This is a genomic window from Duganella vulcania (assembly GCF_009857655.1).
GTDB classification, from domain to species: Bacteria; Pseudomonadota; Gammaproteobacteria; order Burkholderiales; family Burkholderiaceae_D; genus Rugamonas; species Rugamonas vulcania.
In genome coordinates, this window is sequence record NZ_WWCX01000024.1 from 1 (window position 1) to 56881 (window position 56881).

Annotated in this window: 49 protein-coding genes and 1 tRNA gene; 13 read left to right on the forward strand and 37 right to left on the reverse strand. The window is 65.7% G+C overall.

Annotated elements, in window-relative coordinates; all coding sequences use genetic code 11:
* Nucleotides 1-22 precede the first annotated feature (22 nt).
* The 4 genes from GTP90_RS15400 to GTP90_RS15415 are packed head-to-tail and all read right to left on the reverse strand — an operon-like array spanning nt 23 to nt 3892.
* The gene (locus GTP90_RS15400; protein ID WP_254451879.1) at nt 23-1405 is read right to left on the reverse strand and encodes a PepSY-associated TM helix domain-containing protein; all 1383 of its coding nucleotides are present in this window, start codon (nt 1403-1405) and stop codon (nt 23-25) included.
* Nucleotides 1402-1683 carry a hypothetical protein gene (locus tag GTP90_RS15405; protein ID WP_161084379.1) on the reverse strand — a complete coding sequence of 94 codons (282 nt, stop codon included), beginning with the start codon at nt 1681-1683 and terminating at the stop codon, nt 1402-1404. Before GTP90_RS15405 ends, GTP90_RS15400 begins: the two co-directional genes overlap by 4 nt.
* Complete coding sequence (locus GTP90_RS15410) at nt 1676-1939, reverse strand: hypothetical protein (RefSeq protein WP_161084380.1); 264 nt, start codon at nt 1937-1939, stop codon at nt 1676-1678. The genes GTP90_RS15405 and GTP90_RS15410 overlap by 8 nt, the downstream gene beginning before the upstream one ends.
* Before the next feature lie 3 nt (nt 1940-1942).
* Entirely contained in the window at nt 1943-3892 is a 1950-nt protein-coding gene (locus tag GTP90_RS15415; RefSeq protein ID WP_161084381.1) for a TonB-dependent receptor domain-containing protein, read from the reverse strand.
* A gap of 152 nt (nt 3893-4044) precedes the next feature.
* Here GTP90_RS15415 and rapZ point away from each other — a divergent pair, with 152 nt between their 5' ends.
* Nucleotides 4045-4905 (forward strand): RNase adapter RapZ, encoded by an 861-nt coding sequence (gene rapZ / locus GTP90_RS15420; protein ID WP_161084382.1) that lies wholly within the window; start codon nt 4045-4047, stop codon nt 4903-4905.
* A gap of 72 nt (nt 4906-4977) precedes the next feature.
* Here rapZ and GTP90_RS15425 read toward each other — a convergent pair whose 3' ends face one another.
* The 10 genes from GTP90_RS15425 to GTP90_RS15470 form a co-directional block, all read right to left on the reverse strand.
* Nucleotides 4978-5382 (reverse strand): type II toxin-antitoxin system VapC family toxin, encoded by a 405-nt coding sequence (locus GTP90_RS15425; protein ID WP_161084383.1) that lies wholly within the window; start codon nt 5380-5382, stop codon nt 4978-4980.
* A complete protein-coding gene (locus GTP90_RS15430) occupies nt 5379-5651 on the reverse strand; it encodes an antitoxin (RefSeq protein WP_161084384.1) in 273 nt (90 codons plus the stop codon). Before GTP90_RS15430 ends, GTP90_RS15425 begins: the two co-directional genes overlap by 4 nt.
* Nucleotides 5652-5879: 228 nt before the next feature.
* Complete coding sequence (locus tag GTP90_RS15435; protein WP_161084385.1) at nt 5880-6965, reverse strand: enoyl-CoA hydratase/isomerase family protein; 1086 nt, start codon at nt 6963-6965, stop codon at nt 5880-5882.
* 92 nt (nt 6966-7057) lie between these two features.
* Nucleotides 7058-7417 carry a ribosome hibernation-promoting factor, HPF/YfiA family gene (gene hpf / locus GTP90_RS15440; protein ID WP_117014394.1) on the reverse strand — a complete coding sequence of 120 codons (360 nt, stop codon included), beginning with the start codon at nt 7415-7417 and terminating at the stop codon, nt 7058-7060.
* Between the two features lie 77 nt (nt 7418-7494).
* Nucleotides 7495-8973 carry an RNA polymerase factor sigma-54 gene (locus GTP90_RS15445; protein ID WP_161084386.1) on the reverse strand — a complete coding sequence of 493 codons (1479 nt, stop codon included), beginning with the start codon at nt 8971-8973 and terminating at the stop codon, nt 7495-7497.
* Nucleotides 8974-8976: 3 nt separating this feature from the next.
* Complete coding sequence (gene lptB, locus GTP90_RS15450; protein ID WP_020704452.1) at nt 8977-9729, reverse strand: LPS export ABC transporter ATP-binding protein; 753 nt, start codon at nt 9727-9729, stop codon at nt 8977-8979.
* A 2-nt stretch (nt 9730-9731) separates the two neighbouring features.
* Nucleotides 9732-10319: a lipopolysaccharide transport periplasmic protein LptA gene (gene lptA / locus GTP90_RS15455; RefSeq protein WP_161084387.1), complete on the reverse strand. Its 588-nt coding sequence runs from the start codon at nt 10317-10319 to the stop codon at nt 9732-9734.
* A gap of 28 nt (nt 10320-10347) precedes the next feature.
* A complete protein-coding gene (gene lptC, locus GTP90_RS15460) occupies nt 10348-10941 on the reverse strand; it encodes an LPS export ABC transporter periplasmic protein LptC (protein ID WP_161084388.1) in 594 nt (197 codons plus the stop codon).
* A gap of 12 nt (nt 10942-10953) precedes the next feature.
* Nucleotides 10954-11484 (reverse strand): KdsC family phosphatase, encoded by a 531-nt coding sequence (locus GTP90_RS15465; RefSeq protein ID WP_161084389.1) that lies wholly within the window; start codon nt 11482-11484, stop codon nt 10954-10956.
* On the reverse strand, nt 11484-12482 hold the full coding sequence (locus tag GTP90_RS15470; RefSeq protein ID WP_161084390.1) for a KpsF/GutQ family sugar-phosphate isomerase: 999 nt from the start codon (nt 12480-12482) through the stop codon (nt 11484-11486). Before GTP90_RS15470 ends, GTP90_RS15465 begins: the two co-directional genes overlap by 1 nt.
* Before the next feature lie 127 nt (nt 12483-12609).
* On the opposite strand from GTP90_RS15470, the gene GTP90_RS15475 reads away from it, so the two are divergent.
* Nucleotides 12610-14592 (forward strand): monovalent cation:proton antiporter family protein, encoded by a 1983-nt coding sequence (locus GTP90_RS15475; protein ID WP_161084391.1) that lies wholly within the window; start codon nt 12610-12612, stop codon nt 14590-14592.
* Nucleotides 14593-14781: 189 nt separating this feature from the next.
* Here the strand turns inward: GTP90_RS15475 and GTP90_RS15480 are convergent, their stop codons facing one another.
* The 5 genes from GTP90_RS15480 to ychF form a co-directional block, all read right to left on the reverse strand.
* A complete protein-coding gene (locus GTP90_RS15480; RefSeq protein ID WP_161084392.1) occupies nt 14782-15963 on the reverse strand; it encodes a GGDEF domain-containing protein in 1182 nt (393 codons plus the stop codon).
* An 80-nt stretch (nt 15964-16043) separates the two neighbouring features.
* A complete protein-coding gene (locus GTP90_RS15485) occupies nt 16044-16895 on the reverse strand; it encodes an MOSC domain-containing protein (RefSeq protein ID WP_161084393.1) in 852 nt (283 codons plus the stop codon).
* Between the two features lie 89 nt (nt 16896-16984).
* Nucleotides 16985-18598 (reverse strand): NYN domain-containing protein, encoded by a 1614-nt coding sequence (locus GTP90_RS15490; protein WP_161084394.1) that lies wholly within the window; start codon nt 18596-18598, stop codon nt 16985-16987.
* A gap of 133 nt (nt 18599-18731) precedes the next feature.
* Entirely contained in the window at nt 18732-19754 is a 1023-nt protein-coding gene (locus tag GTP90_RS15495) for a DUF6602 domain-containing protein (protein ID WP_161084395.1), read from the reverse strand.
* Between the two features lie 161 nt (nt 19755-19915).
* A complete protein-coding gene (gene ychF / locus GTP90_RS15500) occupies nt 19916-21007 on the reverse strand; it encodes a redox-regulated ATPase YchF (RefSeq protein WP_161084396.1) in 1092 nt (363 codons plus the stop codon).
* Between the two features lie 143 nt (nt 21008-21150).
* Here ychF and GTP90_RS15505 point away from each other — a divergent pair, with 143 nt between their 5' ends.
* The 5 genes from GTP90_RS15505 to GTP90_RS15525 all read left to right on the forward strand — a co-directional run bounded on the left by GTP90_RS15505 (nt 21151) and on the right by GTP90_RS15525 (nt 26447).
* Nucleotides 21151-22365 carry a sensor histidine kinase gene (locus GTP90_RS15505; protein ID WP_254451880.1) on the forward strand — a complete coding sequence of 405 codons (1215 nt, stop codon included), beginning with the start codon at nt 21151-21153 and terminating at the stop codon, nt 22363-22365.
* Nucleotides 22362-23108 (forward strand): LytR/AlgR family response regulator transcription factor, encoded by a 747-nt coding sequence (locus GTP90_RS15510; RefSeq protein WP_161084397.1) that lies wholly within the window; start codon nt 22362-22364, stop codon nt 23106-23108. The genes GTP90_RS15505 and GTP90_RS15510 overlap by 4 nt, the downstream gene beginning before the upstream one ends.
* 102 nt (nt 23109-23210) lie before the next feature.
* Nucleotides 23211-24212: a formylglycine-generating enzyme family protein gene (locus tag GTP90_RS15515; protein ID WP_161084398.1), complete on the forward strand. Its 1002-nt coding sequence runs from the start codon at nt 23211-23213 to the stop codon at nt 24210-24212.
* Nucleotides 24213-24299: 87 nt separating this feature from the next.
* On the forward strand, nt 24300-25337 hold the full coding sequence (locus GTP90_RS15520; protein ID WP_175048105.1) for a hypothetical protein: 1038 nt from the start codon (nt 24300-24302) through the stop codon (nt 25335-25337).
* Nucleotides 25338-25340: 3 nt separating this feature from the next.
* Nucleotides 25341-26447, forward strand: a complete 1107-nt coding sequence (locus tag GTP90_RS15525) for an acyltransferase family protein (protein WP_161084399.1) — start codon at nt 25341-25343, stop codon at nt 26445-26447.
* Between the two features lies 1 nt (nt 26448).
* Here the strand turns inward: GTP90_RS15525 and GTP90_RS15530 are convergent, their stop codons facing one another.
* Nucleotides 26449-27732 carry an MFS transporter gene (locus GTP90_RS15530; RefSeq protein WP_161084436.1) on the reverse strand — a complete coding sequence of 428 codons (1284 nt, stop codon included), beginning with the start codon at nt 27730-27732 and terminating at the stop codon, nt 26449-26451.
* Between the two features lie 188 nt (nt 27733-27920).
* Between GTP90_RS15530 and GTP90_RS15535 the strand changes: the two genes are divergently transcribed.
* The 3 genes from GTP90_RS15535 to GTP90_RS15545 all read left to right on the forward strand — a co-directional run bounded on the left by GTP90_RS15535 (nt 27921) and on the right by GTP90_RS15545 (nt 34562).
* Nucleotides 27921-29741 (forward strand): DUF885 domain-containing protein, encoded by a 1821-nt coding sequence (locus tag GTP90_RS15535; RefSeq protein ID WP_161084400.1) that lies wholly within the window; start codon nt 27921-27923, stop codon nt 29739-29741.
* A gap of 163 nt (nt 29742-29904) precedes the next feature.
* Complete coding sequence (locus GTP90_RS15540; protein ID WP_161084401.1) at nt 29905-33165, forward strand: DUF2339 domain-containing protein; 3261 nt, start codon at nt 29905-29907, stop codon at nt 33163-33165.
* Nucleotides 33162-34562 (forward strand): DUF3999 family protein, encoded by a 1401-nt coding sequence (locus tag GTP90_RS15545; RefSeq protein WP_161084402.1) that lies wholly within the window; start codon nt 33162-33164, stop codon nt 34560-34562. Before GTP90_RS15540 ends, GTP90_RS15545 begins: the two co-directional genes overlap by 4 nt.
* Here the strand turns inward: GTP90_RS15545 and GTP90_RS15550 are convergent.
* From GTP90_RS15550 to GTP90_RS15585, 8 genes are all read right to left on the reverse strand, one after another.
* Nucleotides 34525-35829: an amidohydrolase gene (locus GTP90_RS15550; RefSeq protein ID WP_161084403.1), complete on the reverse strand. Its 1305-nt coding sequence runs from the start codon at nt 35827-35829 to the stop codon at nt 34525-34527. The two genes, GTP90_RS15545 and GTP90_RS15550, sit on opposite strands and share 38 nt — an antisense overlap.
* 210 nt (nt 35830-36039) lie before the next feature.
* Nucleotides 36040-36621: an aminoacyl-tRNA hydrolase gene (gene pth, locus GTP90_RS15555; RefSeq protein WP_161084404.1), complete on the reverse strand. Its 582-nt coding sequence runs from the start codon at nt 36619-36621 to the stop codon at nt 36040-36042.
* 126 nt (nt 36622-36747) lie between these two features.
* Nucleotides 36748-37380: a 50S ribosomal protein L25/general stress protein Ctc gene (locus GTP90_RS15560; protein WP_161084405.1), complete on the reverse strand. Its 633-nt coding sequence runs from the start codon at nt 37378-37380 to the stop codon at nt 36748-36750.
* A 164-nt stretch (nt 37381-37544) separates the two neighbouring features.
* The gene (locus GTP90_RS15565; protein ID WP_161084406.1) at nt 37545-38495 is read right to left on the reverse strand and encodes a ribose-phosphate pyrophosphokinase; all 951 of its coding nucleotides are present in this window, start codon (nt 38493-38495) and stop codon (nt 37545-37547) included.
* 165 nt (nt 38496-38660) lie between these two features.
* Nucleotides 38661-38737 (reverse strand) — tRNA-Gln (locus GTP90_RS15570).
* Nucleotides 38738-38813: 76 nt separating this feature from the next.
* A complete protein-coding gene (gene ispE, locus GTP90_RS15575) occupies nt 38814-39692 on the reverse strand; it encodes a 4-(cytidine 5'-diphospho)-2-C-methyl-D-erythritol kinase (protein WP_161084407.1) in 879 nt (292 codons plus the stop codon).
* A gap of 8 nt (nt 39693-39700) precedes the next feature.
* Nucleotides 39701-40324 (reverse strand): outer membrane lipoprotein LolB, encoded by a 624-nt coding sequence (locus tag GTP90_RS15580; RefSeq protein ID WP_161084408.1) that lies wholly within the window; start codon nt 40322-40324, stop codon nt 39701-39703.
* A 10-nt stretch (nt 40325-40334) separates the two neighbouring features.
* Complete coding sequence (locus tag GTP90_RS15585) at nt 40335-42122, reverse strand: tetratricopeptide repeat protein (protein WP_161084409.1); 1788 nt, start codon at nt 42120-42122, stop codon at nt 40335-40337.
* A 145-nt stretch (nt 42123-42267) separates the two neighbouring features.
* On the opposite strand from GTP90_RS15585, the gene mutM reads away from it, so the two are divergent.
* The 3 genes from mutM to mutY are packed head-to-tail and all read left to right on the forward strand — an operon-like array spanning nt 42268 to nt 46187.
* Entirely contained in the window at nt 42268-43101 is an 834-nt protein-coding gene (gene mutM, locus GTP90_RS15590) for a bifunctional DNA-formamidopyrimidine glycosylase/DNA-(apurinic or apyrimidinic site) lyase (protein WP_161084410.1), read from the forward strand.
* Between the two features lie 12 nt (nt 43102-43113).
* Nucleotides 43114-45042: a dynamin family protein gene (locus GTP90_RS15595; RefSeq protein WP_161084437.1), complete on the forward strand. Its 1929-nt coding sequence runs from the start codon at nt 43114-43116 to the stop codon at nt 45040-45042.
* 14 nt (nt 45043-45056) lie between these two features.
* Nucleotides 45057-46187, forward strand: a complete 1131-nt coding sequence (mutY, locus tag GTP90_RS15600) for an A/G-specific adenine glycosylase (RefSeq protein WP_161084411.1) — start codon at nt 45057-45059, stop codon at nt 46185-46187.
* On the opposite strand, the gene GTP90_RS15605 is transcribed toward mutY, so the two are convergent.
* The 9 genes from GTP90_RS15605 to GTP90_RS15645 all read right to left on the reverse strand — a co-directional run bounded on the left by GTP90_RS15605 (nt 46184) and on the right by GTP90_RS15645 (nt 56830).
* Nucleotides 46184-46606 (reverse strand): hypothetical protein, encoded by a 423-nt coding sequence (locus GTP90_RS15605; protein WP_161084412.1) that lies wholly within the window; start codon nt 46604-46606, stop codon nt 46184-46186. The genes mutY and GTP90_RS15605 overlap by 4 nt on opposite strands.
* A 55-nt stretch (nt 46607-46661) precedes the next feature.
* A complete protein-coding gene (locus GTP90_RS15610) occupies nt 46662-47798 on the reverse strand; it encodes a deoxyguanosinetriphosphate triphosphohydrolase (RefSeq protein WP_161084413.1) in 1137 nt (378 codons plus the stop codon).
* A 12-nt stretch (nt 47799-47810) separates the two neighbouring features.
* Nucleotides 47811-49454: a bifunctional shikimate kinase/3-dehydroquinate synthase AroKB gene (gene aroKB / locus GTP90_RS15615; RefSeq protein WP_161084414.1), complete on the reverse strand. Its 1644-nt coding sequence runs from the start codon at nt 49452-49454 to the stop codon at nt 47811-47813.
* Nucleotides 49455-49466: 12 nt separating this feature from the next.
* Nucleotides 49467-51653: a beta strand repeat-containing protein gene (locus GTP90_RS15620; protein ID WP_175048106.1), complete on the reverse strand. Its 2187-nt coding sequence runs from the start codon at nt 51651-51653 to the stop codon at nt 49467-49469.
* A 61-nt stretch (nt 51654-51714) separates the two neighbouring features.
* On the reverse strand, nt 51715-53916 hold the full coding sequence (locus tag GTP90_RS15625) for a type IV pilus secretin PilQ (RefSeq protein ID WP_161084415.1): 2202 nt from the start codon (nt 53914-53916) through the stop codon (nt 51715-51717).
* Nucleotides 53913-54458, reverse strand: a complete 546-nt coding sequence (locus GTP90_RS15630) for a pilus assembly protein PilP (RefSeq protein ID WP_161084416.1) — start codon at nt 54456-54458, stop codon at nt 53913-53915. Before GTP90_RS15630 ends, GTP90_RS15625 begins: the two co-directional genes overlap by 4 nt.
* A complete protein-coding gene (locus GTP90_RS15635; protein ID WP_161084417.1) occupies nt 54455-55123 on the reverse strand; it encodes a type IV pilus inner membrane component PilO in 669 nt (222 codons plus the stop codon). The genes GTP90_RS15630 and GTP90_RS15635 overlap by 4 nt, the downstream gene beginning before the upstream one ends.
* Nucleotide 55124: 1 nt before the next feature.
* Nucleotides 55125-55754 carry a PilN domain-containing protein gene (locus GTP90_RS15640; RefSeq protein ID WP_161084418.1) on the reverse strand — a complete coding sequence of 210 codons (630 nt, stop codon included), beginning with the start codon at nt 55752-55754 and terminating at the stop codon, nt 55125-55127.
* A complete protein-coding gene (locus GTP90_RS15645) occupies nt 55754-56830 on the reverse strand; it encodes a pilus assembly protein PilM (protein WP_161084419.1) in 1077 nt (358 codons plus the stop codon). Before GTP90_RS15645 ends, GTP90_RS15640 begins: the two co-directional genes overlap by 1 nt.
* Between the last annotated feature and the right edge of the window lie 51 nt (nt 56831-56881).

The window sequence follows — 56881 nt, forward strand, 5'->3', positions numbered from 1 at the left end:
ACTCGGCCCATCTGGCGGTGTACTACGGCGTGTTCGGGGCGGCGCCGCGCCAGAACGCCCAGCCCAGCGCCGCCCCGAACACGCCGTAGTACACCGCCAGATGGGCCGAGTTGATGTTCCCGGCCGCCGCGAACAGCCATTTGCCGGCCGCGACGCTGAAGCCGACGCCGGCGATCGACCCCAGGCACACGCCCACGGTCGCCGCCGCCATCAGCCGCGTGGCGCGCGACTGCCGCGGCACCGGGCCGTCGCGCAACTGGTTCTTGCGCCGCTTCTCCACCCACAGCAGATTGCCCGAATAGAACAGGAAGGCGCCGCTGACCCCAAACAGGAAATACACCCAACGCATCGGATCGCCGCCGTAGCTGCCGAAATGCAGCGCGAACATCGGCGCCACCACGTCGCTCCAGGTATCGCCCCGGCCCGGCAACATGCTGGTGTCGAGCACCTTGCCGGTGTAGGGATGCAGCATCACGAAGCCGGTCTCGGCGCCGCGCACCAGGTGGCGCGGGCTGGCCACCGCCGCCCGCACCACCGGCCGCGGCGTCTCCAGGCCCAGGTACAACAGCTCGGTCACCTCGAGCGCGGGCGCCTCGCGCCGCACCGCCTCGACCAGCGCGCTGGCCGGCCGCAGCTCGTCGAGACGGTGCGGCGCGGGGTCGGCGGCGCGGCGCGCGAACATCGGCTGCGTGCCGTACACGACCTGGGCGATGCCGCCGTAAAACTGGTCGTGGAAAGCAAACACGATCACCGTCACGCTGATGACGATGTGGTACGGCAGGCTGGCGATGCCGACGAGATTGTGCGCGTCAAGCCAGAAACGCTTGCGGTTCTTACCGGGCCGCAGCGCGAAAAAGTCCTTCACCAGCGTCGGCAGCAACAGGATCACGCCCGACACCAGCGCCAGGAAATACAGGATGCCGGCGATGCCCATCAGGTAGGCGCCCAAGTACTCGCCGCCCACCTTGCCGGGTATGCCGCCGGTGCGATGCAACATGTCGATCAGTTCCGCCAGCCGCGAGGGCAGCTCCTGGCGCGTCAACAGTGCGCCGGCCGCGTCCAGCGTCGCATGCCAGCGCTTGCCGGACAGGTCGAGTTCACGCCCGCCCTCGCCTTCGCTCCAGCTGACCGGGGCGGCGATGTTCTCCTGCCGCCGCAGATGCAGCGTGAACTCGCGCCGCGCCGCCGGGCGCTGCGCCAACAGCTCGCTCACCAGCCGGTCGGTTTGCGCGGCCGGCATGGCGGGCAGCGCAAGGACCGGCGCGCTGGTCCAGCGGTCCAGCGGCTGCTTGAACATGGTCAGCGCGCCGGCGAAGAAGCCGATGAACAGCAGCATGCCGGCGCCGATGCCGCCCCAGGTGTGCAGCGCCTGGTAGACGCGCAGGATATCGCTGCGGATTTTCATAGCAATCCCCTCGCATGGAACAGCGCGCCATAAGCCAGCACGTTGGCCGCCGACAGCCATAGCACGGCGCGCAGGCCAGTGCGGAACAGGTAGACGAAGGCAAACACCGGCATCCAGAACACGGTCAGGCTCCACATGACGGCTTGCGACTTGTTGGGCGCGGCGATGCCGCCGGGCCCCCACCACGCCAGCAGGCCGGACAGCGCGAACGCCAGCGACAGGCCCAGCACGGCGCCGGCCAGCGTCTTGGTCCACCAGTCGGGCGCCAGCTTATCCATGGCCGCGCCTGAGCAGGGAGAGCAAGGGCAGCGTGCTGAACGCCAGCATCTGCACCATCAGCCACGCGCACACCGCGGTCAGCGGGCTGTAGTAGCTGAGGCCGCAGGCCAGCGCCAGCAACAGCAGGCCGGCGCCGGACGCCCTCGCCGGCCACGCCGGCAGGGGCTGGCGCAGCCAACCCTGGTGGCGGTGGCTCAGGTACAGCAGCACGCAGGCCGCCACGGTCAGCAGCAAGGCAAGCATCGGTATCAGCATGGCTTAGAACGCGTATGCCGCGCTGACGTAGTAGTTGCGGCCCAGCTCGAACGTCGCGAAGTTCTTGTCCTTGCTCTCCAGCTCGACGTCGGTCAGGTTCTTCACGCCGAAGCGCACGGTGAGGTTGCGGCCGGCCTTGGCCGAGGCCGACACGTCGACGCGGGTGTAGCCGGGCAGCACGCCGCCCTGGTAGAACTGCTCGCCGGTGTAGTGCGCCGACAGCGACGCCTGCAGCCACGGCGCGGCGTTCCAGTTCACGCCGGCGCTGGCCATCTGCCTGGGGCGGTTGTCCAGCCTGGTGTCCTTGCCGTTTTCATCGGTGTAGTCGGCGTTCAGGCGGGTGTAGTTGCCGCTGACCGAGAAGGCCGCGTTGAGGACGGCGTCGGCCTGCAACTCGACGCCGCTGGTCCTGGCCTTGGCGACGTTGGCCCAGCTGCGCGACGGCCCCGCCGGATCGTACAGCGAGACGATCATGTCCTTGACGTCATTCCTGAACAGCACCGCGCTGGCGTTCAGGCCCTTGCGGTGGAACTCGGCGCCGAGCTCGTAGTTGGTGCTCTTTTCCGGCGTCAGATTCGGATTGCCGTTCAGGTAGCAGTTGCCGCCGCAGCTGATGATGCTGTAATCCTTGACCAGCTGGTACGCGTCCGGCGCCTTGAACGCCTGGTTCACGCCGCCCTTGACGGTCCATTCCGGCGTGGCCTGGTAGACCAGGTAGGACTTGGGCGTGAAGTGGTTGCCGAAGGCGGTATGGTCGTCGCGGCCGGCCAGCGTCAGGCTCAGCTGCCTGGTCAGCGTGATCTCATCCTCGACGAAGACCGCCGAGGTGTTGGTGCTCGACTGGCCGGCCGTCAGGTAGGACAGCGGGTCCTTGACGGTCTGGCGGCGCAGGTCGACGCCGGCGGTCAAGGCATGGCGGCCGAACTCGGTGCTGCCGTAGACCTTGGCGTAGGTGTTGTTCTCCTTGAGCACGCGCTGCTGCGGCTTGTTGTAGCGGCTGTTGAAGTCGTCGACCCTGGCGTCCTCGTGGCTCAGGTAGGCCGTGGTGCTGCCCCAGCTCCACAGCGCCTTGTGTGTCACGCCGTAGGTGTTGCGGGTGATGGTCTGCGCGCGGAAATCGCGGGAGGTGTAGTTCCATGCCGGGTTGTAGGAGTAGTAGTACAGGCCCAGCGGGCGCTTGTCCTTGTTGTAGCCGAAGTCGAAGTCGAGGCTCTGGGTTTCCGACAGCTTCCACGTCAGCGTGGACACCAGGTTTTGCGACTGCTTCTCTTCCAGCCGCGGTGGACGGGTGGTGTCGGCCGCGCTGGTGCTGTACCACGGCTTGCGGTCGTAGTCCTCGGCGGCAATCGACAGGCTGAGGGCGTCGTTGAAGGCGCCGGCCGCCGAGGCGCCGAGGCGGTACTGGTCGCCCTGGTCGCCGCTGGCGATGGCGCGGTACTCGCCCGACACAGTGCCGCGCCAGTCCTTGGCCGGGGTCTTGGTGATGATGTTGATGACGCCGCCGACCGCGTCCGAACCGTACAGCGCAGCCATCGGGCCGCGCACAATCTCGACCCGCTTGATGCTGTTGAGCGGGATCGAGCTGAAATCGAAATCGCTGCCGCGCCACAGCGCGCCGCCGGACGACAGGCGGCGGCCATTGACCAGCATCAGCGTGTACTTGCCGGCCAGGCCGCGGATCTGGATCTCGTCGCGGCCGGTGCCATCGCTCTGGTTGTTCACGCCCACCGTCTCGCGCAGCAGGTCGGCCAGGCTGTTGACCGGCGACTTGGCGATGTCATCCGCCGTCAGCACCGTGGTGAACGCCGGCGCCGAAGCCAGATTGTGTTCCCGCAGCGTGGCGCTGACCACCACCGTGCCCGCATCCTGGACGTCCACCGCCGCCGCCGGGACCAACCACGCCCCGGCGCACACGCCGGCCAGCGCGGCGACCATTGTCTTCTTATTTGTCATGCCCATCCCTGCGTTTTGAAAAAAAATGAATGCAAATGATAATTATTTCTATTTAGATTTGCAAGTCATTTAATATCTTTTACGCATCATTGCGGAAACTAAAGATAGTCAGAATGGGCAAGCCTTGCCGGGCTGCGGTATCATCGTGGCCTATGCGCATCGTACTCATTACCGGTATCTCCGGCTCCGGCAAATCCGTCGCCCTGAACGTCCTGGAAGACACAGGACACTATTGCGTGGACAACCTGCCGCCCGCCCTGCTTGCCAGCCTGGTGGACACCCTGGTCGAGGAAGGCCTGGAGTCGCTTGCGGTGGCGGTCGACGCGCGCAGCGCCGAATCGCTGGCCACGCTGCCGGCCGCCGTCGAACGCCTGCGCGCGCAGGGCCACGACGTCAAGATCGTATTCCTCACCGCGAACACGCATTCGCTGGTGGCGCGCTTCTCTGAAACGCGGCGCAGCCATCCGCTGTCGCACGAGCTGCGGCCGGGCCAGAACCCGGCGGCGCGGCGCACGCTGATCGAATGCATCTCGGAAGAGCGCGAGCGGCTGTCGGCCATCGAACAGCTGGGCCATGTGATCGACACCTCGGAACTGAGCGCCAACAAATTGCGCGCCTGGGTCAAGGACCTGGTGGCGGTCGATCGCGCGCCGCTGATCCTGTTCTTTGAATCGTTCGCCTTCAAGCTGGGCGTGCCGCTGGATGCGGACTTCGTGTTCGACGTGCGGGCGCTGCCCAATCCCTACTACGACCTGACCTTGCGCCCGCTGACCGGGCGCGACGCGCCGGTGATCGACTTCCTCAACGCCCAGCCAAGCGCGCTGGACTTGATGAACGACATCCGCGTCTTCATCGAGAAATGGCTGCCGTCGTTCAAGACCGACAACCGCAGCTACCTGACGGTGGCGGTGGGCTGCACCGGCGGCCAGCACCGCTCGGTCTACATGGCCGAGCAGCTGGCGGCCTACTTCCAGCAATCCGAACGCGTCATCCTGCGCCACCGCGAGCAGTAGCCGCCGGCGCTCCCGCTCAAGGGCTTGTAGCGCCTGGCCGTCAGCAGCCCCGTGCACGAACCGCCCAGCTGACTATCTTTCGAGCCAGTTCTCTACGTTGAGGCCACGGATACGGCTGAATTCACGCGTGTTGTCCGTCACCAGGGTGAGGCCGAGCGCATGCGCCTGCGCGGCGATCAGTAAATCATTCATACCGATAGGCTGGCCAGCCGCTTCCAACTCAGCCCGGATGCCGCCATATTCGGCGTCCGCCGGTATATCCAGCGGCAGCACAGGGATGGTCTCAAGGATGGCCTCCACCTTGGCGAGCAATTTGGGCGATCCTTTCTTTGCGCAGCCATAGCGCAGCTCGGATGCGACGATGATGCTGGTGAAAATCTCTTTCGGCCCGACCTGCTCAATGCGACGTGAGACATGCCCGCCCGGGTTGCGGATCACGTCGCTGATGATGTTCGTGTCCAACAGATATCCGCTCAAAAGATGTCCTCCGGCTGGGCGGGCATGTCGTCAATGGCTGGAAACTGATCTTCCGCCCCAAGCGGCGCTTCTTTCCTCCACTCGGCCAGCAATTCAACGATGTTTGCTGGCCTGGTCACTGGCTCGATGATGAGTTTGTTGCCTTCGCGATGGATCAGTACACGATCCCCCGGCAACTCGAACTCGACAGGAATCCGCACCGCCTGGCTGCGGTTGTTGCGAAATAGCTTGGCTTCTTTGGGCTTGGATGGCGTCGATGGGGCAGGCATGGCAGTGCGCTCCTTTGCATATGTCGATAGTATATGCCAGATCAAAACCGCGTCAACCTTGCCCTTCCAACGATCGCCGCCAGCGTCAACGGCTCCAGCGCACCACTTCGATGGTGTGGCCGTCCGGGTCTTTGATCATGGTGCCGAAATAGCAGTCGAATTCGCCGACCACTTCGTAGCAGGCCATGACGACGGGCTCGTCCGATCCAGTTCCACCGCCATCGGTGTCTAGTCCAGGTGACGCAACGGGTGGGCGTAGTCCGGCCACACCGGCTGGAAGAAGCGCTGCACCATGGCGGCGTCCACCTCGTCCAGCGAGGCCGGCTTCCATTGCGGCGCGTTGTCCTTGTCGATCACCAGCGCGCGCACGCCTTCGATCACTTCGCCATCCTCGAAGTTGTGGCGCACCAGCGTGCGCTCCATGCGCAGGCAGCCGGCCACGTCCAGCGCGGCGCCGCGCTTGACCAGCTCGTGCGTCACGCACATCATCAGCGGCGAGCGCGTGGCCATGACCTGCAGCGTCTTTTGCGCGAAGGCGCTGTCGTCCGTTTTCAGCGAGGCGATGATGGCCGGCACCGAGCCGGCGCCGAAGTGGCGATCGATGGCGGCGCGCTCGGCCGCCAGCTTGCTGTCGCCCGCCGCGCCCTTGAACGGCTCGGCGAAGGCGGCGATGGCCTCGGCCAGTTCCGCGCCGGCGGTCGATTCCAGGATGGCCTCCAGCACCTCCATCGCTTCGGCCGGCGCGTAGTGGTCGGCCAGTCCCGCGTACAGCGCGTCGGCCGCGCTAATGGTCACGCCGGTCACGCCGAGATAGCAGCCCAGCTTGCCCGGCGCGCGCGACAGGAAGTAGCTGCCGCCCACATCCGGGAACAGGCCGATGTTCACTTCCGGCATGGCCATTTTGGTCCGCCCGGTGACGATGCGCACGCGGCAGCCGGGGCCGCCCTGCGCCACGCCCATGCCGCCACCCATGACCACGCCATCCATCAGCGCGATGTACGGCTTGGGATAAAAATGGATCAGGTGGTTGAGCGCGTACTCCTCGGTGAAGAAGTCCTCCACCAGCGCGCTGCCGCCCTGCGGCGTGGCGCGGCCGGCGTCGTAGAAGAAGCGGATGTCGCCGCCGGCGCAGAAGGCCTTCTCGCTGCTGCTGCGGATGACCACGGCGGCCACGCCGCTGTCGTCGCGCCACGCCATCAGCGCCTGCGTGATGTCGCGCACCATCGCCAGCGATAAAGAGTTCAAGGCCTTGGGCCGGTCCAGCGTGATGAAGCCGGTTCCGTTGCTGACGCTGGTGTGGACGTATTCGCTCATGGGGTGCGCAGGATAGTGGTGAAAACCCTATTCTATGCGGGCGCAAAAAAGGGCGCCAGTGCGCCCTTAGTTTGATGGTGCCGGGGCCGTTGTTATAGGGCGGCGGCAGCGGGTTCGTAGCTATCCGGGAGATGCTTGATCGCATCGTGACCGTGCTCTTGGACCTTGGCTTTGTACTTCATGACCTGCCGATCCAGCTTGTCGACCAAGGTGTCGATGGCGGCGTACAGGTCCTGGGACAGGCTTTCCACGTAGACGGTCTTGCCCGACATGCGCAGGTTGATTTCAGCCTTCTGGCGTTTCTCTTTCTCTTTAAGGTTATCTACGGTCAGGATGACAGCAATATCAATCACTTGATCAAAGTGGCGGGTGACGCGTTCCAGCTTGCTCTGCACGTATTCACGGATGGCCGAGGTCACTTCGAGATGATGTCCACTGATGGTGAGATTCATACACACTCCTAAAGATAATGTCGCTTCTTACGGTTAGTGCGGGGCCCATTGCTACCGGGCGCGCAGGAACCAAGTAACTACAAAGACTTGCGGAGACTGACTGGCGGGATTTTCAAAGCTTCGCGATATTTGGCAACAGTTCGTCGCGCAATCACCATGCCTTGTTCTCCCAGCATGTCCGCAATCTTACTGTCGGATAAAGGATTTTTCGGGTCTTCTGCTCCTGTCAATTGCACAATGAGTGCGCGTATCGCCGTCGAACTTGCTTCCCCCCCCGCTTCGGTGGCGACATGGCTACCAAAGAAATATTTCAACTCAAACATGCCATGCGGGGTCAGCATATATTTTTGAGTTGTTACACGAGAAATAGTGCTCTCGTGTAGACCCAGTGTATCAGCAATTTCGCGAAGCACAAGGGGGCGCATGGCGACCGCGCCGTGCGAGAAAAAGTTCTTTTGTCGTTCTACTATCGCTTGTGCGACGCGCAAAATCGTGTCGAAACGCTGGCGCATATTCTTGATCAGCCACTTGGCTTCCTGCAGCTGCGCGCCCATCGCGCCCTCGCCTTTTCCCTGCTTGAGCAGGTTGGCGTACATGGCGTTCACGCGCAGGCGCGGCATGACGTCGTTGTTGAGGCTCACTTGCCAGCCGTTGCGTGATTTCTTGACGATCACATCCGGCACCACGTAGTCCGACACGTCCGACGCGAACGCCGAGCCCGGATGCGGATTGCACTGGCGGATGACGGTTTGTGCTTCGCGCAAATCCTCGTCGTCGCACAGCAGCGCCTTCTTCAATTTGTTGAAGTCGCGCTGGGCAAACCAGGTCAAATGATTTTCCACGATGGCCAGCGCCATGCGCCGCGTGACCAGCGGGATGCCCGGCAGGCGCTTGATCTGCAGCGCCAGACACTCGGACGCGTTGCGCGCGCCCACGCCCATCGGGTCGAAGCTTTGCAGCAGCGACAGCGCGGTGCGCAGTTCGTCGAGGTCCACCTCCAGCTCTTCCGGCAGGCGGGCGTGGATTTCCTCCAGCGATTCCTCCAGGTAGCCGTTCTCGTCCAGCGCGTCGATGATCAGCTCGACCAGCGCGCGGTCGCGCATCTCCAGCACCGTCACGCGCATCTGCTCCATCAGGTGCTCGCGCAGCGTGCAGTGGCTGGCCTCGAGCTGCGGACGCGCATCCTCGTCGTCGGGCGCCTTGCTGCGGCCGGCGTCGCTCCAGTCGACGTCGGCGTCGCTGCTGGTGCTCTCGGTGTCGGCGGCCGGGCCGTCGTAGTTGTCGGCGTCGGCGGCCGGCGCCTCCTGGGCGTTGGGCGGGCCTTCCGGCGGCGCGTCGCCGACCGGGGCTTGCTGGCTGATGGCGCCGTCCGACAGCAGCCGCAGCGAGCGGTCCAGCGGGTCGTCGAGGCGCTCCAGCAGCGGATTATCGGTCAGCAGCTGTTCCAGTTCCTGATGCAGCTCCAGCGTCGACAGTTGCAGCAGCCGGATCGACTGCTGCAACTGGGGCGTCAGCGCGAGGTGCTGCGACGTGCGCAGTTGCAAAGACTGTTTCATGGGTCACATACGGAAGTGTTCACCCAGATACACGCGACGCACCGATTCGTTGGCGATGATGTCGTCTGGCCGGCCTGAAGCCAATACCGTGCCCTGGTTGATGATATATGCGCGGTCGCAGATGCCCAGCGTCTCGCGCACATTGTGATCGGTAATGAGGACGCCGATGCCGCGTTCCTTGAGGAAGCGCACGATGCGCTGGATCTCAATGACGGCGATCGGGTCGACCCCGGCGAATGGTTCGTCGAGCAGCACGAAGCGCGGGTTGGTGGCCAGTGCGCGCGCGATCTCCACGCGGCGGCGCTCGCCGCCCGAAAGCGACAGCGCCTGGTTCTCGCGCAGCTTTTCGATCTGCAAATCGGCCAGCAGGGTATTGAGCCGTTCATCAATGGCAGCCTTGGATAAAGGCTTGCCGTCCACTTTCTGGATTTCGAGGACGGCGCGGATATTTTCTTCCACCGTCAGCTTGCGGAACACCGACGCTTCCTGCGGCAGGTAGGACAAGCCGAGCGAGGCGCGGCGGTGGATCGGCAGCGAGGAGATGTCGGTGCCGCTGATGTCGATGCTGCCGGCGTCCGACGGCACCAGGCCGACGATCATGTAGAACGAGGTGGTCTTGCCGGCGCCGTTGGGGCCGAGCAGGCCCACCACTTCGCCGCATTCCACTTGCAGGGACACGTCATGCACGACCTGGCGCTTGCCGTAGGTCTTTTGCAGGCCGCGTACGATCAGGGTGCTACCGCAGGATGGTTCCATGCTCACTTCTCCGTGGCCGGCGGCGTCGACGCGGCTGGCGTGGCGGCCGGCGCGGCCGGGCGGATGGTTGGCTGGATCACCATGGTGCCGCGGCCGGCGCCCGGCTTGCTCTCGCCGGTGACGGTGTTCTTCACGGCGAACTGTTCCTTGCGGCTGTCGTAGGAAATGAACTCGCCGTTGACCTCGTCGCTGAGGCGGCCGCCTTCGAGGCGGCGCACCTTGGCCTTGGAGAACAGCTTGACCAGGTCGGTCTTGTTGCTGTACTCGATGCGCTCGGCTTCGCCTTCGACCCACTGGTCGCCGGCGCCGTCGCGCTTCTGGCGGAAGGTGGCCGGCGTGCCCGGCGTGCTGGTCAGCACGACGAAGTCGTAGCCTTCCGGGTCGGTGGTCATCACCGCCTTGGGCGACTTCAGCAGCAAGGTGCCGCGCGTCAGGATCACGTTGCCGATCAGCGTCTTGACCTGCTTGACGTCGTCGATCTGCAGATCATCATACTGGATCGTGGTCGGCTTGGTGGAGTCGGCCTTTTCCGCGTGGGCGGCGCAGGCCGCCATCAGCAGCACGGCGGCCGACAATATCAATTTTTTCATCGTCATTCCATTCTTCATCGTTGGTTCTTCAATGGCCGGGGCGCGGCGGCAGCACCAGCTGCCCGCGTCCGCCCAGCTGCACTTCGCGCGTGGCGTTGTTGGCCTTCATGCCGACGCCGTTGGCGGTGGCGTTGCCGATCTCCAGCGCCACCGGCGCGGTGGTTTCCATCCGTTCCTCGTCCGGGTACACGGTCAAGGTCGAGGTCGTCATGCGCAGCGCCTGCGCCTTCGGCGTGGCCGGGCGCACCACGTCCACATTACCACTGAGCTTGACGCGCGTATTGCCCTGGTCGACATGGGCGGTGTCGGCATGCATATTCATCGGCGGCTGGTCGCCCGACAGGCTGTGCACGTACGGCTTGTCGATGTCGGACGCGTCGCCGACCGGGTGGTGGGTCAGCTTCTCGCCGGAGATGATGTAGGCCGGCTGGCCGGTCTTGTTCATGCGTACCATGCTGAAGCGGTCGATGATGTAGTCCGGCTCGTTGCGGTGCTGGTCGGCCTGCGCCTGCTGGCCGGCCTGGTTGACCACCTGCACCAGCCAGAAGCTGCCGATGGCGACAAACACACCGACCACCATCACGATGGTCAACTGCCAGCGGTGGGCTGTTCTCTTATGCATGCTCGGTCCTCGTCAAACCAGGAACTGCGCCATCACGCGCTCGTACGTGCCCTGCGCATGCAGCAGCAGTTCGCATACTTCGCGCACGGCGCCGCGGCCGCCAGCGGCCACCGTGGTGTGGTGGGCGCGCTCCAGCACTTCGGCGCGGCCGTTCGGCACGGCCACCGCGAAGCCGACGCGCGTGAGGATCGGCAGGTCGACCACGTCGTCGCCGATGAAGCCCACCTGCTCGGCGGTGAGGCCGGTCTTTTCCAGCAGCGCATTGAACGGCGTGAGCTTGTCGTGGCCGCCCTGGTGCAGGAAGCCGATGCCGAGGTCGGCCGCGCGCTTGATCACCTGCGGCGAGGTGCGCGCGCTGATGATGGCGGTCTGCACGCCGGACTCCTGCAGCAGCTTGATGCCCAGGCCGTCGTGCACGTTGAAGGTCTTGAGCGCCTCGCCCTCGGCGCCGTAGTGCAGGCTGCCGTCGGTCAGCACGCCGTCGACGTCGAAGATCATCAGCTTGACGCGCGCGGCGCGTTCCACATACGTTAATTCGGTCATCAGATCACCTTGGCGCGGGTCAGGTCGTGGATGTGCAGCGCGCCGACCAGCTTGCCGTCGGCGTCGGTCACCAGCATCTGGTTGATGCGGAACTGTTCCATCACCGCGACCGCGTCGACCGCCAGTTTTTCCGGCGAGATGCTGCGCGGGTTGGCGTGCATGACGTCGCGGATCACGACCTTGGTGAAGTCCTGGACCTTCTCGATCATGCGGCGCAGGTCACCGTCGGTGAACACGCCGATTGGTTTGTTATCGGCGTCGACCACGGCGGTCATGCCCATGCCCTTTTGCGTGATCTCCAGCAGCGCGTCGGTCAGCTTGACGTCGGCGGTGACCTTCGGCACGGCGTCGCCGCTGCGCATGACGTCGCGCACGTGGGTCAGCAGGCGGCGGCCCAGCGCGCCGCCCGGATGCGAGCGCGCGAAGTCTTCTTCCTTGAAGCCGCGCAGGTCCAGCAGCGCGACGGCGATGGCGTCGCCCAGCGCCAGCGTGACGGTGGTGGAGGTGGTCGGCGCCAGGTTCATCGGGCAGGCTTCCTTGGCCACGGCCACGTTCAGGTGGACATCGGCGATGTCGGCCAGGCTGGAGCCGGGCTTGCCGGTCATGGCGATGACCTTGCTGCCCATGCGCTTGACCACCGGCAGGATGGTCATCAGCTCGGCGCTCTCGCCGGAATAGGAAATGGCGATGAAGGCATCGTCGGCGGTGACCATGCCGAGGTCGCCGTGCGCGGCTTCGGCCGGATGCACGAACAGCGCCGGCGTGCCGGTCGAGGCCAGCGTGGCGGCGATCTTGCGGCCTATGTGGCCGGACTTGCCGATGCCGGACACGACCACACGCCCCTTGCAATTCAGCAACAGTTCGATGGCCTGCACCACGCTGTCGTCGGCGTCCAGGCGGGCGTTCAGGGCGGCGATGGCCTCGGCCTCGTTTTGCAGGGTGTCGCGGGCAAGGCGCAACGCACGCGCGGCCATATTTGCGTCAAAAGCTTTCAGCATTGTTTTTTCATGGGTTACACTCATGCCCAAGTATAGCCGAATTGAGAAAGCAAAAAACTTGCCAGTAACAACATAAGGGGCCCTACAGCCCACAAACAACGAAATAATATTTTCTGGCCAGGTTGATATGACGTTTACACCTTTGGAATTGACCTTGTTGTTGCTGGGCAGCGCGGTGCTGGGCGTGGTCGCCTTCCGCATGCTGCAGCTGCCGCCGATGCTGGGCTACCTGGCGGTCGGCATCCTGATCGGCCCCCACGCGCTGGGCCTGGCCGAGTCGGGCGAGGCCTTCCACTCGCTGGCCGAGTTCGGCGTGGTGTTCCTGATGTTCTCCATCGGGCTGGAATTCTCCCTCCCCAAATTAATGGCCATGCGCGGCATCGTGTTCGGGCTGGGCATGGCGCAGGTGGTGCTGACCATCGTCGCCACCATGGTGTTCGGCTGGGCCATCGCCACGCAGCTGCCGCCGGCCATCCACATCGGCTGGCAAGCCTCGTTCGCGCTGGGCGGCGCGCTGGCCATGTCGTCCACCGCCATCGTCTCCAAGATGCTGACCGAGCGGCTGGAGCTGGAAAGCGAGCACGGCCGCAAGATCATCGGCATCCTGCTGTTCCAGGATCTGGCCGTGGTGCCGTTGCTGATCCTGATTCCGTCGCTGGGCCAGCGGCCGGACGCGCTGGCCGAGACGCTGGCCTGGGCCGGCGTCAAGGCCGTGATCGTGCTGGCCTTGCTGCTGTTCTTCGGCCAGAAGCTGGTGCGTGGCTGGTTCACGGTGGTGGTCAAGCGGCGCTCGCAGGAGCTGTTCATGCTCAATCTGCTGCTGATCACGCTGGGCGCGGCCTGGATCACCGAGCGTGCCGGCCTGTCGCTCGCGCTGGGCGCCTTCGTGGCCGGCATGCTGATTTCCGAGACCGAATACAAGCACCAGGTGGAGGAGGACATCAAGCCCTTCCGCGACGTGCTGCTGGGGCTGTTCTTCATCACCATCGGCATGCTGCTCAACGTGCGGCTGGTGATGTCGCACTGGTGGCTGGTGCTGGTGCTGCTGGCGGGGCCGGTGCTGCTCAAGTTCGCGCTGATCGCCGGGCTGGCCAAGCTGTTCGGCGCCTCGGACGGCGTGTCGATGCGCACCGGCCTGGCGCTGGCGCAGGCCGGCGAGTTCGGCTTCGTGCTGCTCAACCTGGCCGGCGGCAGCCATCTGATGGACCCGCTCATCATCCAGGTGGTGCTGGCGTCGATGGTGCTGTCGATGCTGGTGGCGCCGTTCATCATCGCCAAGTCCGACCAGATCGTGATGAAGGTCTCCAGCAACGAATGGATGATGCAATCGCTGGCGCTGACCAAGATCGCCAGCCGCACCATGTCCACCAACAAGCACGTGATCGTGTGCGGCTTCGGCCGCAGCGGGCAAAGCCTGGCGACCCTGCTGACGGAAGAAAATATCGACTACCACGCGCTGGACCTGGATCCGGAGCGGGTGCAGGAGGCGCAGACGGCCGGGCGCAACGTGTCCTACGGCGACGCCGCGCGGCGCGAGAGCCTGGTGGCGGCCGGCATCTACCGCGCCAGCGCGGTGGTGATCACCTACGCCAGCACGCCGTCGGCGCTGAAAGTGCTGCACCTGGTGCACGAGCTGGCGCCGACCTTGCCGGTGATCGTGCGCTCGCACGACGATACCGACCTCGACCGCCTGAAGGCGGCCGGCGCGGCCGAGGTGGTGCCGGAGCTGATGGAGGGCAGCCTGATGCTGGCCTCGCACGCGCTCGTGATGCTGGGCGTGCCGCTGCGGCGGGTGGTGCACCGGGTGCAGACGGCGCGCGAAGAGCGTTACGCCTCGCTGCGCGGCTACTTCCACGGCGCCAGCGACGCCGGCGAGGAGGCCGACCTGGAGCGCCTGCACTCGGTCACGCTGCGCGACAGCGCGGCCAGCGTGGGCAAGTCGCTGGGCGAGATCGACGTGGCCGGCGCGGGTGCCGAAGTAAGCGGCATCCGGCGCGGCAAGGGCCGGCTGGACGTGGCGCCGGAACTGGTCCTGGAAGCGGGCGACGTGGTGGTCCTGCGCGGCACGGCCGAAGCCGTCAACCGCGCCGAGCAGCGCCTGCTGCGCTAATTCCGGTCAACACCAATTGGGGTCAAGTCTGACATTCGGACACGGGCTCTGCTTTAGCTAATTGGGGTCAAGTCTGGCATTCGGACACGAGCTCTGCCCTAGCACAGCGCTAGGGCAGAGCTCGTGTCCGAATGCCAGACTTGACCCCAGTTTTGTGGCGGCAGCTACGGCAGAGGCCGTGTCCGAATGTCAGACTTGACCCCCGCCTTCCACGCGGCTGACTACGCGGTTGCGGCCGGTTTCCTTGGCGACGTACAGCAGCGTGTCGGCCTGCGCCACCCAGGCGCGCGCGATGGCTGCCGGGTCGCCTTCGGTTTCGCCCGGATTCAGGCAGGCCACGCCGATCGATACCGTGACCGACAACTGCAATTCCTGCGACAGCGCGATCATGCTGCCTGCCACGCTGGCGCGGATGCGCTCGGCCACGAAGGCGGCGCTTTCCAGATTGGCGTCGATCAGCAGCACCACAAACTCTTCGCCGCCAAAACGCGCCAGCGCGTCCGACGTGCGCAGCTCGTTCTTGATGCGGCTGGCCACTTCGCGCAGCACGTCGTCGCCGCCGCCGTGGCCGACCGTGTCGTTGACCCGCTTGAAGTGGTCGATGTCGATGTACATGAACGAGATCGGATATTTCTGGCGCCGCGCGCGCGCGATCTCCTCCAGCAAACGCCGGTCGATGTAGCGCCGGTTGTAGACCCCGGTCAGCGAGTCGGTCAGGCCGATGTACTTCAACATCTCGTTACTGATGACGTTTTCCAGGCAGATGGCGATGATTGACGCCATGTGCTCGATGAAGTCCGTGCCCAGGCTGGGCGTGAAGCGGGTCGGGTCGCAGCTGCCCAGGTTGAGGCTGCCGATAATGCGCTTGTTGCGCAGCAGCGGCACCAGCGCCACGCTTTGCAGCCCCACCGGCGGCCGCGGGAACGGCGTCGCGTGGCGCTGCGCGTCGTACATGCCCAGCAGCGGCTTGGGCGGCGGCGCGTAGACGTTGCGCTGGCCCAGGTCGAAGCCGAGCCCATCCAGCGATTCCACAAAGATCAGCTCGGGGAAATCCTCGAACACCACGTCCAGCTTGAGCATGACGGTGCGGATGTCGGCGTCCTCGTCGACCAAGGTCAGGGTCACGCTGTCGAGCTCGGAGATCACCGGCAGCACGCGGAAGATGGTGCCGATCAGTTCGGGAAAATTGGCGGCGCTGACGATGTCCAGGTCGAAGGCCTGGTGGCGCGTCATGATGGAGTGGTTGCGCTCGGCCTGCTCCAGCAGGTAAGCCATGCGCGCCCGCAGGGCCTGGTTTTCGGCCGCCAGATCCACCGCGCGCGCAGCGTGGTCAGTCTGCGGCGATAACTTGCCTGTTGCAGTTTGCGTCATATTTGCCCTTACTCATCAGCTGGTTTCATTCCCCTTGCCACATTACGCCAACTTTTAGCGCTTGGGAATGCCTGAGCGCATTAAAACGCCAGCGTGACGACGATTTCCTCCCCCACCCGCACCTGCTGGCCCTCGCCGGCGACCAGGATGGCGTTCATGCCGAAGCACAGGGCGCCATCCAGCTCCGCCTTGGCGCGGTAGCTTTGCATGATGTCCAGCGGGTCGGGACCGAACTGGCCAGTGGCCTGGTCGACCGACGGCATCGGGCAGCGCGAGCACGGCTTGACCGGCTTGAGCAAGGCGTCACCCAGCTGGAACGATTCCACGTAGTCCTCCTCGAAGGCCTCGATGCCGGACACGACCAGGTTGGGACGGAAGCGGTTCATCGGGATGGCGTCGCGGCCGGCGCGGCGCAGCTTGTCGTTCAGGTCGTCCAGTGAGGCGGCCCCGGCCACCAGCATCGGGTAGCCGTCCGAGAACATGGTGGTGGCGGCCACGCCGTTGGTCCACTTCTCGCTGACGGCGCGCTCGGCGTTGGCGTGGAAACGCGCCAGCCGGCACGGCACGCCGATCGCCTGGGTGAACCATTCGGCGGTCAGGTCGTCGCAGTCGTAGGCCAGCACGGTGTCGTCCCAGACCTGGGTGGTGAGGGTGGGGGCGAGATAGGGATCGGGCAGGTCGAGCGGGATTTCCAGCCGCAGCATGCCGGGCGCGCGCAGCTCCAGCGTGCTGGCCTTGAGGCTGGGGGTGATCAGCGCCATGCGCGGATGGTCGCGCTGGGTCAGGCAGACGCCGGCGCCGTCGACCACCATCCACTCGCGGTCGTAGATCTGTCCGGACATCAGGCCGGTGACGGTCAGTGTGGCTTCCTGCAGCGGGATGCCGCCGCAGGACTTGATCGGATACAGCGTGATTTCGGAGAGGATGGGCATGTTCGGCACCGTTGTTAGGCAGATGAAAACATTGCCATTATACGATCAGCCGGAGCGGACCGCTGGCGGCCCGCCCTCCCCGTCCGGGATTACTCCTCGGCTTTGGCGGCGGCCTTGGGCGCACGCGGTGCGCGTGGCGCCGCTGGCTTGCGAGGCTTGGCGGCGGCCTTGGCCTTGGCCGGCTTGGCGGCCGGCGCGGCTTCAACGTCGGCCGAAGCAGCCGGCGCCGGGGCGTCGACCGGCGCAGGCACAGGCACAGGCACTGGCACTGGCATTGCGGCGGCCGGCTGTTCGCCGTTCGCCGCAACCGCTCCCTTGCCGCCGCGCGCATTCTTCGCGCCCTTGCCACCCTTGCCCGATGCGGCATCCTCGGTCTTCGGCTTGGCGGCCTCTTTCAGTTTGCGTGCGGGCGGTTTCTGGCCGCTTTTCTTCTTGGCCGGCACCTCGACGGCAACCACCGGCTCGCTGACCACCACCGGCAGCTCGACCGCCGCTTCGATGACCACCGGCGCCTCGGCCGCAGCCTCAGCCCGCTCCTGGCGCTCGCCCTGTTTGCGTCCGCCGCGATTGCCGCGTCCACGGCCACGGCCGCGATCGGACTCGTCCACCGGCGCGGCGGCTACTTCCGCCGGCTCCGGCTGGCCAGCCAACTGCTCAGGCTCGATGTAGGCTTGCGGCTCCGCCTCGTCCGTCATCGTGGTGTCGGCGGTCTGCGCGGCGCGGGCTTGCTGCGCCTGGCGCTCGGCCTGGCGCTCGGCGAAACGCTCGGCGGCGGTGCGGCCACGGCCACGGCTGCGGCGCGACTCCTGCTTGCCGCCATCCTGCGCCTCGGCCTGGGCGCCGTCCACCGGCGTCTCGCTCACCTGCAAGCCAGGCGTCGCCACGCCGGTGCCGCGATACACATACGCGCCGGATTTTTCATCGCGGCCGAATTCCAGCAGGCCACGCGCCTTGCATTCCTCGATCAGGTTGCCGAAGGTGCGGAAGCCATAGTAGGACTCGCTGAAGTCCGGCTTGCGGCGCTTGATCGCCTCCTTCAGCACGGAGGCCCAGATCTTGCCGCTGTCGCCGCGCTCGGAGACCAGCGCCTCGAAGGTGTTGGCGGCGATTTCCACCGCCTGGTTGCGGCGCTTGTCCATCTCTTCGCGGCGCATGCGTTCCTCTTCCGGCGAGCGCTTGACGGCCGGCTTGGCCTCGCTGCTGGATTCGCGCTTGGCGCGGCGGCTCTCGCGCACCAGGTCGTCGTAGAAGATGAACTCGTCGCAGTTGGCCACCAGCAGGTCCGAGGTCGACTGCTTGACGCCGACGCCGATCACCTTCTTGGCGTTCTCGCGCAGCTTGGACACCAGCGGCGAGAAATCGGAATCGCCGGAGATGATGACGAAGGTGTCGACGTGCGACTTGGTGTAGCACAGGTCGAGCGCGTCGACCACCATGCGGATGTCGGCCGAGTTCTTGCCGGACTGGCGCACGTGCGGGATCTCGATCAGCTCGAAGTTGGCCTCGTGCATGGGCGCCTTGAAGCCCTTGTAGCGGTCCCAGTCGCAATACGCCTTCTTGACCACGATGCTGCCTTTGAGCAGCAGACGTTCCAGCACCGGCTTGATGTCGAACTTGTCGTAATTAGCGTCGCGCACACCGAGCGCCACGTTTTCAAAATCGCAGAACAGCGCCATGCTGACGTTATCGTTGGAAGATGCCATGAAGAGTATTTTTCTAGTGAGGAGTGAGGCGGGAGCGGAAGGCCGACGCTTGCAATCCAAGGATTATACCCAACAAAGCCGCGCGCGCGACTAACGGCACAGCCCGCGCGTATTTTCACGCGGGAACCAGAGACTAGATCTTCACCGTGTAGCGCATTTCCTTGAACTCTATGCGATCGAACCGCAGCGCCCGGGCGTAGGACTGCAAAAGGGTGTTGTCGAGAATGGACTCCATCAACGCCAGGAAGAATAAATGCAGCGCTCCAGTGCCGCCGCTCACCATATGCCACTGGATAAGCTGAGTGCCGTGGATGCCGCGCGGTGCAGCCAAGGGTTGCTGATTCAATGCGAAACTAAAGCTCGGAAACAGAATCGCCCCTTTTCCGAAAACAAAAATGCCATCGAGTGTAGATGAACGCAAGTGCGGCAGGACGCCAGGGTGGTCGGCGCCCACCGCCTCGCGCAAGCCGATCCGCTTCATGTCGGGACGCACAATCTCGGCCGCCTTGTAGTATTTAACCAGCCATTCGAAAATGGTGTCCAGGGTCACCGCGCTCGAATAGGCCACAAGGAAGCGCCTCGGAACCCGGGGCTGCTCTTGTCCCTCGGGCCATTGCGGATCAAGGGCGGAAATACGTTCGGCCGCCTCACAGGCTTGCTTGATATCCTTTTCCTGCAATATCGATTTCACTTCGATGGTCGCTTTGACGCCCTCGATCGGAAACAGGGAGATGTCCGCCCCCATGTCGAATCGCGGTATGCGCTCGTCGTACAGGACCACGTCCATCTGGTTGCGGATTTTGCCCGACTGCGAGCGCGCATCGATAACTTCGCCAGTTCCTATGCCGATTCCCTCGCCAATATGCCCGGCCAGAAAGTCGGCGATAAAAGCTTCGCGCGGAGTTCCCTTGTGGAGGTTATGCCCCGATGTCTGCTGCACCTTCGCTCTCGCCAACAACAGCTCTTCAACGTACGAAAAATGATCGTTGAATAAAGTGCCGCGCTGAACGATGGGGGCGCCGGCAGCGGGAGGTTTCTTCGCGCCCTTGGGCGCACTCTTTGCGGCTTTCGGTGGTTTGGCAGGTTTCGGCGGTTTCACTGCGGCCGTGACTTGTGCCGAGGCTTTGGGAGTGGTCTTTTTGGGGGAATTGGGCATAGCGCGAGTATATGCCGGAATGTTACTAAATTCACTATTTTTTTTGAAACCGCCAATACAAAAGGGCCGGGTCCTGCGTTGTACAGAACTCGGCCCTTGGCTGCTTGGCCAACTCCACCATCCAACATGATGGGGTCAGCTCACAACTGCGGATCTTTCGCTTAGACGTTGAACAGGAAGTTCAACACATCACCATCCTTGACCACATATTCCTTGCCCTCGGCGCGCATCTTGCCCGCTTCCTTGGCGCCGCTCTCGCCCTTGTACTGGATGAAGTCGTCGTAGGCGATGGTTTGCGCGCGGATGAAGCCGCGTTCGAAGTCGGTGTGGATCACGCCGGCCGCTTGCGGCGCGGTGTCGCCGATGTGGATGGTCCAGGCGCGCACTTCCTTCACGCCGGCGGTGAAGTAGGTTTGCAGGCCCAGCAGCTTGTAGGCCGCGCGGATCAGACGGTCCAGGCCCGGCTCTTCCATGCCCATGTCGGCCAGGAAGGCGCTCTTGTCGGCGTCGTCCAGGTCGGCGATTTCCGCTTCGATCGACGCGCAGATGGCGACGATGGGCGCGTTCTGCGTGGCGGCGTAGGCGGTCAGCTGGTCCAGCAGCGGGTTGTTGGTGAAACCGGTGTCCGACACGTTGGCCACGTACATGGCCGGCTTGGCGGTGATCAGGCACAGCGGCTTGATCAGGGCCATCTCGTCGGCGTCCAGGCCCATGGCGCGCACCGGCTTGGCTTCGTTCAGGTGCGGCACGATGCGCTCCATGATGGCCAGCAGCTTGGCGGCGTCCTTGTCGCCGGAACGGGCTTTCTTGTTTTCGCGGTGGATGGCTTTTTCCACGGTGCCCAGGTCGGCCAGCGCCAGCTCGGTCTGGATCACTTCGATATCGTCCAGCGGGCTGACCTTGCCGGCCACGTGGATCACGTTGTCATCTTCGAAGCAGCGCACGACGTTGACGATGGCGTCGGTTTCGCGGATGTGCGACAGGAACTGGTTGCCCAGGCCCTCACCCTGCGACGCGCCCGCCACCAGGCCGGCGATGTCGACGAACTCGACGATGGCGTTGACCATGCGTTCCGGCTTGACGATCTCGGCCAGGCCGGCCATGCGCGGATCCGGCACTTCAACCACGCCGACGTTAGGCTCGATGGTGCAGAACGGATAGTTCTCGGCCGGGATGCCGGCCTTGGTCAGGGCGTTGAAGAGGGTGGACTTGCCGACGTTGGGCAGGCCGACGATGCCGCATTGGAGACTCATGAAAAACCTTTAATTATCAATTTCGCCGGCAAGCGGCTGGTGAAAAACGGCCAGCGAGGGGCGTTTTCTGGATATTCGTGCTTTTTAAAGCGTTCAAGGGTCAATTGTACCTCCCTCGCACCGACTCTTCAAAAAAACCGGCCATGACCTGGCATTCCGTCGGCAATACCGTCGATCCGTCGCATTCCCGGCCGGCCCGGCCTTTCTTCCCGGCTAAAATGGCCGCCATGACTATCCGCTCCCCTTTCCAACTGGCCTGGCGCTCGTTCTGGACGCTCAAAAAGCAGCGCCAGGAGCCGCTCTGGGCGCAACTGGCGGTCGGCGCCGCCCTGGCGCTGCCGATCGGCTTTTGCATGATGCTGATTAACGGCCTGCTGACCGGCCGGGTCAGCGATCCCGGCTGGTGGCGCGCCTCGCTGCTGTTCAACCTGTTCATCTGCCTGACCGTGGCCTACAGCATGCTGGCGATCACCCGCGCGGTCGAAAAGCTGCTGCCGGCCGCCACCATCGAACAACTTGCCAAGGCCGCCGACTGGCGCGCCGCGCTGGTCATCAACGCCATCGCCGTCGGCGGCGTGGTGTTCGGCGCCGCGTTCAGCCTGAGCCTGTACGCGCACTTCAGCGGCTGGGATGCCTGGGGCGCCTTCATGGGCGCCCGCGTGGCCCAGACCGAGTTCCTGGCCTTCGTCATGGTGGTGGCGGCGGCCAACTGGTTCTGGTGGCGCCTGCGGGTCAAGCAGGACACGCTGCTGCACCAGGCGATGGAAGCCCAGCTGCGCCTGCTGCAGGCGCAGATCGAGCCGCACTTCCTGTTCAACACGCTGGCCAACGTGCAGAGCCTGCTCGATCGCGACACCCCGCGCGCCCGGCTGATGCTGGAAACCTTCACCGACTACCTGCGCGCCAGCCTGGGCCAGCTGCGCCACACCGACAGCACGCTGGCCGCCGAGCTGGCGATGGTGCGCGACTACCTGACCCTGCTGCAGATCCGCATGGAGGACCGGCTGCGCTTCGAAATCGATGCCAGCGACGAGGCGCTGGCGGCCACCCTGCCGACCCTGCTGCTGCAGCCGCTGGTGGAAAACGCCATCGAGCATGGGCTGGAGCCGAAGATCGAAGGCGGCCGCGTGCACGTGCGCGCACGCGTGGTGGACGGCCAGCTCGCCATCTGCGTCGACGACGACGGCCTCGGCCTCGACGCGCCGCGGCGCCAGCGCCAGCGCGCCGGCGGCATGGCCCTGCCCAACATCCGCGAACGGCTGCGCACCCGCTACGGCGCCGAGGCCTCGCTGACGCTGACGCCGCAGGCGGCCGGCGTGCTGGCCTCGCTGTCCCTCCCCTACCGGAGGCAGGCATGACGCGCGCCCTGATCGCCGACGACGAGCCGCACCTGGCGCTGTACCTGAAGGAGCAGCTGCAACTGCTGTGGCCGGGACTGGACATCGTGCACATCGCCCGCAACGGCGTGGAGGCGGCGGAACGCATCGAGCAGCTGGAGCCGGAGCTGGCCTTCCTCGACATCCAGATGCCGGGCCTGAGCGGGCTGGAGGTGGCGCAGGGCATCGAGGGCGACACCCGCGTGGTGTTCGTCACCGCCTACGACACCTACGCGGTGCAAGCCTTCGACCATTGCGCGCTGGACTACCTGCTCAAGCCGCTGAAGACCGAACGGCTGGCGCGCACGATCGAGCGCGTCAAGGCGACGCTGGCGGCGCCGCCCGACGCCCGCCTGTCGCAAGCGCTGCAGCAACTGACGCGCGGACCGGCCGCGCCGGCGCGGCTGCGTTTCGTGCGCGCCGGCCAGGGCGAGCTCGTGCATCAAATCGCCGTCAGCGACGTGCTGTACTTCCACGCCGACGACAAGTACACCGTGGTGCAGACCGCCAGCGGCGAGCACCTGATCCGCACCACCATCGCCGAGCTGTCCGAGCAACTTGATCCCGAACAGTTCTGGCAGGTGCACCGCTCGACGCTGGTGAACCTGGACTACCTGGCCGGCACCCGCCGCGACGAGAGCAGCCGCCTGTTCCTGCGCATCAAGGGCCATGCCCGCGAACTGCGGGTCAGCCGCGCCTACGTCCACCTGTTCCGCGCGATGTAGGCGATTCGTCGGCCCGGCTGTCGATTCGTCGCGCGGCGCTGCCGCCCGCGCGGAGCCTGTGGGATCGTTGCGTCCTCCGATCAACTCTCCCAGGACCTTGCAATGAAAAAAACCGTCTCGCTGCTGTCGATGCTGCTGCTGGGCTGCCCGCTTTGGGCTGCCGCCGATCCACTGCTGCTGCCCTCCATGGCCACCATCAAGGGCGGCGAATTCTCGATGGGCAGCACCGCCAATCCCAAGGACGCCGATTATCCGGCTTCCGAGCCGGTCCACACGGTCAACGTCAAGAGCTACCGGCTGTCCCGCTACGAGACCACGGTCGGGCAGTTCCGCCAGTTTGTCGAGGCCACCGGCTACAAGGCCGACGGCGATTGCTGGAAGCTGGCGGCCAACGACTGGGGCATGGAGAACGGCAAGGATGGCTGGAAAGCGCCCGTCAACGCGCCGGGCGACTACCATCCGGTGATGTGCGTGAGCTGGGACGACGCCCACGCCTACCTGCAATGGCTGTCGCAGCAAAGTGGCCGGCGCTTCCGCCTGCCCAGCGAAGCGGAATGGGAATACGCGGCGCGCGCCGGCAGCACCAGCCGCTATCCGCACGGCGACGCCCCTGAGGCCCTGTGCAAGCACGCCAACGTTTTCGACCGCAGCGGCAAGCCGGCCATCACCAGGCTGACCGGCAAGGACAGGCAGGAGATCGACTGCGACGACGGCGCGGCACTGACCACGGTGGTGGGCATGTACGCGGCCAACGCCTACGGCCTGCATGACATGCTGGGCAACGTTGGCGAAATAGTCGAAGACTGCCAGCACCTGACCTACGCCGGTGCGCCCGGCGATGGCAGCGCCTGGAGCAGCGACTGCAAGCCGTTCCACGGCTCGGTCATGGTGATCCACCGGGGCGGCAATTACAACAGCGGTCCGGTCGGCGCCAGCCCGACCTACCGCGGCCATACAGGCACGGACAACCGCAGCAGCGTCGGCGAAGGCTTCCGCATCGCCGAGGATGTCGCAGGCGAGGCGGGCAAGGATGCGGGCGCCGGCGCGTTCGAGGCCGGGCTGGCGAAGGCGCAGGCGCTGGAACGCGGCCGCCGCGCAAAGTAAATCGGCGCAACACTGCGCAAACGATTAGTGGACTTATTGCCGCGTAGCACTATCATACAGACAGTGCCACCCGCCGGAGTCCACGCCATGTCCGCTATTGCCGAGACAGCCCCGATCTACATGCGCAGCCAGCGATTCGATCGCCTGTTCGTGCTGGGCATTCCCCTGCTCGCGCTGGCAATGGGCGCGCTGGCGCTCGGGCTACCCCAGTATTTCGTGCTGATCATCTCGCTGGACCTGGCCTTGCTCGGCTACCATCATGTCATTTCCACCTACACCCGCCTGCTGTTCGACCTGAAGTCCGCCCGCCAGCACTGGGCGCTGCTGCTGCCCTTGCCGGTGGCGGTGTTCGCTGGCGTCTACCTGCTGATCCGGCTGGGCGGCCTGACTGCGGTCGCCACGCTGTACATGCATTGGCAGTGGTATCACTACACGCGCCAAAGCGAGGGCATCAACAAGGCCTACGGCATGAAGACGCGCAGCGTCCAGGCCGGCAATCCGGCGTTCAACCGCTTTACCTTTTATCTGGTGCCGGTGGCCGCCTTCCTGACGATGAGCGCGCGGCCCGGCTCCACCTTTCTGTCGATCGAGATCTGGAAACTGCCGGTGCCGCAGTGGCTGGCCCTGGCGACGATGGCGGCGGCCGGCGCCTGCCTGGCCTGGTGGCTGACAGCGCAGCTGCGCGCGCTGCGCGCCGGCACGCTGGGCCGCCTGCATTTCGCCTACCTGTGCTCGCACTACCTGATCTACCTGGTGGCCTACGCCGCCATCCGCGACATCACGACCGGCTGGCTGGTCATCAACGTATGGCACAACGCGCAGTACATCGCCTTCGTGTGGCTGTTCAACTCCAACCAGTTCAAGGGCGGCGTCAACCCGGAGCAGCGGGCGCTGTCGTGGCTCAGCCAGGAAGGCCGCTGGCCACTCTACCTGCTGGCCTGCCTGGCGCTGACCGGCGTGGTGTACCGCGCCATCGACGTGTCCAATGCCTACTTCGCCAACTACACGCTGGTGCCGTTGGTGGTGATCGCCTACCAGGGGATTAATTTTCACCACTACATCGTGGACTCGATCATCTGGAAACTGCGCAAGCGCGACGTGCAGAGCGCGCTGAAGATCGGCTGACCGATGACCTCCACCGCGCGCATGGGGCCGCGCTATCCGGTGCTGGACGCGCTGCGCGCCATGGCGATCCTGCTGGTGCTGGCGCGGCATTGGGCGGTGGCCTCGCAGGCCGCGTTCGGCGCCGTGCCTGGCGGACCGCTGGCGGTGTTGGCGGCCAACGGCTGGATCGGCGTCGACCTGTTCTTTGTGCTGAGCGGCTTCCTGATCGGCAGCCATTTCACCGGGCCTCACGCGGCGCCGTTCAGCCGGCCGGCCGTGCTGGACTTCTACCGTCGCCGCGCGTTCCGCACGCTGCCGTTGTACTGGGGCGTGATCCTGCTGTGCTGGCTCAGCGTGCCGTTCTCCAGCCTGTCCTTCATCACGCACCTGCTGTTCCTGCAGGATTACCTCGGGTCGGATGTGATGGTCACGCTATGGTCGCTGGCCGTGGAGGAAAAATTTTACCTGGCCACGCCCGCCCTCATGTTCCTGCTGACGCGCGCCGGCACGCGGACCGCCTGCGCGCTGCTGGCGCTGGCGATGGCGGCGCTGTGCTGGTCGATGCAGGCTGGCGCGCGCGGCGTGACGCCGGGCGACTACGCGGCCTTCTTCTGGTCGGTGCGGGCGCCGTTTCATCACGCGGTGCTGGGCATCCTCGCGGGCGTGCTGGTCGCGGTCCGGCATGGCGCGTCGGGCACATGGCGCGCGCCGCGTTCGCTGTTCCTGCTGCTGGCGATGCCACCGCTGCTGTTGCTGATGTGGCGGGACTGGCTGGGACTGGGCGACTGGCCCACGGTCTGCTGGATCATCGCGCTGTCGTCCTGCCTGTTCGCGCTGCTGGTGCGGTGCGGGCTGGCCGTCAATTGCCGGCTGCCGGCGTTCGGCGCGGCGCGGCCGTTGCGCCACATCGCCAGACTGTCCTACGCGCTGTACCTGGTGCACTATCCGCTGATCGGACCGGCCATGCGGGCGTGCAGGCTACTGCTCGGCGGTGGGCAGCAGGCGCCGGTGCCGGGCAGCCTGCTGTTCCTGGCGATTTACGGCGCCATGGCCTGGGCCGCCGCGTGGCTGCTGCATGTCGCGCTGGAGCGGCCCTTCCTGCTGCTGCGCGACCGCATGGCCGCCGCCTGAATCAGACTCCCTCCGACTGCTCCTTGACGAACAAGGAAGTCACCATGCCGATGCCGCATACCACGATGACGTAGTAGGCCGGCGCCAGCGGATTATTCTTCAGCAGCAGCGCCACCACCACCGGCGTCAGGCCGCCGAAGATGGCGTACGCCAGGTTGTACGAGAACGACAGCCCCGAGAAGCGCACTTGCGCCGGGAAGGCCTTGACCAGCACGCAAGGCACGGCGCCAACCACGCCGACGTTGAAGCCGACCAGCGCATACAGCGGCAGCAGCAGGTCCGGCCGCGCGTGCAGCGAGGTGTAGAACACATAGGTGCTGATCGCCAGCAGCAGCGAGCCGCCGAACAGGGTAACGCGCGAACCGATGCGGTCGGCCAGCACGCCGGCCACGATGCAGCCGATCGCCAGGCACAGCGTCGCCAGGGTGTTGGCCGCCAGCGAGGTGTGCGGATCGAAGCCGTAGATCTTTTGCAGCAGCGTCGGCGTCATCAGAATGACCACCACGATGCCGGCCGACAGCATCCACGTCAGCAGCATCGACACCACGACCGCGCCGCGATGGCTGCGCAGCACGGACTTGAGCGGCATCTCGGCGGCCAGCGCCTTGCGTTGCTGAAGCTCGGCGAACACCGGCGTCTCATGCAGCCAGCGGCGCAGGTACATCGCGCCCAGGCCGAAGATGCCGCCCAACAGGAACGGCAGGCGCCAGGCGCCGTCGGCCACCTGGTCCGGCGTGAAGGCGGTGTTGACGCCGGTCGCGACCACCGAGCCGAGCAGGATGCCGAAGGTCAGGCCTGCCGTCAGCGTGCCGCAGGCATAGCCGATGTAGCGCGCCGGCACGTGCTCGGACACGAACACCCACGCGCCCGGCACCTCGCCGCCCACCGCCGCGCCCTGCATCACGCGCAGCAGCAACAGCAGCAAGGGCGCGGCCAGGCCGATGCTGGCGTAGGTCGGCAGCGCGCCCATCAGCAGGGTCGGCACCGCCATCAGCAAAATGGACATGGTGAACATGCGCTTGCGGCCCAGCAGGTCGCCGAAGTGGGCCATGATGATGCCGCCCAGCGGGCGCACCACATAGCCGGCGGCGAAGATGCCGAAGGTTTGCAGCATGCTCAGCCAGCCAGGCATCGACGGCGGGAAGAACAGCTTGCCGATCACGGCGGTGAAGAACACGAAAATAACGAAGTCATAGAACTCCAGCGCGCCGCCCAGCGCGGCCAGCGACAGGGTCTTGTAGTCCTGGCGGGTGAGCGGGCGGGCCGGTGAGGCGCGGTGATCCATGCCGGGGCTGGGGGCGATGGCTGCTGCGTGTTCGTTTATCTGCATGTCTGGTCTCGCTTTTATTGGCGTTTTTATGGGCTGCCGGTTCACGGCATCCATAGAATACGCAATTTTTCCGGCGCTGAGTAAACCACATCGACAAGTGTTAGACTGCTGGGCGAAATTCCAACTCAACTTTGAGGACACCCATGCCATCTGCCCGCCCGCTCGCCGCGCTGACCACCACCACCCTGATTGCCGCATTGTTGATGGGAGCGCCGCCGGTGCTGGCGGCCGCCAAGCCGGCGTCCACGCAGCAGGCGGGGCAGGCGCAGAAGCAGTTGGCCAGGTTGGCGGCGGCCTTCCACACGGCGCGCTGCAAATACGATCCGCTGCTGTTCGCCACCGCCAACGGCGACGGCCGCTACGACGACCAGCTCGGCATGAACATCTCGCCCAAGGTGCGCGCGGCGCAGTTCGCGCTGTACCGCCAGATGCAGAAGCAGCTGATGTCGGTAAAACGCGACCAGCTCGGCCAGCAGGACCAGCTGACCTACGACCTGCTGTCCTATGAACTGAACAACGCGCTGCAGCTGGAGTCCTTCCCGGAATACCTGCTGCCGCTGAACCAGCTCGACAACGTCCCCAGCACGTTGGCCAACTACGCCGACGGCACCGGCTCGCAGCCGCTGGGCACGGTCAAGCAATACCAGGCCTACCTGAGCCGCCTGAACCAGCTGCCGGCATGGATAGACCAGGCCATCGCCAACATGAAGCAAGGCATGCGCAGCGGCGTGGTGCAGCCAAAGGCGATCACGGTGGCGATGCTGCCGCAGTTCCAGAACCTGCGCAGCGCGACGCCGGAAACCAGCATCTACTACTCGCCGGTGACGCGCTTCCCGGCCGGCTTCTCCGAGGCCGACCAGCGGAAGTTGAAGGCCGCCTACCTGCGCACGGTGGAGAGCGGGATCGCGCCGGCGCTGAACCGCCTGGTCAGCTTCCTGCAAAACGAATACCTGCCGGCCAGCCGGGCCAGCAGCGGCTGGAGCGCGCTGCCGAACGGCGCCGCCTGGTACGCCGCGCGCATCAAGGACAGCACCAACCTGCCGCTGACGCCGGACGCGGTGCACGCGCTGGGCTTGAAGGAAGTGGCGCGCATCCAGCAACAGCTGGCCGCGCTTGGTCCCAAGCTGGGCTACGACGGTCCCGAAAAGCAATTGCCGCAATGGGTGGCGGCGCAGGACAAGTTCAAGATCTTCACCACCGACGAGCAGGTGCTGGACGCCTACCGCGCCATCTACGCCACCGTGCAAACCAAGCTGCCGACCTACTTCAGCCTGGTCCCGAAAGCCAAGCTGGAGCTGCATCTCGAGCCCGAGCTGACGCGCGCCACCGCGTCCGACCACTACACGCCGTCGGCGGCGGACGGCTCGCATCCGGGCGTGTTCTGGCCGGTGGTCAACGATCCGAAGCAATACAGCCGGGTCGACATGGTCAGCCTGTTCCTGCACGAAGGCGTGCCCGGCCACCACCTGCACGCGGCGCTGCTGAAGGAACTGGACTTGCCGGACTTCCGCAAATTCAGCACCGAGAATCCGAACAGCGCGGCCTACACGGAAGGCTGGGCGTTGTACTCGGAAACGCTGGGCCGGGAGATGGGCCTGTATGAAGATCCGGTGGCCTACTACGGCCACCTGAACGCGGAGATGCTGCGCGCCGCGCGGCTGGTGGTGGACACCGGCCTGCACGCCAAGGGCTGGAGCCGCGAGCAAGCGATCGCCTACCTGGCCGACACGCTGGGCTGGAGCGAAGCGCGCGCCAGGAACCAGATCGAGCGCTACATGGTATGGCCGGCGCAGGCGCTGAGCTACAAGATCGGCTCGTTGAAGATCCTGGAACTGCGGGCACGCGCGCAGGCAGCGCTGGGCGACAAGTTCAGCTACCAGAAATTCCACGAAGTCGTCATCGGCGACGGCACGCTGCCGCTGCCCATCCTGGAAGCCCGCGTCGACCACTGGATCGCCAAATAAAATTGGGGTCAAGTCTGACATTCGGACACGGCCTCTGCCGTAGCTCGCCCGCTACGGCAGAGGCCGTGTCCGAATGTCAGACTTGACCCCAGTTTGAGCGTTTCGATTGAGGCAATGTTGCGGATGTGATAGTTTGCTATTTTGCTAATCGGCGGGGCGTGCAATGGAATTCCTTTTGTTTATCTTCGGCGTTTTCACGCTGAGCGTCGCCTGGCGCGCGCGCACCGAGGCGCGCCAGGCACGCAAGATCGCCACGGAGTTGCAGCGCGAAGTCGATGCGCTGCGCGAGACGCAGACCACGATGCAGCGCGCCGCAACAGCGCCACAGGCATCACCGTATGCATCACCGCCGGCAGCGCAGCCTGCTCGCCCTCCCGCGCCTGCACACGCCGAGGTGCAGATCCCGACCACCATCCTGGCCCCGCCACCGCCTCCGCTACCGCCACAGGTGCTGGTGGCCGCCAAGGTTCCGGCACCGGCCGCCACGCCGAAGCCGGCAACAGCTCCCGCGCCCGCCGAACCTCTCGCAGTTCCGCCCGAATCCGTCCCGCCGCCGCCTACTCCGCCGCCGGCGCCCCGGGCCGAGCCGACGCCGCCCCGCTGGCTGGTGGCCGCCAAGGCCTGGCTGTTCGGCGGCAACCTGGTCGCCAAGCTCGGCCTGCTGATCCTGTTCATCGGCGTCAGCTTCCTGCTCAAGTACGCGGCCGCGCGCGTGACCGTGCCGATCGAGTTCCGCTTGGCCGGCATCGTGCTGGCCGACATCGCGCTGCTGGCCTGGGGCTGGCGCATCCGCCTGAGCCGTCCCGCCATCGCGCTGCCGGTGCAGGGCGCCGCGCTGGCCGTGCTGATGCTGGTGACCTTCGGCGCCTTCCGCCTGTACCAGCTGATCCCCGGTTCGCTGGCCTTCGCGCTGCTGTTCGTCCTGACCGTCTTCACCTGCCTGCTGGCCGTGCTGCAGGACGCCATGTGGCTGGCGATCTTCGGCATCGCCGGCGGCTTTGCCGCGCCCATCCTCGCGTCCACCGGCAGCGGCAGCCACATCGGATTGTTCTCGTACTATGCGCTGCTCAACGCCGGCGTGTTCGCGCTGGCCCTGCTGCGCTCGTGGCGTCCGCTGAACCTGCTGGGCTTCGCCTTCACCTTCGCCATCGGCACCGCCTGGGGCGTGCTGCGCTACACGCCGGAAAACTACCTGTCGGTGCAATTGTTCCTGCTGCTGTTCTTCGCCTTCTACGTGTCAATTCCGCTGGCCTACGCGCGCCAGCAATCGGTCAAGCTCAAGAACTACGTTGACGGCACGCTGGTGTTCGGCACGCCGATGCTGGGCTTTGGTTTGCAGTTCAGCCTGGTGCACGGCTACCCGTTCGGCGTGGCCTATTCGGCGCTGGCGCTGGGACTGTTCTACATCGGCCTGGCCACGGTGCTGCGCCGGCGCGACCAGGTCGCCCTGCTGGCCGACGCCTTCCTCGCGCTGGGCATCGTGTTCGGCACGCTGGCGATCCCGTTCGCGCTTGACGGCCGCTGGACCTCCGCCGCCTGGGCGCTGGAGGGCGCGGGCATCGTCTGGATCGGGCTGCGCCAGAAACAGCGGCTGGCCTGGATGTTCGGCCTGCTGGTGCAAGCCGGCGCGTGGCTGTCGTTCTTCGGCACCGTCAGCGGCTTGTCGGCGGAACGGGCGATGGAATCCAACCTGTGGCTGGGCTTCATCCTGCTGTCGCTCACCGCCTTCCTGATGGCGACCCGCTTCCGCGCGCAACAGGACGCGGAATCGAAACTGTTCGCCACACTGGCCGCGCTGTTCCTCACATTCGCGTCGATCTGGCTGATCGCAGGCGCCTGGACCGAGATATTCCTGCGCACCGACGGCGCTAGCCAGGCCAACCTGCTGGTGCTCAGCGCGCTGGTGGCGGCGGTGACGCTGTACTTCATTGCCCGCAAGATGGCGTGGCAGCTGGCCAGCGGCCTGGCCCTGGTCGCCCAGGCCATCGCCGGCGTGATGCTGGCGGTCCTGGCGCTGAGCCAGTGGAACTGGACCAACGCATCACCCGACCTGTTCGACCGCCCGATCCTGGGTGCGGCCATGATCTGCGCCGGCGCCCTGTTCAGCAGCTGGGCGCTGATGCGGCACGACGGCCGGGAACCCGGGACCAACAGCTACGGCCTGTCGCGCCTGGCGATGCTGTGGGCCGGCGGCTGGTGGCTCATGGTGATCCTGCCCGGCCTGGCCGGCTGGCTGTCGATCCGCTACCAGCTGCTGACCACCGGCACCTGGCGCAGCGACGACGTCCTCGGCCCCAACATCTACGGCATGCTGGTCGCGGCCGGCACGGTGGGCATCGTCATGCTGGCGCGCCGCCTGCAATGGCGCAGCCTGCGCGCGCTGGCGGCGCCGGCCTGGATTGCGCTGGCGGCCGCCAGCCTCTTCATGCTGGGCAAGCTGTACTTCGAAAACCACCTGCCAGTCGGATCCGCGTGGCTGGCCTACGCCGCGCTGTGGCTGACCGGCGAATGGCTGTTGCGCGTCTGGCCCGCCAGCGGCTGGACGCTGCGCACGCCGCCGTTGCAACTGCTGCACATCGTCCGCACCGGCGGCCCGTGGCTGATGATCTGGCCGGTCGCGGCGATCTGGATCACGCGCTGGCTGCACGGCGCCAACAGCGCCGAGGCGCAGCTGCTGGCCGACGCCGGCTGGGAGACCAGCGCCAGCTGGGCGCGTTTCATCCCGGCCTGGCTGATGATGGCCGCCGCCGGCTGGATGATGCAGCGCGCACGCGCCGGCGGCTGGCCGGTCGCGCCGCTGGACGCGTGGTACCGTCGCCGCCTGATCCCGCTGGCCTGCGGCTGGGCGCTGCTGCTGGTGGCGGTCTGGAACCTGACGCAGAACGGCGCCATGGCGCCACTGCCCTACGTGCCGCTGCTCAATCCGCTGGACCTGACCACCTGCTTCGCCATGCTGATGACCTACGGCTGCTACCGCCTGGTGCGCGACATGGATACCGGCGGCACGCTGCGCCGGAAGCTGCTCACCGACTGGCCGAAGAACTGGGTGGCGCCGCTGCCGCTGGCGGCCGCGCTGGGCGGCTACGGCTGGCTCAACCTGGCGTTGCTGCGCACCGTCTCCAACTACATGCACGTGCCGTATGAATTCGAGGCCATGTTCGCCTCGCAATTCGTGCAGGCCATGCTGTCGCTGGTGTGGAGCGTGACGGCGCTGGTGCTGATGCGCTACGCCGCCAAGCGCGTGCTGCGCGCCGTGTGGATAGGCGGCGCGGTGCTGCTGGCGATGGTGGTGGCCAAGCTGTTTCTGGTCGACCTGTCGAACGTGGGCGGCGTCGAACGTATCGTATCCTTCGTCGGCGTGGGCGCGCTGATGGTCGGCATCGGCTACCTGGCGCCCTACCCTTCGGAATCGGAAACAAAATGAAAAGAATCCTGATCGCGGCAGCGGCCATGTCGGCCATCGCCACGGCGGCCGCCAGCGACGCGCCGCAAGACTACACCCACCTGCTGCCGCTGACGACCAGCGCCAAACAGGGCGTGCTGCAACTGCGCCTGCCCAAGGACGTCTACCTGCACGCGCGCTCGCCGCTGCTGGACGACGTGCGCGTGTTCGACGCCGGTGGTGCCCTGCAGCCGTTCGCGCTGCGCACGCCGGCGCCGTCGACCCGCACCAGCCGGCACGACCTGCCGCTGGCGGTGTTCCCGCTGATGGGCACGGCCACCTCGGCGTCGCAATTGGACCTGGACGTGAGCACCGCCGCCGACGGCCGCCTGCTGTCGGTGAAAGTGCGCCCCGACGGCAACGGCGACAAGGCCGTGCAGGCGCCGCGCCTGACGGGCCTGGTGCTCGACCTGGGCAAGGATGGCGCGAGCAAGCCGGTCAGCGCGCTGCGCTTCACGTTGCCGTCCGGCCAGCGCGAGTACAGCGCGCAAGTCTGGCTGGAGACCAGCGCCGACATGAAACACTGGGACACGGTCGGCGCCGCCGAGTTGAACTGGCTGGTCAACCAGGACGCGCAAACGCTGGCCAACGACCGGCTGGAATTCGACGCCCGCAACTTCCGCTACGCGCGCCTGAGCTGGCGCAGCGGCACGCCGATCCAGTTCGCCGCCATCACGGCCGAGCAGCTGGTGCAGACGGACGTCCCGCCGCCCGGCGAACAATTGCTGGTGCAGCCGGCTGCGGGCCGGCAGGCGCAGGACCTGGTCTACGCCGTGCCGCCGGCCATCGCGCCGGACCAGGCCGGGCTGCAATTCAGCGAACCGAATATCGTGTTGTCCGGCACGCTGGGCAGCTATCGCGAACTGCCGGCAAGGCAGGCCACGCAAGGCCCGGCCTGGCGCTTCGATCCGCTGATCAGCTCGACGTTCTACCGCATCACGCAGGGCGGCCAGGTGCGCAGCTCCGGCGACATCGACGTGCCGCCGGTGCACGCGACGCAATGGGTGCTGCGGACCACGGCGCCAACCACGGCAAGGCCCGCTTTGCGGCTGGACTGGCAGCCGGCCACGCTGGTGTTCCTCGCCAGCGGCAACGGACCCTACACGCTGGCGGTCGGCCGCGAGCACGCGCTGCCGGCCGTGCGCGAGCTGAACCAGGTGGCGCCCGGCTTCTCCGACGCCGAACTGCAGAAAGTGGAACAGGTCAGCGCCGGCCCGGCGACGCAGCAGCAAGGCAGCGGCGCCAGCGAAGCCAGCGCCGCAGTGGAAGCGGCCAGCGCCGCCCGCCAGCGCCTGATCGTGCTGTGGGGCGTGCTGCTGCTGGGCGTGGGCGTGCTGGCGTTTATGGTTTGGCGCCTGCTGCGCCCATCACGTTCATGACGGCCAAGGTCATCGCCTCGGCGGCGGTCTTGATCGACGGCTCCGGCACCGGCGCGTAGTACGGCGAATGGTTGAAGGCGATCGGCTTGCCGCCCGGCTTGGCCGCCTCGGCCACCGCTTTCGGATCGTACACGCCGGTGAAGAAGAACATGCCCGGCACGCCCTCGTTGACGTAGGCCGAGAAATCCTCGCTGGCCGTCATCGCCGGCATGCGCGCGACGTTGGCGTCGCCGAAGGCTTTTTTCAGCACGCCCTCGGTGCGCTTGACCAGCGCATCGCTGTTATCGATGGCGGCGCCGCCGGCGATCAGCGCGACATCGGGCGCCGGCGCGTCGGCCATCGCGGCCGAGGCGTTGGCGACGCGCCGCACGCCGGCCAGCAGTTTCGCCCGTACTTCCGGGCTGTATGAGCGTATCGTGCCGCGCACGCGCACGGTGTCGGGGATGATGTTGCCGACCGTGCCGCCGTTGATCGCGCCGATAGTGACCACGCCGAATTCCTTGGGATCCTTCTCGCGGCTGATGACGGTCTGCACATCGACCACGAAGCGGGCGGCGATGGCGATCGGGTCGAGGGCCTTGTCCGGCGCCGAGCCGTGGCCGCCGCGTCCCTTGAAGGTGATCTCGATGGCGTCCGAGTTCGACGACACCGGCCCGCTGTTGTAGCCGATGGTGCCGTAGGCCAGCGGCCAGCTGTGCAGCGCGAAGGCGTAGTCCGGCTTGGGGAAGCGCTTGAACAGGCCGTCGTCCAGCATGGCCTTGGCGCCGCTGACGGTCTCCTCGGCCGGCTGGCCGATGAACATCAGCGTGCCCTGCCACTGCGACTTGAGCGCCACCAGCGTGCGCGCCGCGCCCAGCCAGGCGGTCATGTGGACATCGTGGCCGCAGCTGTGGGCCACCATCGTATCCTTGCCGTCCAACAGCGCGTGTGCCTTGCTGGCATAGGGGTAGCCGGATTTCTCCTCCATCGGCAGGCCGTCCAGCTCGGTGCGCACCAGCACGGTCGGGCCGGCGCCGTTCTTGTAGATCGCCACCACGCCAGTCTTGCCGACCTTCTCCGTCACCTCGAAGCCGATCGCGCGCATCTCGGCGGCCAGCTTGGCGGCCGTGCGTTCTTCCTGGAAGGCGATTTCGGGATGCGCGTGCAGATCCTTGTAGATCGCATCGAGCTTGGGATACATGCCATTGATCTGGCTGGAGACGGCGGAGGCATCTTGCGCCTGAGCGGCGTGAACGAACAACAATGCGGCAAGCGGGAGCAGCTTCATCGGCGGTTTCCTTGGTGATTGGACTGGGGTCAAGTCTGGCATTCGGACACGAACTCTACGGTTGGCTGGGGTCAAGTCTGACATTCGGACACGAGCTCTGCCCTAAACGCCGACTACGGTAGCGCTCGTGTCCGAATGTCAGACTTGACCCCAATTGCTCGGCACAGCTCGTGTCCGAATGCCAGACTTGACCCCAGAGTCTACACCGGCTCAGGCTGTATGCAATTTCATCGTGGCCGCTTCGAATTTGCCTTCGACGATTTGCGGCATGACCAGCAGCGACTTGCCGATCGCTTGCTCGATCAGCTCCTGGTCTTCGCGGCGCGGGCGGTGCAGCACGAAGTCCGCCACCTGCTGCTGCAAGCTCAAGGTGCGCGGGTGGCCGATGCCCAGCCGCAGCCGCCAGTAATCCTGGGTGCCGAGCGCGGCGGTGATGTCCTTCAGGCCGTTGTGCCCGCCCGATGAGCCGCCTTTTTTCAGGCGCGCCGCGCCGGGCATCAAGTCCAGCTCGTCGTGCACGACCAGCACTTCGTCCGCCTGGATCTTGAAGAAGCGGCACAGTCCACCCACCGATTGGCCGGAACGGTTCATATACGTCTGCGGTTCCAGCAAGTAGACTTCCTGGCCGGCGACCACGCCCTTGGCCATCAGCGCGTTGTACTTGGTCTCGCGCTGCAGGCGCGCGCCGATGTCCTTGGCGAGATTGTCCACCAGCCAGAAGCCGGCGTTGTGGCGGGTTTGTTCGTATTCGGGGCCCGGATTGCCGAGACCGACGATGAGACGTATAGGCATGACGTGTGGTCTGAAAAAAGGAAACGTGATTATCGCTTATGTCAGCGCTGATAAACAAAAACCCCCGCCGGCGTCTAGCACTGGCGGGGGTTTTCTCCTGCAACCGCCCGAGGGCGGCGTCAGTGATTACTTCTTGGCCTTGGCGGCTGGCTTGGCGTCAGCAGCTGGGGCTTCGGCAGCAGCGGCTTCAGCAGCAACGTGACCGGCCGGTACCGAAGCGGTAGCGATGGTCAGGTTGGCGCCGTGGGTCACAGCGGTCACGCCGGCTGGCAGAACCAGTTCGCCGATGTGCAGCGAGTGGCCGACGTCGATGTTCGACAGGTCAACGGTGATGAACTCTGGCAGGTCTTTTGGCAGGCACGAAACTTCGATTTCGTTGGCGACGTGGCTGATGGTGGCGCCGTGCAGTTTGACTGCTGGGGACACGTCAGCGTTGGCGAAGTGCAGAGCCACTTTCATGTGCACTTTTTTCGAAGCATCAACGCGCTGGAAGTCAGCGTGCAGAACCAGTTGCTTGTATGCGTGGACTTGGAAGTCGCGCAGCAGCACTTGCTGGGTCTTGCCGTCGATTTCCAGATCCAGGATCGACGAGTGGAAGGCTTCTTTTTTCAGCGCGTGGTACAGCGCGTTGTGGTCCAGCGAGATGGTCACTGGCGCTTCGGTACCGCCGTAGATGATGCCTGGGGTTTGGCCCGAATTGCGCAGGCGGCGGCTCGCTCCGGAACCTTGCAATTCGCGTTTGAATGCAACAACTTTCATGTGTAACTCCAAAAATAACAGGGCTCGCGCCCCGTGTTATGAAGCCCCCGCGACCAGGGTGCTTCGAAAATGAGCAGACTGCGCTCATGAAACCGGGAAGTACAACGGCGCGCCGGGCATTTCTCGCCCGGCGCGCCGCCTAAAAACTAACTAAATCGTTTATCTCAGTCGATAAACAGGGAGATCACGGAATCGCCCTTGATGATGCGTTTGAACGTCTCGGCCAGCAGCGGTGCGCAGGTCAGCTGGCGGATCTTGCCGCAAGCCTTGGCCGCGTCGGACAGCGGGATCGTGTCGGTCACGACCAGCTCGTCCAGCGACGAACTGGTGATGCGCTCGATCGCCGGGCCGGACAGCACCGGGTGCGTGCAATATGCGATGACTTTCTGTGCGCCACGCTCTTTCAGCACTTCGGCGGCCTTGACCAGCGTGCCCGCGGTATCAACCATGTCATCCATGATCACGCAGTTGCGGCCTTCCACTTCACCGATGATGTTCATCACTTCCGACACGTTGGCCTTCGGACGGCGCTTGTCGATGATGGCCAGGTCGCAGCCCAGGCGTTTAGCCAGGGCGCGTGCGCGGACCACACCGCCGACGTCCGGCGAGACCACCAGCAGGTCCTGGTAGTTCTTCTTCTGCAGGTCGCCCAGCAGGATCGGCGAAGCGTAAATATTGTCAACAGGGATATCGAAGAAGCCCTGGATCTGGTCTGCGTGCAGATCCATGATCAGGACGCGCTCGACGCCCGCTTCTTCCAGCATGTTGGCGACGACCTTGGCCGAGATCGCGACGCGCGCCGAACGCGGGCGGCGGTCTTGACGGGCATAGCCGAAGTAAGGAATAGCTGCGGTGATACGGCCAGCGGACGCGCGTTTCAGGGCGTCGACCATCAGGATCAACTCCATCAGGCTGTCGTTGGTTGGAGCACAAGTCGATTGCAGAACGAAGACGTCTTTACCGCGGACGTTCTCGTTAATCTCAACCATCACTTCGCCGTCCGAGAATTTCGATACGTTTGCCTTGCCGAGAGGGATGCCGAGATTTTTAGCGACCCCTTCTGCCAATGCAGGATTAGCGTTGCCGGTAAAAACCATCAGGTTTTCGAAAGCCATTGGGAGTCCCAGAGATAGTCGATGAAAATTTTTGAAAAGTCGCCAGCGGAAGCCGCGCGGCGCTGTACTTAGATCTTAGTTGAATGGCTCGCTCTGGGGCGATGCCATCTTTGCCTTATCCGGCCGGAGACTAACTTCGCCTCGACGGGTCCAGATACAAACGAATGGCAGGGGAACAAGGATTCGAACCTTGGTATGCTGGAATCAAAATCCAGTGCCTTAACCAGCTTGGCGATTCCCCTACGCAACTGACTGCTTGTCGTTACATGGCCGGTATTTTACAGCCATTTTCACGCTAAGCCAAATTTTTTTACTGCCTCACAACTTTGCGATGATCGGGTGGCGATCCAGCGCTTTGGCCTTCCAGGATTTCCACTTCGCCGGTACTTTCACAAGCACCGCATCCGCTTCTTCCTCGGTTGCCACCGCACAGAACACGCAAGCACCGGAGCCAGTCATCCTAGCATCACCGTAAGCACCGAGCCATTCTATCGCCTCTGCCACCGGCGGGAATAACTTCGTTGCTACCTGCTGCAAGTCATTCTTTCCAAACCCTTTAAAACCGTTTTGTTTTTCAAGGTGGCTGGAAAAGTCCGTTATTATGACGACCGGAGTGTCCCTTGTCAAATGTTCCGAGCAAAAAATTGCAGCGGTCGGTACGGCGACGCCCGGTTCGATGACGACATACCAACAATCCGGCGCCCGCACCGGGCGCATGGCCTCGCCCACGCCTTCGGCAAACGCGGTCTCGCCAAAGATGAAGAACGGGATGTCCGCGCCCAGCGGCAGGCCCAGCGCCATCAACTCTTCCTTACTTAGACCGGCCTGCCACAAATAGTTCAACGCCATCAGCGTGGTGGCCGCGTCGGACGAACCGCCGCCGACGCCGCCGCCCATCGGCAGCACCTTGTCGATGGCGATGTCGACGCCGCGCGGCAGCGCGCCAGTGCGGCGCAGCACCTCGGCCTGCAGCAGGCGCGCGGCGCGGATGATCAAGTCGCTCTCCTCCGGCACGCCGGGCAGGTCCGTCACGCGGCGGATCCGGTCGTCGTCGCGCAGGTCGAAGTGCAGCGTGTCGCCGTGGTCGATCAGTTGAAAGACCGTCTGCAGCAGATGGTAGCCGTCGGCGCGGCGGCCGTTCACGTGCAGGAATAGGTTGAGTTTGGCCGGAGCCGGGCAATTCTTCAAAGAGTTCATTGTGCTGTTTATTCGGTGCCAGGACGGATGGCGATGCGTATCGTCAAATCATCCACCTGCCCCGCGCCCAGGCGCGTGAGGTCGATGCGTTTGGGTTGCGGCACGGCCGCTTTGTCGTCTTGCCAGGTGGCGTATTCGACCTTCCAGCCGTCGCGCGTGACCACCGTGTCGTTGGCCGGCGAGGCGACGAAGCGCTTGCCGCTGGCGTCGGTGGCGTAGCCTTGCAGCCATTCGCGCAGGCCGGAGACCGGCAGCGTCCAGCCCAGCGCCTGCGTGGTGAGGCTGTCGAGGTCGGGCGCGGTGCGCGGCTCCTTGCCGCTTTGCTTCAGCGTGGCCGATCCCGGGGTGACGTTGATGACGGCGAGGATCTGGCCGGTCGGCGAGATCAGGGTGACGTCGGTGGCCGCCTTGGTCTGGTGCCAGGTGAACTTGCCGGTCAGCGATTCACGCTTGCCGTCCTTGCTGTAGTTGATGGCGATGCCGCCGGCCAGTTCGACGCTGTCCTGGTAAGGCGCGACCGCGGTGGACGAGCGCGGCGCGGAAGTGGTGGCACAGCCGGCCAGCACGGAAGCCGTCAGCGCGGCGGCCAGCATGGCGGCCGGGGCGCCGCGGCGCAGGTGGAATAAGGTCATCAAGTATCGCTTACAGGCTTTGGTTCAAACGGGCGAGCGTGCTTTTCAGCGCGTCGTTCTTCGGGTCTTTGGTCTGGGCTTCCTGCCACATCTGCCGGGCGCCGGCCTGGTCGCCCTTGGCGAACAGCACCTCGCCCAGGTGCACGGCGATTTCCGGATCGCTGCGCAAGGCGTAGGCGCGGCGCAGCATCGCCTCGGCCTCGTTCAGGTTGCCCATGCGGTACTGCACCCAGCCCATGCTGTCCATGATGAAGGGATCGCCCGGCGCCATCTTCATGGCCTTGTCGATCAGCGAGTACGCCTCGGGCAGGCGCTCGTTGCGCTCGGCCAGCGAGTAGCCCAGCGCGTTGTAGGCGTGCTGGTTGTCGGGCGCGGCGATCATCACCTGGCGCAGCGCCTTTTCCATCAGCTCCAGCTGGCCCATCTTCTCGGCCACCAGCGCGAAGTCGTACAGCAGGTCGGGATTGTCCGGGTAGCGCTTGATGGCGTTTTCCAGCACCGTGTAGGCGGCGCGGTGGTCGCCGGCGTCGCGCAGGATCTGGGCGTCGGCCTGGAAGATTTGCGCCTGGTCGACGGCCTCGGTGGGCTTGAGCTCGGCCAGCTGCTTGCGCGCCTCGTCGACGTTGCCCTTGCGCGCCGTCAGCTGCGCCATCTTCATGCGCGCGGCCAGGTAGATTTTCTCGTCGGCGCCGTCGACCTTCTCCAGCCAGTTGTAGGCCGTGTCGAAGTCGTTGCGCTGCTCGGCGATCTGCGCCAGCAGCATCAGCACCTTGGCCGGATCGCGCTCGTCGTTCGGATGGTCGGCCAGCACCTTGACGAAGTCGGTGAAGTATTTCTCCGCGCCCGGGACGTCGTTGGCCTGCATCGCCATCGCGCCCAGCGCGTACAGCGTGGCCATGTTGTCGGGCTGGTCCTTCAGCAGGATCAGGAACTGCTGGCGGGCGAGCTCGGTCTGCTTGGCGTCGGCCAGGATGCGGGCGTAAGCGGCCCGCACTTCGCGCGACTTGGGGTACTTGTCCAGGAAGGTCGACAGTACCTTGAGCGCGGTGTCGATATCGCCGGACACCTGCGCCGTGGTCAGGATGGCCAGCTCGGAATCGGGCTTGATGCGAAGCGCCTGCTCGGCCTCGGTGCGGGAGCGCTCGTTGTCGCCCAGCCCGAAGGCGCTCTGCGCCAGGATCAAGTGGCTTTCCAGCGTATCGCTGTACGGCGCCAGCACGCGGTCCTCCAGCGCGAAGGCGGCGGCCTTGTCCTTGGCGCGCAGCAGGAACTGCTGCATCTGGAACATGGCCAGCGGACGCGCCTGCGGCGGCGCGGCCTTCAGCCGTTCGGCGAAGATCTGCTCCGCCTCGCTCAGGTCGTCGTTGACGACGGCGAAGCCGAGGAAGTACTGGGTGGCCTCGTCCGAATTCGGCGCCAGGCCGCGCCACAGGCGGATGGCCGACAGCGCCTCCGGCCCCTGCTTGGCGGTCAGCGCCATTTCGGCGGCGCGGCGCGCCAGGCGCGGATCGCGCGTCTGCTGGGCCAGCGCCAGCATGGTGATGTAGGGGCCTTGCCAATTGCCCTGCTTGAATTCCAGCTCGGCCTTGGTGATGCGGAACAGCATGTCGCCGGTGAGGTCGACATTGGGCAACGCCTCCTCGGCCGGGGCCGGAGCCGGTACAGCGGCGACCGGCTCGGCACTCTCCGCCGCCGCATCGGCGGGCGCGGCGGCGGCTGGCTCCGCCTGTTTTTGCGGCGTCACGGCGCACGCGGACAGCAAGGCAGAGAGGGTTACAATGGCGAAAGCGTTTTTCAAGGGAAGATCCTGGCAAGTCGGCAAAAGGTACTGAGGCAACCGGATTTTACGCTCAACGCTCCGATTTCGTCTTTTGACTAGTGTAACCAAATATTCCGCCGCAGCCAGAGTGCAAGCCCCATTATTTCGACTCTTATCCATCCAGATGCCAGAATTACCAGAAGTTGAAGTCACCCGGCGCGGGGTCGCGCCGCATATCGAGGGACGCACCGTGCATCAGGTGGTGCTGCGCCGCGAGGGCCTGCGCTGGCCGTTTCCCGCGCAGCTGCCGCAGCTGCTGGCCGGCCACCAGGTGCTGCGCACCGGCCGCCGCGGCAAATACCTGCTGCTGCATTTCGACCATGGCACGCTGATCATCCACCTCGGCATGTCGGGCCACCTGCGCATCATGCCGGACGGGATAGTCCCGGAAAAACATGATCATTTCGACCTCGTGGTCGAGACCCCGGACGGCCTGCAAGTGCTGCGCATGAAGGACCCGCGCCGCTTCGGCGCCGTGCTGTGGCACGACCACGCGGACGGCCTGCTGGAGCACCACACGCTGCTGCGCGAACTGGGCGTGGAGCCCTTGGAGGCGGGCTTCACCGGCAAATTGCTGTACGATCAAACCCGGCAGCGCAGCGCGCCCGTCAAGCAGGTGCTGCTGGCCGGGGACATCGTGGTCGGCGTCGGCAATATTTATGCATCGGAAAGCTTGTTCCGCGCCGGCATCAACCCGAAGACGCCGGCCAGGCGCATCAGCCTGGCCCGCTACGAGAAGCTGGCCCAGGCCGTGCGCGAGATCCTGGCCGAAGCCATCGTCCAGGGCGGCAGCACGCTGCGCGATTTTATTAGCGTCAACGGTCAGTCCGGGTATTTTCAGCAGACTTATTTCGTCTATGATCGTGCGGGTGTCCCCTGCAAGGTGTGCGCGGCGCCGATACGCCAGATCAAGCAAGGCCAACGGTCCACGTTCTACTGTGTGAATTGCCAAAAATAAGGGTGGAACATGATGGTCAGGGATTTCGAACAGTACAGCGCCTGGAGGCAGGGCGTCGTCACCGCGTTGAAAAATTATCAAGCGTGGGTGGCCGGCGCGTCCCTGACCGACGCCGCCACCGACCAGCGCATCGTGCGCGCGCTGGCGCGGCTGGCCGACGATAAATTGTCGGTGGCCTTCGTCGCCGAATTCTCGCGCGGCAAATCGGAATTGATCAATGCGATTTTCTTCGCCGACTACGGCCAGCGCATCCTGCCGTCCGCCGCCGGCCGCACCACCATGTGCCCGACCGAGCTGATGTACGACGCCAGCTTCGCGCCGTCGATCCGCCTGCTGCCGATCGAGACGCGGGCCGAGAACCTGTCCACCAGCGACTACCGCGACCAGCCGGCCGCCTGGACCGTGCTGCCGTTGAACCTGGACGCGGGCGCCGACATGCACGAGGTGTTCAAGCAGGTCAGCATGACGCGCCATGTGCCGGTGGAAGAAGCCAAGCGCTACGGCCTGTACGACGAGGACGATCCCGACATGCCGGTCACGCTGGACGAGGCCGGCATGGTGGAGATTTCGCTGTGGCGCCATGCGATCATCAACTTCCCGCATCCGCTGTTGAAGCAGGGCCTGGTGATCCTCGACACGCCCGGCCTGAACGCGATCGGCACCGAGCCCGAGCTGACGCTGAACCTGATCCCGAACGCGCACGCGGTGCTGTTCATCCTGGCGGCCGACACCGGCGTGACCAAGAGCGACATCGAAGTCTGGCGCAACCACATCGGCGCCGGCGCGGGCCGGCTGGTGGTGCTCAACAAGATCGACAGCATGTGGGACGAGCTGCGCAGCGAGGCCGAGGTCAACCTCGAGATCGAGCGCCAGCAGGCCAACGTGGCGCACGTGCTGGCGCTGGAGCCGCGCCAGGTGTTTCCGGTGTCGGCGCAAAAGGCGCTGGTGGGCAAGATCACGCAGGACGCGGCGCTGCTGGAGCGCAGCCGCTTGCAGGCGCTTGAAGACGCGCTGTTCAACGAACTGATCCCGGCCAAGAAGGACATCGTGCGCAAGCAATTGGGCGAGGACTTGCAGGCGCTGAGCACGGCGCAGCTGGCGATGGTAAACGCGCGCAACCGCGGCATCGTCGAGCAGCTGCACGAACTCAAGAGCCTGCGCGGCAAGAACCAGAGCGTGATCGCCCACATGATGCGCCGCATCGACGTCGAGAAAAAGGAATTCGACGCCAGCCTGTTCAAGCTGCAGGCCACGCGCGCCGTGTTCACGCGGCTGTCGACCGAGCTGTACACCTGCATGGGCATGGACATCGTGCGCGACGACATCGAGCAGGTGCGCGAGGAGATGCAGCGCAGCCGCTTCTTCATGGGCGTGCGCGAGGCGGTGCGCAACTATTTCGAACGTATCCGCGCCAGCCTGGACGCGGCCGGCCACAAGACGCTGGAGATCAGCGAGATGATGGGCGTGATGTACCGCCGCTTCTCCAACGAGCACGGGCTGACGCTGGCGCTGCCGATGCCGTTTTCGCTGGACCACTACCGCGACGAGATCGCGTCCATCGAGGCGATCTACTACAAGCAGTTCGGCACGGCGACCTTGCTGACCACCAGCCGCGTGGTGCTGATGGAGAAGTTCTTCGATACCATCGCCTCGCGCGTGCGCGGCTGCTTCCGCGCCGCCAACAACGATGCGGAGGCGTGGCTGAAGGTGATCATGGCGCCGCTGGAGGCGCAGATCCGCCAGCACAAGGATCAGTTGAAACACCGGCTGGCGTCGATCCAGCGCATCCACGATGCGACCGACAGCCTGGAGCAGAAAATCGACGCGTTCGAGGGCAGCCAGCAGGAGCTGGAGGAGCAGAAGGCGCGGCTCAATGAATTGGCGGGGCAGATCAGCATCGCCATCAACGCGGAATTCGTGGCGCTGGACGCCGCCGCTTAAGGTACAGGAACAGAATGAAGGTTGTCGAAGTAGAGAATTTTGCGGATCCCAGTTTCTCGGCCGATCTGATCGGCTGGCAAAAAGTGCATGGGCGCCATGTGCTGCCTTGGCAGAATACGCGCGACGCGTATCTGATCTGGCTGTCGGAAATCATGTTGCAGCAGACGCAGGTGTCGGCGGTGCTGGGTTATTACGCGCGCTTCCTGGAGCGCTTCCCCACGCTGCGCGATTTGGCCGCGGCGCCGGTCGAGGATGTGATGGCGCAGTGGAGCGGCCTGGGCTACTACACACGGGCGCGCAACCTGCACAAGTGTGCGCAGCGCGTGGTGGCGGAGTATGACGGCGTGTTTCCGTCCGATCCGTTGTTGCTGGCGGAGTTGCCGGGCATAGGCCGTTCGACGGCGGCGGCGATCTCGGCGTTTTCCAGCGGCACGCGGGCGGCCATCATGGACGGCAACGTCAAGCGGGTGTTCGCCCGCGTGTTCGGCATCGACACGTATCCCGGCGAGCGCAAGACCGAGGAGGCGATGTGGCGCCGCGCCGAGGCGCTGCTGCCGGAGCAAGGCATCGAGTCGTACACGCAGGGCTTGATGGACATGGGGGCAACGCTGTGCACGCGCAGCAGTCCGTCGTGCGAGCGTTGTCCGATGCAGGCGCGCTGCGTGGCCTATGCGACCAACCGCACCAAGGATCTGCCGGTGCGCAAGCCGAAGAAGGCCAGCCCGGAAAAACATGCGGTGATGCTGGCGATTATCGACGGTGGCCAGGTGTTGCTGGAACAGCGTCCGCCAAGCGGGATATGGGGCGGTTTGTTGTCGCTGCCGGAACTGGACGGCCATCTGCTGGCGGAGAATGACGAGGTGGAGGCGGCCAGCGACGACGCGCTGATGCTAGCCGTGGGCAAGTTCGGCGAGATGGAATCGCACGAGCGGCTGTCGACGGTGACGCACGTGTTCACGCACTACAAGCTGCACATCGCGCCCTACCGCGTGACCTTGGCGCGGCGGCAGGCGATGGCCGCCGAGTCCGGCCACGTCTGGTACGACGCCGCCAAAATCCCCGACGCCCCGCTGCCGGCGCCGATCAAGAAACTGCTATTGGAGTTGGTAGGCGACAGCAAGGCCGCACAGCAAAGGATGTTCTAGGGCCAGAGTTTAAGAGCCGCCACCACCACGCTGGAAATGGCGATGCCGGTGGCGACCAGCCAGCGCACCATACGAATCTCCAGTTCGGCCACTTGTAAGCGCAAGGCCGAAATTTCCCCGCTCTGCTTGCTATCGAGGGCCGCGATGTCGCCGCTAACCTTGCGATCGAGCGCAGCGATGTCGCCGCTAACCTTGCCTTCAAGCGAAGCAATTTTGCCGCTGAGCTTGTTGTCCAGCGCAGCCAGGTCTTCCTTGGTCGCGTAGTTGGACTGGATAATGGCCACTCTGGCCTCCAGCTTGGCCAGGTCTTCCTTGGTGGCATACTGCGAACGCGTGGCCGCTCCCTCCGCCACGAGCGAAGCGACCTCAACCTCAACAGAGGTCAGCCGCCGATCCAGTTGTGTGATTTGCTCGTCCATCTATCCATCATGCGCCGGACATCGTTGATGCTCAAGAGCGCACGATTGAGCCCACTCAAAGCTCCTCGAGCGAGAACAGGCGGCGGTGTTCGCGGATGGCGTAGCGGTCGGTCATGCCGGCGATGTAGTCGGCGATCTTGCGCGCCTGCTTGCCGACGTCGCCCGATTTCTCCTGATAGTCCGGCGGCAGCAGCACCGGCTCGGCCATGAAGGCGTGGTACAGCTCGCGCACGATGCGGCTGGCCTTCACCCGCATCCGGTTGACCTTGTAGTGACGGTACAGATTCTCCCGCAGGAAGCGCTTGAGCTCGGTCGCGTCCTTGCGCATCGGATCGGAAAAACGAATCAGCGGCGGCGATGCCCGCACATCGTCCAGGCTCTTCGGCGCGGCATCGGCCAGCAGCGCGCTGGAGGTGACGATCAGATCGTCGGCCAGCGCCGTGATCAGCCGGCGCAAGGTCTCGTAGATCGCGCGCCGTCCCGACAGGCCGGGGAAAGTCTGCTGCACGTCACGCCACAGCCGCGCAAAGAAGTCCACCTGCTCCAGCTGCTCGATGCTGATCAGCCCCGAACGCAGGCCGTCGTCGATATCGTGGCTGTTGTAGGCGATCTCGTCGGCGAGGTTGGTCAGCTGCGCCTCCAGCGACGGCTGCGTGCGGTCGATGAAGCGCTGCGCCACCGGCCCCAGCAAGCGCGCATTGTTCAGCGAGCAGTGCTTGAGGATGCCCTCGCGCGTCTCGAACATCAGGTTCAGGCCGTTGTAGGCGCCGTAGTGTTCTTCCAGCTCGTCCACCACGCGCAGGCTCTGCAGGTTGTGCTCGAAGCCGCCGTGCTCCTGCATGCATTCGTTGAGCACGTCCTGGCCGACGTGGCCGAACGGCGTGTGGCCCAGGTCGTGCGCCAGCGAGATGGCCTCCACCAGGTCCTCGTTCAGCCGCAGGTTGCGCGCCAGCGAGCGGCCGATCTGCGCCACCTCCAGGCTGTGCGTCAGCCGGGTGCGGAACAGGTCGCCCTCGTGGTTGAGGAACACCTGGGTCTTGTACTCCAGCCGGCGGAAGGCGGAGGAATGGATGATGCGGTCGCGGTCGCGCTGGAACTGGCTGCGCGAGGCGTGCGCGGTCTCTTCAAAGCGGCGCCCCACGCCGCCCGCCGAATGGGCCGCGTACGGGGCGAGGAATTCGTCGGGCAGCATGGCGGCCTCCGCTTAAACGCAGGCGGCCAGCGTGGCCAGCAGCAGCTCCTGCGGCGCGTTGGTGATGCTTGGCGCGCCCAGCGGCTTGATCAGGATGAACTTGATGGCGCCGCCCTCGTTCTTCTTGTCGACCTCCATCAGCTCCAGCCAGCGCGCCACGCCCAGGTCGGGCGCCTTGACCGGCAGGCCGGCCGCCGCCACCAGCGCGCGCATGCGCGCCACGGTGGCTGCGTCGACCAGGCCCATGCGGTGCGACAGGTCGGCCGCCATCACCATGCCGCAGCCGACCGCCTCGCCGTGCAGCCATTCGCCGTAGCCCAGGCCGTTCTCGATAGCGTGGCCGAAGGTGTGGCCGAAGTTCAGGATGGCGCGCAGGCCGCCTTCGCGTTCATCCTGGCGCACCACGTCGGCCTTGATCTCGCACGAGCGGGCGATGGCGTAGGCCAGCGCGCCCTTGTCGCGCGCCATCAGCTTGCCGATGTTGGCCTCGATCCAGTCGAAGAAGGCGGCGTCGATGATGGCGCCGTGCTTGATCACCTCGGCCAGGCCGGCCGACAGCTCGCGCGCCGGCAGGGTTTCCAGCGTGGCCGTGTCGGCGATCACCGCGCGCGGCTGGTGGAAGGCGCCGATCATGTTCTTGCCCAGCGGGTGGTTGATGCCGGTCTTGCCGCCCACCGAGGAATCGACCTGCGACAGCAAGGTGGTCGGCACCTGGATGAAGTCGACGCCGCGCATGTAGCTGGCGGCCGCGTAGCCGGTCAGGTCGCCGATGACGCCGCCGCCCAGCGCGATCAGCGTGGTCTTGCGGTCGGCCTTGGCGGCCAGCAGCGCGTCGAAGATCTGCATCAGGCTGGACCAGTTCTTGTATTCCTCGCCGTCCGGCAGCACGATCGACGTGACCTGCTTGCCGGCCTGGCGCAGGCCGGCCTCGACCCGCTCCAGGTACAGCGGCGCGATGGTGGTGTTGGTGACGATGGCGACCTTGTCGCCGTGGACGTGACGCGCCAGCAGCGCGCTGTCTTGCAGCAGCGCCGGGCCGATCGAGATGGGATAGCTGCGCTCGCCCAGCTCGACGTTTAACAGGATGGTGGATTGTTCGTTCATCGTTGGTTCGGCTTGTGTGACGCAGTTGGGCGAGGCCTCGCAGGCGCGGGTCTCCAGCTGGGTCAGGATGGATTGAACCATCGATTGTACGTTAGGTCGCCCGGTATCGATGACGATATCGGCGATTTCCATGTACAGGGGATCGCGCACCGCCATCAATTCCTCGAGTTTCTTGCGCGGATCGGCGGTCTGCAGCAGCGGCCGGTTCTTGTCGTGCGCGGTGCGCTGCAGGATGCTGTTGACGGTGGCGCGCAGGTAGATGACGGTGCCGCGCGACTGCAGGTAGGCGCGGCTGTCCGCGTTGAGGATGGCGCCGCCGCCGGTGGCCAGCACCAGGTCCTGCTGCGCGGTCAGCTCGCGGATGACGTCGGCCTCCCGCCGGCGGAAGCTCTGCTCGCCTTCGATTTCGAAGATCCAAGGGATCGAGGCGCCGGTGCGGGCCTCGATCTCGTGGTCGGAGTCGATGAAACGCAAACCCAGCTTGCGGGCCAGGATGCGGCCGATGGTGGTTTTTCCTGCCCCCATCAGGCCGACTAGAAACACATTAGGCATGAACAGTCCGGGTTAATTCGGGTTACTACATAAGGTTGATATCCCATAAGGGCTGGATACGCCCGGAGGCGAAATTGCCTGGGTCGCGAAATCGGCGGCCAAACCCGGCAAGTGTACCAGACCTGTGTAGCTGGACTCGGTGCCATTTGCCTGGCCGCGCACGGTCAGGTTCAAATCGAGCCAGTTGGCGCGGTCGCGCGGGTACACCAGCGAGACGATGGCCTGGCCCTTGGCGTCGGTGGTGATGTTGGTGGTCACGCTCACCGGGATGCCCGGATCGAGCACGCCGTTGCCGTTCAAGTCCTCGCCCGCGTCGAGGATACCGTCGCGGTTGATGTCCTCGTTCGGGCAGGACACGTGCTGCACCGGCTCCCACGGGCCCAGCGGCAGCGTGTACCGCAAGAAGCCCTTGAAGTAGGTGACCGGCAGCACCGAGGCGGTCAGCTTGACGCCGGAAACCGCGTTGCCGGCCGCATCGGTGACCAGCACCACGTAATCGAGCTGGTAGGCCGCCGTGCCGCTCTGCCCCACCGTGCTGCCGGTGCCGGCGCTGATGAACAGCGACTTCTGCGCCACCGTCAGGATGGCGACGGCGCTGGCGCCGGAACCGCCGATGATCTTGGCCTGGATCTTCACGCCGTTCAGCGCCGATGGATTGGCGCCGGCGATGAAGCTGACCGTGGCGGCGCCGTCGGCGCCGGTGATGACCACCGAAGGCTGGGTCAGCGTACCGGCGGTCACATCGGACTGGATGGAGAAGGCCACGGTGGCGTTCTTGACCACGTTGTTCTGCACCGTGCCGTCGCGCACCACGGCGCGCAGCGTCGACTGCTGGCTGGTGCTGCCGGGGCTGTTGACGCCGATCACCGCGGGGTCCGCCTGTATCGTGACGGTGGCGGTGTTGGTCAGCGGCGCCACGAACTCCAGGTCGGTCTGGGTGGTCAGGCCGCCGGTGGCGGCGGCGGTGATGGTGGCCACGCCGGGGCCGGTCGCGTTGACGTAGGCGGTGGCGTTGCCGCCGGCCAGCGGCAGCGTGGTGCTGAGCGGCGAGGTGCAGGCCGGATCGCTGTACACCACGCCGCGCGAGCTGCTGATGGTGACGCTGCCGGCCGGCCCGCCGGTGACCGCCACCTGCTGGCAGCCGCCGATGAAGGCCGAGGTTTCGGGGTTGCCGCCGGCGTCCAGCACCTTGACCGCGAAGCTCGACGAATTGATCGCGATGGCAACCGAGTTCGTCTCGCCCGCCGCCTTGACGGTGATCAGGTCGCTGCTGCCGCTGCCGGCGGTGTAGCTCAGCACCAGCTGGCCGGCCGAATTGGTCACGGCCGCGCCGCCGCCCTTGACGGTCAGCCCGTTGGAGTTGGAGCTGAAGGTCACGGCCTTGCCGCTCAGGCCATTGCCGGCCGAGTCGACCAGCTTGACCGTGACGTCGGCGCTGGCGCCGACGTTGATGGTCGGCTGGGCGTTGATGGTCAGCTTGTTGCCGGCCACGTTGACGATGGCCGTCACCGGCGCCGCGCCCGGCGCCGAGGCCGTGATCTTGATCGCGCGCGAGGTCGGGTCGCCGCCGGTGCCCAGCTTCTCGGTCACGATGCCCTGGGCGTTGGAGACGCGGTTGGTCAGCGACAGGCTGCCCGAGTCGGCCTTGAGGTCGACCGTCACGCCGGACATCACGGTGTTGTTGGAATCGCGCACCAGGGCCACGACGTTGACCTCGTTGCCGGCGGTGCCGACCGAGGCCAGCGTGCCGGAATCGGTGGTCAGCGTCAGGCTCGGCACGGCGGTGATCACCGCCACCGACAGTTCGCTCGACTTGACCGCGCCGTTGGCGGCGCTGGCGCTGATGGTGATGGTGCGCGGCGTGGCGTCGCCCTTCACGCTGAGCTTCTCGACCACCTGGCCGGAGGCGTTGGTCACGCGGTTGGTGCTGCTGACGGTGCCGGAACTGGCCGTGAAGTTGACCGTCTCGTTCGGCAGCGCGTTGCCGCCGGCGTCGCGCACGATGGCCGTCAGGGTCACCTCGGTGCCGTCCAGGCCGGACGAGGCGATGGTGGTCGCGCTGGCCGTCAGCACCACGCTGGCCGCCTTGGACGGCGCCACGCCATTGCTGTTGGCGCCGGCCGAACCGCCGCCGCCGCCACAAGCGGACAAGACACTGGCGCATGCCAGCATGGCCAGCCATCCGGTGATTTTTTTCATGATGCGAGTTCCCATAGTGTTCGTGAAGTGAGCCTGCAATGCGGTGCTGCGGTGCTGCGGCCTAGCGCGTCGACAAGCGCTCGGCGACGATCTTCGGCGTGATAAAGACCAGCAATTCCGTCTTGTCGTTGGTGCGGCTGTTGCTGCGGAACAGATAGCCCAGCACCGGCACGTCGCCCAGCAGCGGCACCTTGTCGGTGGTGTTGCGCTCGGTCTGCTGGTAGATCCCGCCCAGCACCACCGTGCCGCCGTTCTCGACCATGACCTGGGTCTTGACGTGCTTGGTGTCGATGGCGAAGCCGGCGCGGGTTTCCTGGCCGACGCTGTCCTTGTTGACGTCGACATCGATGACGACGTTGCCGTCCGGCGTGATCTGCGGCGTCACCTCCAGCCGCAGGTTGGCCTTGCGGAACATGATCGAGGTGGCGCCGCTGCTGGTGGCCACCTGGTAGGGCAGCTCGATGCCCTGCTCGATCAGCGCGATGGCCTTGTCGGCGGTGATGACGCGCGGGCTGGAGATGATCTTGCCGGTGCCGTCGGCCTCCAGCGCGGACAGTTCCAGGTTGAGGAAGCGGTTGGCGGCCGACGAGAACAGGCTGACCGCCAGGTTGCCGGCCTGGGCGCCGTTGATGGCGCCGGCCGGCAGGTTGATGAACTGGCTGTTGCCGAAGCTGGCGTCGGTGGCCTTGATCTGGCCGGTCACCTCGCCCACGCCGGTGATGTTGCCGCCGATCGCCACGCGGGTGTTGCTGGTGCCGAGCTGGTAGCCGGAGTCGCCGCCGCGCTGGGTGCGCAGGTCGGCAAAGCCCAGCTTGGCGCCGAGGTTGCGGGTGAAGGTGTCGCTGGCCTCGACGATGCGGGCCTCGATCAGCACCTGCTTGGAGGCGATGTCGGTCTTGGCGATCAGCTTGCGCACGTCCTCCAGCTTGGAGGCGATGTCGGTGATGAACAGCTGGTTGGTGCGCGGCTCGATGATGGCGCTGCCGCGCTTGGACAGGATGCGGTTCTTGCTGTCGCCGCCGCCCTCCAGCCCGAACACGGTCTTGAAGGCGTCGGCCTTCTGGTAGTTCAGCTGGAAGATCTCGGACTTCAACGGCTCGAGGTCGGCGATCTGGGCGCGCTGCTCCAGCTCCAGTTTTTCCTTGGTCAGCAGTTCCTCCTTGGGCGCGATCCACAGCACCGAGCCGTTCTTGCGCATGTCCAGGCCCTTGGCCTGCAGCACCACGTCCAGCGCCTGGTCCCATGGCACTTCCTTCAGGCGCAGGGTCAGGTTGCCGGCGACGCTGTCGCTGGTGATGATGTTCAGGCCCGAGATGTCGGCGATCGCCTGCAGCGCCGCGCGCACCTCGACGTTCTGGAAGTTGAACGACAGCTTCTCGCCGCGGTAGCCCTGGGTGCCCTGGGTCAGCTTGTTCGGGTCTTCCTTGATCGGCTTGACGTCGATCACCAGCTGGGTGTCGCTCTGGTAGACGGTCTGTTCCCACAGGCCGCGCGCCTCGATGGTCATGCGCGTGTTGTCGCCCTGCGGCACGGTGGTGACCAGCGCCACCGGCGTGCCGAAGTCGCTCACGTCGAGCCGGCGGCGCAGGCTTTCCGGCACGCCGGTCTTGAGGAAGTCCACCACCACGCCGGTCGGGGTCTGGCGCACGTCGACCGCCACCTGGCTGTTGGGCAGGTCGACCACCACCCGGCCCTCGCCGTTGGCGCCGCGGCGGAAGTCCATGTCGCGCAACAGTTGGCGCGCGGCCGGCGCCGGCGGCGCAGTGGCGGCGACCGGCAGGCCTTTGGCGTCGACCGCCTGGGCCAGGCCGCCGGAGCCGTCGATGGTCAGGATGACGGCGTTGCCGTCGATGGCGGTGGCGTAGTTCAGGCTGCGCTTGAGGTTGAACACCAGCCGCGAACGTTCGCCGGCCTGCACCACGTTCAAGCCGCGCAGCTCGCCCAGGTTCAGGTCCTGCACGGTCTTGCCGGTGGCGTTGGCGGTGGCGCCGAAGTCCAGCGCGATGCGCGGCGGATTGGTGATGGCGAAGCCGATCGGCAGCTTGGCCGGCGGGTTCCTCAGCGCGATCTTGACGATCACGTTCGAGCCCTGCTGGTTGGCGGTGATGGCCTCGATGGCGTTGGCGGCAGGCGCGGGCGCGGCCGCTTCCGGCGCGTTCTGGGCGCGCGCGGCGGCGGGCAGCTGCATGGCGAGGGCGAAAGCGAGCACCGGCATCCAGCTGGCGACGGCCAGGGCGCGCCGGGGCGTGATGTGAGCGGTCATTTGGTGTTCTCCTTGCTTTCCTGCAGTTCCAACTTGGACATGCGTTCGACCCAGTCGCCGCCCGCATCCTGTACGATTTCCTTGACGCTGACGCTGTCGTCGGTGATGGCGGTGATCAGGCCGAAGTTCTGGCCCACGTGCTGGCCCGCCACCACGTGGTACAGGCCGCGGTCCACCTGCAGCAGCGCGTACAGCACGCCCTTCTGCTGCACCGTGCCGACCATCTTGACGGTGTCGAGCGGGAAGCTCTCCAGCAATTCCTTGCGCCGGTCCAGGTCCGGCCGGATGCCGTTGGCGCCCTTGGCCGAGGCCTTGGCCAGCTCGGCGAGCAGCTTGTTGGGGTTGAAGGGATCGATGGCGTCGGCCTGGGCGTAGGCGAAGGGAATGAAGGTCTTGGGCTCGGCCAGCGGCGGCACCGCCACCTTGGCCTGGGCGTCGACCTGCTTCATCCACGCGCGCACCTCCTGCACATCGCTGTCGCCGCAGCCGGACAGCAGCGCCAGCAAGGGCGCCAGCAGCATGAACGGGATCAGGGTTCTCATGATTTTTTCGCCGCCTTCTTCTTGTCGGCGGCGGCCTTGCGCTGCGCGCTGACCTCCTCCGGATCCAGGTAGCGGAAGGTCTTGACCACCGCCTCCAGGGTCAGCACGCCGTCCTTGCCGGCGTTCAGGCTCATGTTGTTGAGCGTGACGATGCGCGACAGGTTGGCCATGTTGCCGGCGAAGGCGCCGATGTCGTGGTAGCTGCCGGTGACCTTGATGTCGATCGGCAGCTCGGCGTAGTAATCCTTGACCACCACCTGGGCCGGCTTGAACGACTCGAACTGCAGGCCGCTGCCGGTGCCGGCGCGGCCGATGTCCTTGAGCAGCGCGTCCATCTCGGCCTTGCTCGGCAGCTGCTTCTGGAGCCGGTCCACATACTGGTCGACCTGCGCCTTCTGCGCCCGCAGCGCCTCCAGGTTGACCGCCTGCGAGGTCTTGAACTTGTACTCGTCGCGCAGCTTGAGCTCGGCCTGGGCGCCGGCGTCCTGCTCCTCGAACTGCGAGCTCCAGTAGCCGAAGTAGCCGGCCGCCACCACCGCCGCCATCACGCCCACGCTGCACAGCACGCGCGGCGCCAGCGGCCACTGGCCCGGATGGCGTCCGCCGAGATTGCGGAACTGGTCGGCGAATTGCGCGCCGAGCGCGTTCAGATCGAGCTTGGCCATGTTATCCGCGCTCCTGGTTCTTGGCCGGGGCGCCGCCCTTGCCCTTGGCGCCGGTGGCGGCCGCGTCCTTGTCGCGCGGACGCTTGATGGTGACCGACAGGTTGAACTCCACCACCTTCTTGGCGGTCTTGCCCTGGCCCAGGCCGGTGGACTTCACCTCGATCAGCTCAGGCCGCTCCAGCCACGGCGACACGCCGGCCAGGTTGCCCAGCAATTCGGACACCCGCTCCTGCGATTGCGCATAGCCGCCGATGGCCACCTTCTGGCCCTCCTGCTTGAAGCCCTTGAGGTAGACACCGGCCGGGATCTGCTTGACCAGTTCGTCCAGCAGGTAGACCGGCTGGTTGCGGTCGCCCTGCAAATCCTCCACCGCCTGCTGGCGCGCCTTGAGCGCCTCGATTTCCTGCTTCAGCGTGGCGATCTCGGCGATCTTCTTGTCGAGGCCGGTGATGGCGGTCTTGATCACCTGGTTGCGTTCGTTCTGGATGGAGATCGCGCGGGCGTTGTAGCCGCCCACCAGCAGCACCACGCCGACGCCGACAATGGCGCCCAGCGCCAGCAGCGCGTAGAAGGCGGCCTTCTTTTGCTTGCGCTTTTCCTCGCGGTGCGGCAGCAGGTTAATCTTGATCATCAGCCAAACCTCCGCAGCGCCAGGCCGCAGGCGACCAGGTAGGCCGGGGCGTCGCTGCGCAGCTGCGACTCGCGCACCGAGCCGCCCAGCTGCATGCCCTTGAACGGCGAGATCACGGCGCTGGAAATCCGCGTGCGGCTGGCCACCATTTCCAGCAAGCCCGGCAGCAGCGCGCAGCCGCCGGCCAGGAACAGCTGGTCGACCCGCGTGTACGGCGTCGAGGTGTAGAAGAACTGGATGGCGCGCGTCACTTCCAGCGCGGCGCTTTCCAGGAACGGCGTCAGCAGCTCGGCCTGGTAGCTGTCGGGCAGGTCGCCGGATTTCTTGCGGGCCTCGGCCTCGTCGTAGCTCAGGCCGAAGGTGCGCACGATGTCCTGGGTCAGCGCGTTGCCGCCGAAGGGCTGCTCGCGCTCGTAGACGGTGGCGCCGTCCAGCATCACCGAGATGTGCGTGACCTGGGCGCCGATCTGGAACAGCGCCACCACCTGGCCGGCGCCGGCCTCGGGCAGCTGGGCGGTCACGCGGTCCAGCGCGGCGCGGGCGGCGTAGGATTCGATGTCCATCACGGTGGCCTTCAGGCCGGACGCCTCGGCGATGGCGACCCGGTCCTCGACCTTCTCGCGGCGCGAGGCGGCCAGCATGACCTCGATGTCCTCGGCCGAGTTGGCGGCCGGGCCGATGACGTCGAAGTCCAGGCTGACCTCGTCCAGCGCGAACGGGATGTACTGGCTGGCCTCGGATTCGACCTGCACTTCCAGCTGGTCTTCCGACATGCCGGCCGGCAGGATGATTTTCTTGGTGATGACGGAAGCGGGCGGCATGCCCAGCGCCACCAGCCTGGTGCGGGTACCGCTCTTCTTCCAGACCCGGCGCACCGCGTCGACCACCTGGTCCATGTTCTCGATATTGCCGTCGACCACGGCGCCGCGCGGCAGCGGCTCGGCGGCGTAGCGTTCCAGCCGGTACTCGCCCTTGCCACCCTGCGCCAGCTCGACCAGGCGCACGCTGGAGGTGCTGATGTCGATGCCCACCAGCGGCGGATTGCCCTGCCCCAGCAGGGTCTTGATATCGATCATACGAGTCTCCCGGCGCCACGGCTGGCGCCTGGATTTCTTTGCCGCCGAATC

Coding starts and splice junctions, on each gene's coding strand:
- GTP90_RS15530 (WP_161084436.1), bottom strand. CDS start 27,732: ATGGATCACCGCGCCTCACCGGCCCGCCCGCTCACCCGCCAGGACTAC.
- GTP90_RS15435 (WP_161084385.1), bottom strand. CDS start 6,965: ATGAGCGAATACGTCCACACCAGCGTCAGCAACGGAACCGGCTTCATC.
- hpf (WP_117014394.1), bottom strand. CDS start 7,417: ATGAATCTCACCATCAGTGGACATCATCTCGAAGTGACCTCGGCCATC.
- GTP90_RS15445 (WP_161084386.1), bottom strand. CDS start 8,973: ATGAAACAGTCTTTGCAACTGCGCACGTCGCAGCACCTCGCGCTGACG.
- GTP90_RS15645 (WP_161084419.1), bottom strand. CDS start 56,830: ATGATCGATATCAAGACCCTGCTGGGGCAGGGCAATCCGCCGCTGGTG.
- GTP90_RS15620 (WP_175048106.1), bottom strand. CDS start 51,653: ATGAAAAAAATCACCGGATGGCTGGCCATGCTGGCATGCGCCAGTGTC.
- mutM (WP_161084410.1), top strand. CDS start 42,268: ATGCCAGAATTACCAGAAGTTGAAGTCACCCGGCGCGGGGTCGCGCCG.
- GTP90_RS15535 (WP_161084400.1), top strand. CDS start 27,921: ATGCCATCTGCCCGCCCGCTCGCCGCGCTGACCACCACCACCCTGATT.
- lptC (WP_161084388.1), bottom strand. CDS start 10,941: ATGCATAAGAGAACAGCCCACCGCTGGCAGTTGACCATCGTGATGGTG.
- mutY (WP_161084411.1), top strand. CDS start 45,057: ATGAAGGTTGTCGAAGTAGAGAATTTTGCGGATCCCAGTTTCTCGGCC.
- GTP90_RS15470 (WP_161084390.1), bottom strand. CDS start 12,482: ATGCTGAAAGCTTTTGACGCAAATATGGCCGCGCGTGCGTTGCGCCTT.
- GTP90_RS15525 (WP_161084399.1), top strand. CDS start 25,341: ATGACCTCCACCGCGCGCATGGGGCCGCGCTATCCGGTGCTGGACGCG.
- GTP90_RS15545 (WP_161084402.1), top strand. CDS start 33,162: ATGAAAAGAATCCTGATCGCGGCAGCGGCCATGTCGGCCATCGCCACG.
- GTP90_RS15635 (WP_161084417.1), bottom strand. CDS start 55,123: ATGGCCAAGCTCGATCTGAACGCGCTCGGCGCGCAATTCGCCGACCAG.
- GTP90_RS15490 (WP_161084394.1), bottom strand. CDS start 18,598: ATGGCATCTTCCAACGATAACGTCAGCATGGCGCTGTTCTGCGATTTT.
- GTP90_RS15415 (WP_161084381.1), bottom strand. CDS start 3,892: ATGACAAATAAGAAGACAATGGTCGCCGCGCTGGCCGGCGTGTGCGCC.
- GTP90_RS15560 (WP_161084405.1), bottom strand. CDS start 37,380: ATGAAAGTTGTTGCATTCAAACGCGAATTGCAAGGTTCCGGAGCGAGC.
- lptA (WP_161084387.1), bottom strand. CDS start 10,319: ATGAAAAAATTGATATTGTCGGCCGCCGTGCTGCTGATGGCGGCCTGC.
- GTP90_RS15515 (WP_161084398.1), top strand. CDS start 23,211: ATGAAAAAAACCGTCTCGCTGCTGTCGATGCTGCTGCTGGGCTGCCCG.
- GTP90_RS15520 (WP_175048105.1), top strand. CDS start 24,300: ATGTCCGCTATTGCCGAGACAGCCCCGATCTACATGCGCAGCCAGCGA.
- GTP90_RS15540 (WP_161084401.1), top strand. CDS start 29,905: ATGGAATTCCTTTTGTTTATCTTCGGCGTTTTCACGCTGAGCGTCGCC.
- GTP90_RS15465 (WP_161084389.1), bottom strand. CDS start 11,484: ATGACCGAATTAACGTATGTGGAACGCGCCGCGCGCGTCAAGCTGATG.
- aroKB (WP_161084414.1), bottom strand. CDS start 49,454: ATGCCTAATGTGTTTCTAGTCGGCCTGATGGGGGCAGGAAAAACCACC.
- ispE (WP_161084407.1), bottom strand. CDS start 39,692: ATGAACTCTTTGAAGAATTGCCCGGCTCCGGCCAAACTCAACCTATTC.
- GTP90_RS15505 (WP_254451880.1), top strand. CDS start 21,151: ATGACCTGGCATTCCGTCGGCAATACCGTCGATCCGTCGCATTCCCGG.
- GTP90_RS15580 (WP_161084408.1), bottom strand. CDS start 40,324: ATGACCTTATTCCACCTGCGCCGCGGCGCCCCGGCCGCCATGCTGGCC.
- GTP90_RS15595 (WP_161084437.1), top strand. CDS start 43,114: ATGGTCAGGGATTTCGAACAGTACAGCGCCTGGAGGCAGGGCGTCGTC.
- GTP90_RS15400 (WP_254451879.1), bottom strand. CDS start 1,405: ATGAAAATCCGCAGCGATATCCTGCGCGTCTACCAGGCGCTGCACACC.
- GTP90_RS15510 (WP_161084397.1), top strand. CDS start 22,362: ATGACGCGCGCCCTGATCGCCGACGACGAGCCGCACCTGGCGCTGTAC.
- GTP90_RS15405 (WP_161084379.1), bottom strand. CDS start 1,683: ATGGATAAGCTGGCGCCCGACTGGTGGACCAAGACGCTGGCCGGCGCC.
- lptB (WP_020704452.1), bottom strand. CDS start 9,729: ATGGAACCATCCTGCGGTAGCACCCTGATCGTACGCGGCCTGCAAAAG.
- GTP90_RS15430 (WP_161084384.1), bottom strand. CDS start 5,651: ATGCCTGCCCCATCGACGCCATCCAAGCCCAAAGAAGCCAAGCTATTT.
- GTP90_RS15605 (WP_161084412.1), bottom strand. CDS start 46,606: ATGGACGAGCAAATCACACAACTGGATCGGCGGCTGACCTCTGTTGAG.
- GTP90_RS15625 (WP_161084415.1), bottom strand. CDS start 53,916: ATGACCGCTCACATCACGCCCCGGCGCGCCCTGGCCGTCGCCAGCTGG.
- GTP90_RS15640 (WP_161084418.1), bottom strand. CDS start 55,754: ATGATCAAGATTAACCTGCTGCCGCACCGCGAGGAAAAGCGCAAGCAA.
- GTP90_RS15410 (WP_161084380.1), bottom strand. CDS start 1,939: ATGCTGATACCGATGCTTGCCTTGCTGCTGACCGTGGCGGCCTGCGTG.
- GTP90_RS15550 (WP_161084403.1), bottom strand. CDS start 35,829: ATGAAGCTGCTCCCGCTTGCCGCATTGTTGTTCGTTCACGCCGCTCAG.
- GTP90_RS15630 (WP_161084416.1), bottom strand. CDS start 54,458: ATGAGAACCCTGATCCCGTTCATGCTGCTGGCGCCCTTGCTGGCGCTG.
- GTP90_RS15565 (WP_161084406.1), bottom strand. CDS start 38,495: ATGGCTTTCGAAAACCTGATGGTTTTTACCGGCAACGCTAATCCTGCA.
- GTP90_RS15495 (WP_161084395.1), bottom strand. CDS start 19,754: ATGCCCAATTCCCCCAAAAAGACCACTCCCAAAGCCTCGGCACAAGTC.
- pth (WP_161084404.1), bottom strand. CDS start 36,621: ATGCCTATACGTCTCATCGTCGGTCTCGGCAATCCGGGCCCCGAATAC.
- GTP90_RS15485 (WP_161084393.1), bottom strand. CDS start 16,895: ATGCCCATCCTCTCCGAAATCACGCTGTATCCGATCAAGTCCTGCGGC.
- GTP90_RS15480 (WP_161084392.1), bottom strand. CDS start 15,963: ATGACGCAAACTGCAACAGGCAAGTTATCGCCGCAGACTGACCACGCT.
- rapZ (WP_161084382.1), top strand. CDS start 4,045: ATGCGCATCGTACTCATTACCGGTATCTCCGGCTCCGGCAAATCCGTC.
- ychF (WP_161084396.1), bottom strand. CDS start 21,007: ATGAGTCTCCAATGCGGCATCGTCGGCCTGCCCAACGTCGGCAAGTCC.
- GTP90_RS15610 (WP_161084413.1), bottom strand. CDS start 47,798: ATGCTGCCCGACGAATTCCTCGCCCCGTACGCGGCCCATTCGGCGGGC.
- GTP90_RS15475 (WP_161084391.1), top strand. CDS start 12,610: ATGACGTTTACACCTTTGGAATTGACCTTGTTGTTGCTGGGCAGCGCG.